Raw genomic sequence first — 55796 nt, forward strand, 5'->3', positions numbered from 1 at the left:
GCGACCGCGAAAGCGCCGATCGTCGTGATCGCGAATCCGGACGAGTGCTCGTTCCAGTTCAACCCGGTCGGCACCGCGAAGTTCACGAGCTCCTGCGACATTGCCAAGAGTGCGCTTTCGAAGGCCGGCTTGAACTACGAGAACGTCGCCGCGCCGGCGGGCACGCTGGCGCAGATCAAGGTCGGCGATACGGTGATCAACACGTATGACGGCAAGGCCGCGGACGCCAAGGATCAAGGCAAAGCGTTCGACAAGACCCTTGCGACGACGCTGAAGACCGCCGGTTACGCGCCGAAGGCCGATCCCACGCAGATCAACTGGCCAATGACCGTGGTGATACTGACGATCATGATGATCTACGTGACGATGGTCTACGGCCCGATCGCGGCGATGCTGGTGGAGATGTTCCCGACGCGCATCCGCTATACCTCGATGTCGCTGCCGTATCACATCGGCAATGGCTGGTTCGGCGGCTTCCTGCCGGCCACCGCCTTCGCGATCGTGGCGGCGAAGGGCAATATCTTTTCGGGGCTGTGGTATCCGATCGTGATCGCGCTCGTCACCTTTGTGATCGGCATGCTGTTTGTCCGGGAGACCAAGGACTCGGACATCTATGCGAAGGATTGACGCGTCTGATGCACGAAACGGCTTCTTGAAAAAGTTGTGCGCCGGGGGTTGACAGTCTCCGGCGCCGTCCGCATAATCTCGCTTCTTTCGGCGAATTAGCTCAGTTGGTTAGAGCGACGGAATCATAATCCGCAGGTCCGGGGTTCGAGTCCCTGATTCGCCACCAGTTGCAAGAAAAAGCCGCTGATCCGCAAGGTTCAGCGGCTTTTTTGTTTTGGCTTTCCGAACTGCAACTACAGCAACTTCAAGGAGGTTTCTTGATGACGTTCCGCACCGCCGCGCTCGCCGTGGCTACCGCTTCGATCGCGTTTCTCAGCGGCACTGCCGCAGGCGCCGCACAGGCTCAGACATCGCCCGACAGTCAGTGGCGCACCAGCGCGACCACACTATCCACGCTGCTCCAGGACGGCTACAAGATCGTCGCCGTCGTGAACGGCGCTCATGGCAGTGCGGGACCGGCCGACACGATTTTCGTCCAGCGCGATCAAAGCGCTTTCAAATGTATCGACCCGCAGCAGACCGATGCAAAAACGAGAACATCCGTCGCGCCGCCGGCATGTTTCGAGCTGGTGCCGCCGTCGGGAGCGTCGGGGACGCCGGAGTCGAAGTAGTCGACACGCGACGCGCCGAAGCGCGCCGTCATCCGCACGCGCTGCGCCGACCTTCAGACTGTGAAGCTACGGCTTGAGGCCGACGCCGGCGCAGTCAACACCCCCGCTCAGCCAGCCGCGCGCCTCTCGTCACCGATCCACCAACCGGCTCAGATTGCCGCGCACCCGCTGCAGCAAGGCGATCAACTGCTTCGCTTCCTCATCGGTGAAGCCATTAAGCGCTTCGAGCGCGACTTCGTCGCCGACCTTGCGCGCCTTGCCGAGCGTGCGCTCAGCCTTCGGCGTCATGTGCACCTGGCGCTCGCGGCGGTCCTGCGGATTGGCCGTCCGCTCGATCCAGCCACCCTCTTCCATCCGATCCAGCAGGCGACCCGCCGAGATCGGCGCGACCTCGAGCAAGTCCGCGAGCCGCGCCTGATTGGTGTCGCCGTAGTGCGCGAGATAGGCCAGCACGCGGCACTGCGCGCGCGTCAAGTCGACCGACGACTTCGCGAGGTCGTCGAACCGCTTGCCTGTCAGGCGGCCGACGTCGGAAATCAGAAAGCCGAAGCGCTCATCGAGTTGGGTTTTCATGCGCGAATTATACGAAAGGCCTTCGTTTTTCAGCGTTGAACGGGCGTAATTCAGGCTCCGCATAATTCCCGATGGCCGGCGCGCGCGCAACCGATATACTAAGCATGCTTACTATATCGACGACCCCGCTCATTCATGTCTTCCGACACTCCGGCGGCCAACGCCGCCGCGCCGCTCAACCGCCCGATGATCACCGTCTCGATCATGCTGGCGACGTTGATCCAGACGCTCGACAGCACGATCGCCAACGTGGCGCTGCCGCATATGCAGGGCACGCTGTCCGCGTCGCAGGATGAAATCACGTGGGTGCTGACCTCGTACATCGTCGCCGCCGCGATCGCCACGCCGCTCACCGGCTGGCTGTCCGACCGGCTGAGCGTCAAGCGTCTGCTGATTTTCGCGATCGGCGGTTTCACGGTGTCGTCGGCGCTGTGCGGTTTGTCTGAGACGCTCACGCAGATCGTCGCGTCGCGTTTGCTGCAGGGGATTTTCGGCGCGTCGCTCGTGCCGCTGTCGCAGTCAATCCTGCTCGACATCAACCCGCGCGAGAAGCAGGGGCAGGCCATGGCCGTGTGGGGCATGGGCGTGATGGTCGGACCGATTCTCGGGCCGACGCTCGGCGGCTGGCTCACAGACAGCTACAACTGGCGCTGGGTGTTTTTCATCAACGTGCCGATCGGCGCGTTCGCGCTGTTCGGCGTGGCGACCTTCCTGCCCGCGCGCGAACCGAAACACGACGCGAAGTTCGACGCCTTCGGCTTCGCCACGCTGGGTCTCGCCATCGGCGCATTGCAGGCCATGCTCGATCGCGGCGAGCAACTCGACTGGTTCGGCTCGAACGAAATCGTTGTCGAGGCGCTGCTCGCGGCGATCAGCTTTGCGTTTTTCCTCGTGCACACGGCCACGGTCGGCAAGAAATCGTTTTTCAAATACGAGTTGCTGAAGGATCCGAACTTCGCCACGGGGACGTTTTTCATCTTCGTGATCGGCGCGGTAATGTACGCGACGCGCGCGTTGCTGCCGCCCATGCTGCAGAACCTGATGAACTATCCGGTCGCGACCACCGGCCTCGTCACTGCGCCGAGCGGCGCGGGCACGATGGTCGCCATGCTGTTCGCCGGGCGCCTGCTGAAGCGGATCGACGCGCGGCTTCTGCTGCTGGCGGGCTTTCTGATCTCGGCGTTCGCGCTCTGGCAGATGATGCATTACACGATCGTGCTGTCGGCGCCGGACATTGTCTGGCCCGGCGTGATTCAGGGCTTCGGGCTTGGGCTCGTGTTCGTGCCGCTGAGCGCGCTGACCTTCTCGACGCTCACGCCGGAACTGCGCGCGGATGGCACCGCGACGTACAGCCTGATGCGCAATATCGGCAGCAGTATCGGCATTTCGATCGTGCAAACGCTGATGACGCGCAACACGCAGGTCTCGCATGCGGACCTCGTGGCCAACATCACGCCCTTCAATCCCGCCGTCCAGCCGATGCTCAACAACGGCTCGAATTACGACATGGCCGCGCTGAACGCGTCGATCACGCAGCAGGCATCGATGATCGCGTATCTGAACGACTTCAAGCTGATGTTCATGGCGACGCTGCTGGTTATTCCGCTTCTGCTGTTGATCCGCCCCGCGCATAAGGCGGCGGACGCCTCGGTGGCGCATGCCGCGATGGATTGAGGCGCAGCGCTGACCCGGATAGTCGCCGTCGCAGCGAGCTGCGCGCGACGCCCGCGTCTAAGCTTCGATCCGCCCGCGCGTCACACCCAACAGTGCCGCCATCGCCGCCCGCGCCGCCGCTGCGTCGCGATCGCGAATCGCTTCGAACACCGCCGTATGCTCGGCCAGCGACGCGTTGAACACCTCCGCGCGTTTTGCATTCAGGCGCAGTTGCGCTTCGAGCGTGCGCTCGATCAGCGTGCCGAGGGGAATCAGCAATTCGTTGCTGCACGCGGTCAGCACGCTCAAATGGAACCGCAGATCGGCACGTACCCATTCGTCGACATTGCGCGCCGTCACCATCGCTTCGTGCGACGCGGCGAGCGCGCAGAAAGTGTCGTCTGTATAGGAAGCCGCCGCCAGACTCGCGGCATACGGCTCGATCATCTCGCGCATTTCCTGCAGCTTGAGCGCGAAAGCCATCGGCTCGGCGACCCGCGAGTACCAGTCGAGCACGTCGACATCGAGCAGATTCCACGCGCGTCTCGGACGCACGCGCGTTCCCACGCGCGGACGCGATTCGATCAGGCCTTTCGAAGTCAACGTGCGCAACGCCTCGCGCAACACTGTGCGGCTTACGCCGAACGTTTCCATCAACTCCGCTTCGCGCGGCAGGATCGAATCGGGCGCATAGTCGCCGCGCAGAATCGCGGTCGCCAGCTGATGGGCGACACGCCCATGCAGATCGTGCTGAATAGCTTTCTCCTGGCGGCCTTTCGGCGCTATTGATAGGGGAACCGAGCCCGGAACGAGGGCGATTATCCGGCATCTCCACCGTGAGATGACTGCTTCGACAACGCCATGCTCAGATACGGGTTTTGCCAATATTTGGCCAATAATACTATTAATAGTACTTAAATGCGCTTTTGTTGTAGCATGTGAATCCTCGAATAGTTCGCAGACGCCTAAGGCCGATGCCTTGCACGGGGCCGGAGTGAGCGCTAAAGCGCCAACGCCGGCCGACAAAGGAGACGCACACCATGAAAATCACCAAGCTCGAAACCTTCATCGTTCCGCCGCGCTGGTGCTTCCTGAAAATCGAAACCGACGAAGGCATCGTCGGCTGGGGCGAGCCCGTGGTCGAAGGCCGCGCACACACGGTGGCGGCCGCCGTGGAAGAACTGTCGGACTACCTGATCGGCAAAGACCCGCTTCTGATCGAAGACCACTGGCAGGTCATGTACCGCTCGGGCTTCTATCGCGGCGGCCCGATCACCATGAGCGCGATCGCCGGCGTCGACCAGGCGCTGTGGGACATCAAGGGCAAGCATCATGGCGTGCCGATTCATGCGCTGCTCGGCGGCCAGGTGCGCGACAAGATCAAGGTGTATTCGTGGATCGGCGGCGACCGTCCGAGCGACGTCGCGAATAACGCGCGCGCCGTGGTCGAACGCGGCTTCAAGGCCGTGAAGATGAACGGCTCGGAAGAGTTGCAGATCATCGACACCTTCGACAAGGTGCAAGGCGTCATCAACAACGTCGCAGCCGTGCGCGAGGCGGTCGGACCGAACATCGGCATCGGCGTGGATTTCCACGGCCGCGTGCACAAGCCGATGGCCAAGGTGCTAGCGAAAGAACTCGACCCGTACAAGCTGCTCTTCATCGAAGAGCCGGTGCTGTCGGAGAACGCCGAAGCGTTGCGCGACATCGTCAATCAGACCAACACGCCGATCGCATTGGGCGAGCGTCTTTACTCGCGCTGGGACTTCAAGCACATCCTGTCGGGCGGCTACGTCGACATCATTCAGCCGGACGCGTCGCACGCGGGCGGCATTACCGAGTGCCGCAAGATCGCGTCGATGGCGGAAGCCTACGACGTCGCGCTCGCGCTGCATTGCCCGCTCGGCCCGATCGCTCTGGCGACCTGTCTGCAGATCGACGCGGTGAGTTACAACGCGTTCATCCAGGAACAGAGCCTCGGCATTCACTACAACCAGGGCAACGACCTGCTCGATTACATCAAGAACCCGGAGGTCTTCAAATACGAAGACGGCTTCGTGTCGATTCCGCAAGGCCCGGGCCTCGGCATCGAGGTCAACGAGGAGAAAGTGCGGGAGATGGCCAAGGTCGGCCATCGCTGGCGCAATCCGGTGTGGCGCCATGAGGATGGCAGCGTCGCCGAGTGGTAATCGCGTGAAGGAACGCCGCCTGCGGGCGGCGTTTTTGTTTGCGTCGGCGACCGCATCGCCGGTGCGGTCCGCGCGTTACGGTCACGTGACGCGCGGGCCGTCGCAGTAACGTAACATCCCGGACCGAACGGGCTCGAAAAGGCGTTTGTCGCGCTCCGTCCAGACCCGCACGCATCCCGCAAAGCCTTGTCCAGAAAGGTTTTTAAGCCGTCCGTTCGGCACCAGACAGAAACATGGCCCGCTCCTTGCTCAAATGCATTCAAACGACAAATGCATCGGGGAAAATCATGGGCGAGTTCCTTCCAGACTATCTGCTCCGCGAACAGGCCGCCGTCGGCGCGTTGGTGGTGTTCGGCGTGCTGCGCATTATCGGCGCGGCGCTCGCATTCGAGCGCGGCTGGCGCATCTCGGTGGTCGAGAAATGCTTTATCGGCGCCGCAGTGCTGTACTGCCTGCCGCAACTCTTCGATCTGCTGACGCATATGTACGGCTCGCGCGCCGCGGGCGCCGAGCTGGAAGGCAAAGCCGCGGGCTGCGCCATCGCGCTCTTTTGCGCGCCGATCCTCGGCCATCGGCTTGGTTTCGAATAAGCGGCGCTTTGCCATGCAACTGGCCAGGCGGCTCATGAGGCGGCCGAAACCCACGTTTCGCGCGGGCGACGTTCTGAAGCTGAAGTCAGGCGGCCGCCCGATGACTGTCACCTGGAGCGGCCCGGTGCTGTTCGCGCCGGGCAACTGGCTGATCTGCCAATGGTTTAGCGATGCCGGCGAGCTGCAGCAGGAGATGTTTCCGGAGGAGACCCTGGAGCGGACGAGCCGCGTGCTCGCCGCCTGAAAAGTGTAGTAACGGATTGCTGGCCACCGCCAGGCGACCGTGTGTATTGCGCCGCACGCTTTGCCGTGCGGCGCTTTTTTATGTGGCGACGTCGCGCTTGCGAGACGTTGTGGACCTGAACCCTTGCGGACGCGATTGCGGTTCAGGTACCGCCAGTCATATCTCTTGATTCGCCACGACCTCGCGCCACGCTGTCAACCGAGTCCGAGCGCGGCGAACGCCGGCACGCTATGCGACAGCGCGGCCGCCGCGACGAACACGCCGATCATCGCCAGCGCTTCCAGATACAGCACGTTGACGAAGGTGTGGGCGTCCATTGTCGAGGCCGTGCGGCGAAGGCGCGGCAGCGCCAGAAAGCGGTTGAGTCCGCCGAGCACGAGCGCGAGCGCGACCAGCGCGAGCTTGAGCATCAGCACGTGTCCCCACGTACTGAGTTCAATCGCCTCGAACGAGCCACCCGAACCCCGCACTGCGTTGAAAATGCCGGAGAGCAGCACGAGCGCAACCGCCACCACCGACACGTTCGACACCTGCGTCGCCGTGCGGATCAACATACCGCGCGCGGTCGAGGTGCCGAGTGCCGGCAGAACCGCGAGCCCCGCCGCCATCGCCAGACCGCCCCACACGCTGGTGACGAGCACGTGCAGCGTTTGCATGGCGATCGCGGCCGAGGCCGGGCCGGCATCCGCAGCATGACCCAGCGACGCCTTGCCGGCGGCGATCGCGACGACCGCGAGCCACAGGAGCGCATTGCGCAGCATGCCCGTATGACTTGCCATGGCCGTGCCGAGCAGCACTAGCGCGCCGGCAAACGCAAGGCTCCAGCCGTAACCGACATGGGTTTGCGTCAGCACGGTCGGCACCACGCCGATGGCGGCCGGCAACCCGACGCCGCTCATCGACGCCGCCTGATACAGCAGCCAGCCGAGATCCGCAAGCACCAGCACGACGGTGGCCGTTAGCATCGAGCGTTGCGCGCGCAACCAGGCAAGGCGCGCGGGCGAGATCTTCTGCTGGGCGTCCTTGGCGAGCCACGCGCCGAGCAACGCCGAACCGACGGCAAACGCAAACGCGACGTTCATGAGCGCGGCCATGGCGACCTGCCCGATCCAGAGTCCGTCGATGCTCATTTGACGATAAACGCAAAGTCGCCTTGGGTACGGTGGCCGTCCGTGGCTACCGCGATCCAGTGCACCGCATAGCGGCCGGCGCCCAACTGCGGCAGCGGCAGATGCATGACCCGGCCGTCCTGCTCGTCGACCTGCGACTCAGCCGGTGCGGCCGCCTTGCCGCTGATGTCGGCAAGCGTGATCTTGCTGAAGGCCGGTTCGAGCGGCTCGGTGAAATGAATCGTCACTTCGGAGGGCGCGGCGACTTCGGCGTTGGCGGCCGGCTCGCTTGAGCCCAGATGCGCATGGGCGAATGCCGTGGACGTCACGAGCAGCGCCGCGGCGCCGAGCATCGACGCTCGCAACGCCGGACGGGAAAAATTAAGTAGCTTCATTTAAGGCCGATAGCGGATGATCAGGAAAACAGTGGGCGTCGGACCCAGGCGCGTCGAGACCGGACGAAGTCCGGCGCGCCCGGAAGTGTACGCTTCGATGGTTCGCGCGGGCGTCGGTTCAACCTGGTTTATGGATAGTTCGTGCGCGGCCAGGCCGTGCACCCTTGATCGCGCAGACAAATTTGGGATAACAGTTAGGCAGCGTGAAACGCTTGCGCGCGTCAAACTGTCGCATGGCTGTGACAGCTGGAACCTTCTCTAATGTGCCAAATAGTCATCATCACCCTTCGATGATAGAATGCTGCGTCGCCGCAGCGCCGGCTGCCCTTCACACCGAGCCGCTCGAAGTTCGGTCAGGTCCCCGATTTTGATGGAGTTACGCGTGTCTTCAAGACGCATTTTCCGCCCGTTGCTCGCCCTTCTGCTGATCGGCTCCGCGGGCGTCTATAGCGCTGCGAAAGCGCAGACTCAACCGAAAGCCCCCGATACGATGGAAGCGCGCGTGCAAGGCTGTACGGCCTGCCACGGCACGCATGGCCAAGGTACGGACAACGACTACTTCCCTCGCCTCGCGGGCAAGCCGGCCGACTATCTGTACAACCAGCTGCAGAATTTCCGCGAAGGGCGCCGCAAGTACCCGCCCATGAACTACCTCGTCACGTATCTCTCGGACGACTACCTTCATCAGATCGCCACGTATTTCTCGCAACAGCGTCCTCCGTATCCGCCGCCGGCCAAGCCGACGGTATCGTCGAGCACGCTCGCGCGCGGCCAGCAGATCGTGCTGAACGGCGACGCCTCGAAGCAGATTCCCGCTTGCGCGGCCTGCCACGGCAAGACATTGACCGGTATGCAGCCGGCTATCCCGGGTCTGGTCGGCCTGCACTCCGATTACATCAGCGCGCAACTCGGCGCATGGCGCTCGGGCTCGCGCCATGCCATCGCGCCTGATTGCATGCACACCATCGCCACGCGTCTGACCGACGAAGACGTGAACGCCGTTGCCGCCTGGCTTTCCACGCAACAGGCCCCACAAAACCCCGTGCCGGCTCCGGCCCGCTCGATGAAGACTCCGCTTGCCTGCGGCAGCGAACCGCAATAAGGCACCGGGAGAGACACTCAAATGAAACGCAAGTCTTTGTTCGCCCTCTCGGCAGTCGTCGTCGTTGCGGCTGCCGCACTCGTTCCCGTCCTGTGGTCGGGCGGCGACCATCTACATAACGGCACGGCCATGGCGGCAACGCCCGCCGACCAGGCCGCGCTGATCAAGCAAGGCGAGTATCTCGCCCGCGCCGGCGACTGTATCGCCTGCCACACGGTGCGCGGCGGCAAGCAGTTCGCCGGCGGTCTGCCCATGGCCACGCCGTTCGGCACCATGTTCACGCCGAACATCACGCCTGACGACCAGTACGGTATCGGCAAGTGGACGCAGGACGACTTCTACCGCGCCATGCACACCGGCCGTTCGAAAGACGGCAGCCTGCTGTATCCGGGCTTCCCGTTCACCAGCTACACGAAGGTCACGCGCGCCGACTCGGACGCGATCTACGCGTATCTGCGTTCGGTCACGCCGGTGAACGTGCCGAGCCGTCCGCACGAACTGAAATTCCCGTTCAACCAACGCAACATGCTGATCGGCTGGCGCACGCTGTTCTTCCGTGAAGGCGAGTACAAGCCGGATCCGACCAAGTCGGTCGAATGGAACCGTGGCGCGTATCTGATCGAAGGCCTCGGCCATTGCGGCATGTGCCACACGTCGATCAACGCCATGGGCGGCCCGGTCAGCTCGGCGGCATTTGCCGGCGGCCTGATTCCGCTGCAGAACTGGTACGCGCCGTCGCTCACGTCGAACAAGGAAGCCGGCCTCGGCGACTGGGAAACCAAAGACATCGCCGATCTGCTGAAGACCGGCGTGTCGAACCGCGGCGCCGTGTTCGGTCCGATGGCCGAAGTGGTTCACAACAGCCTGCAGTACATGTCGGACGCGGACATCAACGCCATGGCCACGTACCTGAAGACGATTCCGCAGAAGAGCGAAGCGCCTGAACCGCTGCAACTCGAAACGTCGGAAAAGTTTGGCGGCGAACTGTTGAAGCAAGGTCAGAAGATCTACGCCGACAACTGCGCAAAGTGCCACGCGGAAAATGGCCTCGGCATGCCGCCGGCCTTCCCGCCGCTCGCGAACAACCAGTCGATTCAGATGCCTTCGGCGGTCAACCCGATCCGTATGGTGCTGAACGGCGGTTACCCGCCGAGCACGGATGCCAACCCGCATCCGTACGGCATGCCGCCGTTTGCTCAAGCGCTGTCGAATCAGGAAGTCGCGGCGGTTGTGACGTACATCCGTATGTCGTGGGGCAACCACGGTACGGCCGTCTCGCCGCAGCAAGTATCCGATCTGCGTTCGGCGCCGCTCGACTAAGCAGCGTTCGTTGCACCCGGGGCGCGGCCTGCGAAATTCGCGGCCGCGCCCTTTGTTTTTGAAGGACCGGTATCATGAGGGCAGTAGTTACCCTGAGAAAACGCCGGTCCGCCCCAGTTTTCTCACTCCGCGGGGGACCTGTCGCGAAGCGACAGGTCTGGGGCGCTTGTGAAACTGGGCAGGAGATAAGAATCGTGCATGTCGGGGAGCGTTTTAACAGCATTACCCACCTCGTCGGCGCCGTTTTGTCGGTGGCGGGTCTTGCAACGCTCGTAACGATGGGCGCGCTCGACGGCGACGCGTACAAGGTGGTCAGCTTCAGCGTATACGGTGCGATGCTGTTCGTGCTGTATGCTATCTCGACGCTTTACCACAGCGTGCGCAATCCGCGTGCGAAGGCGGTTCTGCAGAAATGCGACCATTCGGCGATCTACCTGCTGATCGCCGGCAGCTACACTCCGTTCACGCTCGTCACATTGCGCGGACCGTGGGGCTGGTCGCTATTCGGCGTAAGCTGGGGGCTTGCCGCTCTCGGCATCGTGCAGGAATTGACGCTGGGGCGACGCACCCGCAGCGTTTCGATGGTGCTGTATGTTCTGATGGGATGGCTCGCGCTCGTGGCCGTCCGCCCGCTGGTTGAAGCCTTACCGGCAGCGGGTACCGCCTGGCTCGTGGCCGGCGGAGTCATCTACAGCGTCGGCATCTACTTCTTCATCAACGACGAGCGCATCCGGCATGGACATGGTATCTGGCACCTGTTCGTACTGGCGGGCAGTCTGTGTCAATTCGTCAGTGTCGCGCGCTATGTCGCATGACACCCCACGGCGGCGAAATGCAACTTAAGGCCAGTCAACGTGTCTGCATAGCGCGTTGAAGCATTCGGCACGCGTTTCCCGCGTGCCGCCGATTTCTCTGCGAACGGAACTGGGCTTCGGCCTCGAACACGCCAAGCGGGTGTGTTCACGCGGCATTTATGCCTGCCGGAGCCCATGTGTGCCGTTCGCGAAACTGCATTGCAAAGATCTTTTATGTCTTTTGATTCCCTCGGCTTGTCCGAACCGTTGGTCCGCGCTGTACACGAACTCGGCTACACCACTCCGACTCCGATCCAGACGCAAGCGATTCCCGCCGTGCTCAATGGCGGCGACCTGCTGGCCGGGGCGCAAACCGGCACCGGCAAGACTGCCGGCTTTACGCTGCCGATCCTGCAACGTCTGAACACCATGCCCGCCGTGACGACCGGCTCGGGCAAGCGCGCGGTGCGCGCGCTGATCCTCACGCCTACGCGTGAACTGGCCGCGCAGGTCGAAGAAAGCGTGCGCGCGTACGGCAAGTATCTGAAGCTGAAGTCGACCGTGATGTTCGGCGGCGTCGGCATCAATCCGCAGATCGGCGCGCTGCGCAGCGGCGTGGATATCGTCGTCGCGACGCCGGGCCGTTTGCTCGACCACATGCAGCAGAAGACCATCGACCTGTCGCATCTCGAGATTCTCGTACTTGACGAAGCCGATCGCATGCTCGACATGGGTTTCATCCACGACATCAAGCGCGTGCTGGCGAAGCTGCCGCCGAAGCGGCAGAACCTGCTGTTCTCGGCCACCTTCTCCGACGAGATCAAGACGCTCGCCGACAATCTGCTCGACTCGCCGGCGCTGATCGAAGTCGCGCGCCGCAATACGACCGCCGAAACGGTGGCGCAGAAGATTCACCCGGTGGATCGCGACAAGAAGCGCGAACTGCTCACGCATCTGATCAAGCAGCACAACTGGTTTCAGGTGCTGGTGTTCACGCGTACCAAGCACGGCGCCAACCGTCTCGCCGAGCAACTGACCAAAGACAGCATCAGCGCCCTGGCGATTCACGGCAACAAGAGCCAGTCGGCTCGCACGCGCGCGCTCGCCGAGTTCAAGGACGGCACGCTGCAGGTGCTGGTCGCGACTGACATCGCGGCGCGCGGTATCGATATCGACCAGCTGCCGCACGTGGTCAACTACGATCTGCCGAACGTGCCGGAAGACTACGTGCACCGCATCGGCCGCACGGGTCGCGCGGGCGCGACGGGCGAAGCGATCTCGCTGGTGTGCGTCGACGAACTGCAGTTGTTGAAGGACATCGAGAAGCTGATCAAGCGTCCGGTGCCGCAGGAAGTGATCGCCGGTTTCGAACCAGATCCGACTGCGAAGCCGGAACCGATTCTGCGTCGCGGCCAAGGTGGCGGCGGCGGTGGTGGTCGTTCGCCGCGTCAGGGTCAAGGCGCACCGAAACGTGATGGCGCGGGTTCGGCAAAACCGGCGCAGCGCTCGGGTCAACGCCCGGCGAACGGTCAACAGCAGCCGAAGCCGCAAGGTGCGAAGCCGGCCGGCAATGGCGGCCAGCCGCGTCGCGACGGTCAGCGTCACGACGACCGGCCGCGCGCCGTCGCGCATGAGGGCAGCGCCGCGCAGCATGCGCCGCGCAAGCCGCAAGGCGCGAAACCGCAAGGCGGCAATCCGGGTGCGTTGCTGGGCGGCGCCAAGCCGCGCAACGACGCGCCGCGCGGTGGCCAGCCCACGCGCAGCGGTCAACGCGGCCGTTAAGCTTCAAGGCTTAGCCGACGTCGCCAGCCGTTGTCCTCGCATCGAGAACTACCGGCCCGCCGCGGCAGCCGCTTGCTTCAGGTGCTCGATCTGCTGTTCCCATCGATCGAGCACCGCCTTTCCCTCCCCTTCCAGTTCGAACGTAATGCCGCTCGTCAGGCGCGCATAACGGACACTTTGCGCCTCCGCCGTGTCGATCGAACCGTGCAGATAGACGAGCCCGCTGGCATCGCCCTCGACGCTCGCTAGCGGCGTCATGAGCAACTGCACCTGATAGAACGCCGCGTCGCAGACAAAGGTGAGCGCTGCGCGTCCGCTTTGCGCGATGGCGCGCGTCGCCCTCGCTTGCGGCCACAACGCGATGCATAACGTGCGCGAATCAGGCGCGTACAACTCGCCGACGCCGAGCAGTGACGTGCGTACATGGCCATCCGTATCGACGCTCAGCAGCGACGCGGTGAAACCCGTCTTGCTCGCCAGCGACGAACCGTCGAACAACGTGCGCACGGCATCGGGCCATTCATCGAACACGGTCTGTTCGACTGGACGTTCGGGTGCGGGGGAATCGCTCATGATGTCGATCTGAAGAAAAGTAAGCCAGCCTGCATCATGCCTCGAAACACAAATGGCCCGCATAAGCGGGCCATTTGCAACGCCGGCGATTCAAGCCGGGCGATCAGCGAAAGAACACATGCTGCGTGATCTTGGCGAGCGGGTAATGCACGCCGGGCTGAATCCGCGCCGGCAGATCGAGCGGCTTGAGCAGCATCTTCACGCACATGTCGGCCGACAGATTGCGTCGCACCAGCGCATTGATACGCGCCGCGCGTTCGCGGTTATAAGTCGAGTCGTGCACGCGCTCCGGATAACGCGTCGCGAACACGTGCCGCAAAGCGATCTCCGAATCTTCGTTCTTGATCTCCATGACGCGGCGCATGAGCGCGCCGAGCACGGCGAGCCTGCCGTTGCCTTCGATCTTGTTGTACTTCTTGAAGTACTTGAAAAAGTGCTTGTAGTGACGGACTTCGTCGGTGCGGATGTTGTCGGTGATCTGCTTGAGCACCGGCTCGTCCGAGCATTCGCCGATCGCGCGATACAAGGTCGCCGTGCCGGTTTCCACCACGCAGCGCGCGACCATCTCGAGCGCGCGGGTCTTTTCGAAGTCCTCCACTGAGCAGGTCAGCGAATACTCTTCCATGAAATTACGAAACGCCGTGTCCCAGTCGAATTCGGGCCACACATAAGCGATATACGTCTTGAGCGCGCGGCCATGCTGCAACTCTTCCGGCTCCCACTCCTGGTTGAGCCAGGCCGAGACCTCAGGATCGCCGTTAAAGAAAGTGCTCAGATTACTCGTGTAAAGATCGGAGCCGCTTTCGATAAACGAAGACGCGCACAGCAACAGCAGCAAATCTTCGTTGGCGACGGCCTTTTGCCGATCAATGCGGGTGAGGTCGATGTCCTCGATCCGCCAGGGCATGACATGGTTCAGCTCAGTGTGCATCGTGTCTTGCTCCGAAAGCTGTATCGACTCGCGGAGCTCGCTCGAAACCGCCCGCTCTCGGCCGGGCCGGTCCGCCGTGTCTGATACAGCGCCTTGAATTAGAGTTAACCCCTTGTATTCTGCATCTTAGTCGGTGTTTCGCAACTCTGCAGATAACCCAGCACAGACCATGCCGAGCCGCCGCAGTTCCAATGGCGTGGTAGTCGAATCATTCGGTCGGACAATGGCGCGGCGCGCGAGGCATAAAAAAAGCCAGCTCGAAGAGCTGGCTTGAGTCTGTGACGATAGCTCGTCAGTCAGGTTTGACGGGCATGGCGGCGCTTTGAATCAACGGCGCAAGGCTCGCGATCAGGCGATCTGAACGCCGTGCATTAGACGCACGCGGCGCATGCGCCACGCCACGACCGCGAGCGAAAGTCCCGACAGCACCGCGGCAATCAACACGTAGTAACTTGGCGCAAGTTTGTCCCCAGTCAAATGAATGAAGGTTTCGACGATCGTGGGCGCGAAGCCGCCGAAGATCGTCACGCCGATGCTGTAACCGATTGAAAGACCCGTCGAGCGCACTTGCGTCGGAAAGATTTCGGACATCAATGCGGGCATCGGCCCGGAATAAGCCGCCTTGAAAATGCCCGCCGTGCCCTGCAACAGGAGCAACCAGCCGATGGTCGGATGAGACTGCAGCAGCGCGAACATCGGATAGATCAGCGTGCCCATCAGGATCGACGTGGTTAGCATGATGCGAATCCGGCCGATGCGATCGGACAACGCGCCCATCACCGGCGAGAGCAGGAATTGCAGGCCGCCGTTGAGCACCACCACGCCGAACGATGCCGCCGCCGGCATGTGCAACTGCTTGACGGCGTACATCGGCATGTAGAGCTGCAATACGTAGACGCCTACCGTGGATTGCGCGACGATGCCGACCGCGAGCAGCAGGTTGACCCACTGGCTGGCGAACGACGCGTCCTTCTCTTCGCTTGCCGTCGAGCGAGCGCCGGCCACTTCACGCGCCTCACGCGCCTCGCGCAGCGCGAGGAACTCCGGCGTCTCGTCAAGGTGCGAACGGATGTAATAGCCCACCGGGCCGACCAGCAAACCGAACACGAACGGCAGGCGCCAGCCCCAGTCATTCAGTTGCGCGGGCGGCATCCATGCGGTCAACAACGAGCCGAACGCGGCGGCCGTAATCGCCGCAAGCCCCTGGCTCGCGAACTGCCAGCTCGCGTAATAGCCGCGGCGCGACGCGCTATGTTCGACCATGAAAGCAGTCGCGCTGCCGAACTCACCGCCCACCGCGAAGCCTTGCACGAGCCGCGCGAGCAGAATCAGGATCGGCGCGGCGATTCCAATCGACGCATACGGCGGCATCACCGCCATCGTGAAGGTGCCGACCATCATCAGCGCGATGGCGAGCGTCAGCGCCGCCTTGCGGCCTTTGCGGTCGCCGTAGATGCCGAGCACGACCGCGCCCAGCGGCCGCATCAGAAACGAGATGCCGAAGGTGGCGATGGCAAGGAGTGTGGAAAGCCACTCGTCCTTCATCGGAAAAAACTCTTTGGCGATGATGGTCGCGAAGTAGCCATAGACCAGAAAATCGAACCACTCGAGCGCATTGCCGACCGACGACGAAAACACGATCCGCCGCACCATCGCTTTGGAAAGCGGCGCTTGCGCGGAATGAGGGGAAGCTGTCGCCGAAGGCGACGCGTGGGTCTGCATGATGTCTCCTGCTCTTTCAGATGCTCGATGCCGGACGCCTGGCGCGCGGGAAGCGAGCGCCGTCGGCAACCGGTGTATTTGATCGGTGCGATGCCTTTAGCGCGCAGCGGGCGATGCCCGCGGAATCGCCCGCGCATGCAGCGAAGCGCAGCCTCCAGCGGCGCCTCGCCTTGCGCATAGGTGCTGGCCTAAAACCCCGCGGCCAACCCGTCACGGCGGCTATCGCTTGCCGCCACATAGCCGCGCTCCGGATCGTTGCGATCGAGCTTCCAGATGTACTGGCCGGAGCCGAAGTCCATATACGGATCGTCGACCGACTTGATCGTGTGGCCGAGCTTCTGCAAGGCCTCGGCGGTCTTCGGATCGAGCGTCGATTCGATGTCGATCGTGAAATCGCGATTGACCTTCCAGCGCGGCGCGTCGCACGCGGCCTGCGGCTGCTGACCGTAGTCGAGCATCCGCACGATGGATTGCAGGTGGCCTTGCGGCTGCATGTCGCCGCCCATCACGCCGAAGCTCATGACCGCTTCCTGCTGGCCGTTCACCTGCTGCGTAAGGAACGACGGGATGATGGTGTGGAACGGCCGCTTGCCGCCTTCCACCACGTTCGGCGACTTCGGGTCCATCGAGAAACCGCAGCCGCGGTTCTGCATGGCGATGCCGCTATCCGGCACCACGATGCCCGAGCCGAAGCCCATGTAGTTCGACTGGATGAAGCTGACCATCATGCCGCGCTCGTCCGCCACCGACATGTAGATGGTCCCGCCGGCCTTCGGCATGCCGAAGTCGAACTGCGTGGCGCGCTTGTGATCGATCAGTTTGGCGCGCGAGGTGAGGTAGGCGTCGTCGAGCATCTGCTCTGGCGTGACTTCCATCGAACGTGGATCGGCGACGTAGCGGTAGACGTCGGCGAAGGCCAGCTTCATGGCTTCGATCTGCAAATGCTGCGACTCGACGCTGTCGACCGCCAGTTCCTTCACATCGAATTTTTCGAGAATGCCCAGCGCGATCAGCGCCGCGATGCCCTGCCCGTTCGGCGGAATCTCATGCACCGTGTAGCCGCGATAATCCTTGCCGATCGGCTCGACCCAATCCGCTTTGTAGCTGCGCAGATCGTCGAGCGTCAGCGCGCCGCCGCCTTCACGGGCGAACGCGGCGATCTGCTCGGCGATCTCGCCTTCGTAGTACGCGCGCGGGCCCTGTTCGGCGAGCTTGCGCAGCGTCTTTGCATGGCCGGGAAAGCGCACCAGTTCGCTCACTTCCGGCGCGCGGCCGCGCGGCATGAAGGTTTGCGCGAAGCCCGGCAGGTCCTTCAGTTCCGGCACGGCGGCGGCCCACTTATAAGCGACGATGCTCGCCACCGCGTGACCGCGCTCGGCGATTTCGATGGCCGGCTCCATCAGGTCGGCGAACGGCAGCGAGCCGAATTTCTGATGCAGCGCTTCCCAGCCGGCGATCACGCCGGGCACCGTCACCGCGTCCCAGCCGCGTTTCGGTTGCTTCGCCAGACCGTTTTCCTCGCCGTATTTGCGCTTGAAGTAATCGACGTTCCACGCCGCCGGCGACACGCCCGACGCGTTGAGGCCATGCAGCTTCTTGCCGTCCCATACCAGCGCGAACGCGTCGCCGCCCAGCCCGCACGAGACCGGCTCGACGACGGTGATGGCGGCGGCGGCCGCGATCGCAGCATCGACGGCATTGCCGCCTTTCCACAGCATGCGCAGCCCGGCTTGCGCCGCGAGCGGATGCGAAGTCGAAACGATGTTGCGCGCGAATACAGGCAGACGCGGCGTCGGATAAGGGTTTTGCCAGTTGAAGCCAGTCATGTCGAACACTCTCGAAAGCGCGGCCCGGCTTGCGGAAAACGCCGGAAACCATTGGAAGACAGATCAAACGCGGGGTGAGACGGGATGACGCATGAATCAGCCGCGGAACCTCGGATTGCATCGTGATCCGGCCCAAAAAACAAATTCATTTATCAAATGAATAAATGCGTAAACAGGCTGAATAGATCGATGTGCAGTCGTCCCCTATCTTATGCACGTCGCACGAGTTGGCAGACAAGGCGCTTGAAGGTCTTACAATACGCTCACCCCATTCACGCATCACTCGCTTACCGGTTCAGCCTGGCACGCCGGCGGCGGGCGGCGCGGATAAAAAACTCACGAAACCGAGACACATGACCCGAGACCCCCGCCTGACTCTCAATGCTCGGCAACAGGAACTGCTGGAGTGGGTGCAACGCGACGGCTTCGTGACCGTGGATGACCTCGCGGCCCACTTCGACGTGACGCCGCAGACGATCCGCCGCGACGTCAACTGGCTCGCCGATATGAACCTGCTGCGCCGCTACCACGGCGGCGCAAGTCTGCCGACCAGTTCCGAAAACGTCTCCTATACGGCGCGTCAGCGCATGTTCCATGACGAAAAGCGTCGCATTGCGGCGTTAGTGGCCACTCACATTCCCGATCAGGCTTCGCTCTTCATCAATCTCGGCACCACCACCGAAGAAGTGGCGCGCGCACTCAATCGGCATCGCGGCCTGCGCGTGATCACCAACAACCTGAACGTCGCCAGCATGATGAGCGGCTATCCGGATTGCGAGGTGCTGGTGACCGGCGGCATCGTGCGACCGTGGGATAAAGGTATCGTCGGCGAGCTGGCGATCGATTTCATCCGGCAGTTCAAAGTGGACTTCGCGATCATCGGCACGTCGAGCATTGAAACGGACGGCACGCTGCGCGACTTCGACACGCGCGAGGTTCGCGTGGCGGAGGCCATCATCCAGCATGCACGCACCGTTTTCCTCGCCGCCGACAACTCGAAATTCGGCCGCCCTGCGCTGGTTCGCCAAGGCCATCTCGATCAGATCGACGCCTTGTTCACGGACATTGCACCACCCGCCGAGATGGCCGAAACGCTCACAGCTGCCAATTGCCAAGTGTATATCGCCGACTGACGCCAGGCGTTTGCCGCCATGTTGCAGCGCACGCGAAACTTCGAGTGAAATCAAGGATCTGGCTGCGGCTCCTAACCGCCTCTCAAGCGCCCAATTGTCAAAGGGAGAATTTACTGGGACCGATTTGGTGTTTAACGTGCGGTTGACTACACTCCAGTTCCCCGGCGTACTTTTCCGCATTCTGCGTAGCGCCGGTTACGTGAACCGTCGTTAAGTCTGTCGTTAAGTCGCACCTCCCGCCTGATTCTTTGCGGACTTCACTGGCAAGAGCCAGTCGCCGGCAAGGCCGTCCGCGTTTGCTTGACATGGAGAGAACAATGCTAAGTCCGCATGAATTCGCCACGTTGTTGCTCGTCAAGGATGCTCCGAACCAGGTCGATATGGAGCGAGAAGAACTCGACGCACTGCTGGAACGCCAGTTGGTGCAACTCGAACGGCTCGCATCGGGCAACGAACAATGGCGCGTGACTGAAAGCGGCGATACCGCATTGCGGGCCATCAAGCGTTTTTCCTAGTTTTGTTGCGTTCATTGCGTCTTGCGGCTGGACGGGGCGGTTGACGTCCGGCATCGTGACGGCGCACGGGCGGTGCATTCAGCGCACGTGCCTTTGCTACTTTGAAATCTCTTTCTTCGTTTGAAAAGCAGGACGCCGCCGGCGTCCGCGCTGTTGTACCCAAATCATTTACACAGTAAATTGACGCGACGGACTTTCTGCCCTCGCGCATGCCCAAAACGCTCTCCCCCGACGACATCCAGCAATTCCGCGAAGCCATGCGGCACGTGGCCGAGAATGCATTCGCCACGCGTGGCGCCGAAGGCGTGACGATGCGTGAACTGGCGAGAGAACTGGGTTGCAGCGCCATGACGCCCTACCGCTACTTCCGCGACAAGGACGAGATTCTCGCGATGGTGCGCGCCGCGGCGTTCAATCGCTTCGCGGCGCGCCTCGAAGCGGCGGCGCAGACCGCCCCGGAAACGGATCACTCGGTGGTGAGCGAAGCCTACGTGGCGTTCGCACTCGACGAACCGCACGCCTATCGGTTGATGTTCGATCTGGCTCAGCACGCAAGCGTTTATCCGGAACTCGCCGCCGCCTCACAGCGCGCGTGGCGCATGCTCGGCGAGCACTTCGAGCGGCTCGTAACCGCGGGCATTCTGGAAGGCGATCCGCAGCTGATCGGTTACGCGTACTGGGCGAGTCTGCACGGCTTCACCATGCTGGCGCTGGCTAATCAGTTGCCGTTGCCACAGGTGCAGCAACCTGCGGGCGCCGTCAATTCGCCCACGCGCGAAGCCGTGTTCGCGCAAATTCGCCGCATGTTATGGCGCGGCGCGCAGGCGCAGCACGGATAGCGCTGATTGCGCCCGAAGCGGACCGGTTCAACGAATAGCGATAAGCGAGCGGAAAGACGGCGCTCGCGTTCAGGCTCAACCGTTGCGCAACGTCGGATCGACAGCTGCCCGCCAACTCAACGCCCTGGCACGCTGATCGGTGAAGAACGCCACCCACTGATTACGCACCTGTGGATCGGTGCTCACGCCCTGGCTCGCGTGACGCTGCGCGATCGCTGTCTGGAATGCACAGAAATCTTCCTTCGACAGCTTGCCGCTCCGGTTCGCCACGTACGCGTCGAACATCGCCGCGTAGACGCCTTGTGCGTCGTTGCCGTAGTCGACCGTTTGGGCGCTGCACATCTGCTGCAACGACGCGAACGACGGCGCGCCCCTCGTTCCGCTCAGGCTCGGCGAGCTCACACACCCCGCGAGAAGCGTAGCGGCGCCGATCATCAAAAGTCCACGCATGAATTCACCTCGAAATGGCTGCTGCCGAGAGTATCGTCCGTGGCCGCGCGTTGCGCCACTACCCGGACAACCGTTAGAGGGGCGTCCAAACAAACCGAACTTTACTTTTTCGAATATGTTCATTAAAGTTCGAAAACGAACACTATCGGTTCGATAGACTTTTCAAACAGTTTTTCCGGATACCACGCAGGGGACACAGCAGGTGACGCAAGGCTCGAGATACGATTTGCTCGTCGTGGGCGGCGGGATCAACGGCGCAGGCATCGCTCGCGATGCGGCGGGCCGCGGCCTGTCGGTGCTGCTCTGCGAACAGGACGATCTGGCGGCGCATACGTCGTCGGCCAGCACGAAGCTCATTCACGGCGGCTTGCGCTACCTCGAATACCGCGAGTTCGGACTGGTGCGAAAAGCGCTGCAGGAGCGCGAGACACTGCTGCGCGCAGCGCCGCACATCATGTGGCCGCTGCGCTTCGTGATGCCGCACATGCCGGATCTGCGCCCGGCCTGGCTGATCCGCGCCGGTCTCTTTCTCTACGACCATCTCGCCAGGCGTGAGCTGCTGCCCGGCTCGCGCGGCATCGTGATGCGCAATCATCCGGCGGGCGCGCCGCTGGTCGATTCGATCAAGCGCGGCTTCGTGTATTCGGACGGCTGGGTCAACGACGCGCGTCTCGTCGTGCTGAACGCACTGGACGCGCAGGAGCACGGCGCGAAAATTCTCACGCGCACCAAGCTGCTGAGCGCGGTGCGCGCAGGCGGCGAATGGCGCGCGCAACTCAAGCGCGCGGACGGCACGCTTCTGGACGTGCGCGCCGCATCGATTGCGAACGCCGCGGGCCCGTGGGTCGGCGAACTGCTGCAAGGCGCGCTCGGCCGCGCCGCGTCGCACAGCGTGCGGCTCGTGAAAGGCAGCCATATCGTCACGCGGCGTCTGTTCGAACACGACCACGCGTACATTTTCCAGAATCCGGACAAGCGCATCATCTTCGCGATTCCGTACGAACACGACTACACGCTGATCGGCACGACGGACCTCGAATATCGCGGCGACCCGTCGCAAGTGGCGATCAACGCCGACGAAACGCAGTACCTGTGCGACTCGATCAACCGCTACTTCAAGCAGAAGATTTCGCCGGCCGACGTGCGCTGGACCTATTCGGGCGTGCGTCCGCTGCTCGAGGAAGAAGGCGCGGACAATCCGTCCGCGGTCACGCGCGACTATTCGCTCGAGCTCGACGCGCCCGCCGGTGAAGCGCCGCTGCTGTCGGTGTTCGGCGGCAAGATCACCACCTTCCGCAAACTGGCGGAAGAAGCCGTCGACAAACTCGCGCAAGCGCTGCAAAACGGCGCGTCTTCGTGGACGGCCGGCGCGCCGTTGCCCGGCGGCGATATTCCGAACGCCAACTTCGAACGCTTTCTGAGCGAATTCAAACAGCAGCATGCATGGCTGCCAGCCGATCTGGCGCATCGCCTCGCCCGCGCTTACGGCACGCGCGTCAAGCAGGTGCTCGGCAATGCGCGTTCCGTGGCCGATCTTGGCCGCGCCTTCGCGCCGGGTCTTTACGAAGCGGAACTGACGTACCTGCGCGACACCGAATGGGCGCGCAGCGCGCAGGACGTGCTGTGGCGCCGATCGAAACTCGGCTTGCACGTCGAACCCGGCACGCTCGATTCGATCACACGCGATATCGACGCATGGTTCGCCCGCGAACCCGCGCGCGAAGGCGCATAGTCGGATATCGCCACGCAGCGTATGCGCGGCATGCGAGAGAACTGAACCGCATCGATTCACCCTCGGCTGAACGAAGCCGGGCGGCACCATCACACGTGTTGCTGCCCGCTTAAAACTACAAGCCGTTCCCGTCGCCGGCTTTGCGCCCGGCGATTCATAAAACGCATGGAGAAGAGACAATGCAGGACCAGTACATCCTCGCGCTTGACCAAGGCACCACCAGCTCGCGCGCGATGCTGTTCGACCGGCTCGGCAATATCGTGTCGACTGCTCAAAAGGAATTCCAGCAGATCTATCCGCGTCCGGGCTGGGTCGAACACGATCCGCAGGAAATCTGGTCGACTCAGGCGGGTGTCGCTGCCGAAGCCGTGACGCGCGCCGGCATGAACGGCACCTCGATCGCCGCGATCGGCATCACCAATCAGCGCGAAACCACGATCGTGTGGGATCGCGAAACCGGCCATCCGATCTACAACGCGATCGTCTGGCAGGACCGCCGCACCGCCGACTTCTGCGACCAACTCAAAGAGCAAGGGCTCGAAGAGAAAGTCCGCGCCAAAACCGGCCTGCCGATCGACTCGTACTTCTCGGCGACCAAGATCCGCTGGATTCTCGATAACGTCGAAGGCGCGCGCGAAAAGGCCAGACAGGGCCGCCTCGCGTTCGGTACTGTGGACAGCTGGCTGGTGTGGAATTTCACCAAGGGCGGCCTGCACGTCACCGACGTCACCAACGCGTCGCGCACGATGCTCTTCAACATCCACTCGCTGAAGTGGGACGATGAACTGCTCGAAGCGCTCGACATTCCGCGCAGCATGCTGCCGGAGGTGCGGGCTTCGTCGGAAGTGTACGGACCGACCAAGACCACCGTGTTCGCTTCGAAGATTCCGCTCGCGGGCATCGCCGGCGATCAGCACGCCGCCCTCTTCGGGCAGATGTGCACGGAGTCGGGCATGGTGAAGAACACCTACGGCACCGGTTGCTTCCTCGTGATGAACACCGGCGACAAGCCGATTGAATCGAAGAACAATCTCGTCACCACGATTGCGTGGCAGATCGGCGATCAGATCAATTACGCGCTCGAAGGCAGCATCTTCATTGGCGGCGCCGTGGTGCAATGGCTGCGCGACGGCCTCGGCATCATCAAGAATGCTGCTGAGATCGAAACGCTGGCACGCAGCGTGTCTCACTCCGACGGCGTGTATCTGGTGCCCGCCTTCGCCGGCCTCGGCGCGCCGCATTGGAACGCCCGTGCTCGCGGCACGCTGTTCGGCGTGACGCGCGGCACGTCGTCCGCGCATATTGCGCGCGCCGCGCTCGACTCGATCGCCTACCAATCGCTCGACGTTTTGAAAGCGATGGAAGCCGACTCCGGCATTCGCATCGGCGAATTGCGGGTGGACGGCGGCGCCTGCGCCAACAATCTGCTGATGCAATTCCAGGCGGACATTCTCGGCGTCGACGCGGTGCGCCCCAAGGTGGCGGAAACCACCGCATTGGGCGCGGCTTACCTGGCCGGTCTCGCGGTGGGTTACTGGAAAGACGTCGACGAACTGCAAAGCCAGTGGAAGCTCGACCGCCGCTTCACGCCCGCGCTGCCGCACGCCGAAGTCAAGCAGTGCCTCGACGGCTGGCAGCGCGCGATTCGCGCCGCGAAGGCCTGGGCCGACACGCCCTGAGCATCTTTTTCAACCTTCTCATCCATCGATAAAGAAGCCGCTCATCCCGCGGCTTCCCTGACAACAATATTTCGGATACCAAACAATGTCACCTTACATTGCTGAATTCATCGGCACTGCGCTCGTGGTGCTGCTCGGCGACGGCGCCGTCGCCAACGTGCTGCTCGCGCGCACCAAAGGCAAAGGCGCGGACCTGATCGTGATCGTCATGGGCTGGGCGATGGCCGTGTTCATCGCCGTCTATGTCACCGCGTCGTTCAGCGGCGCTCATCTGAATCCTGTCGTGACCATCAGCCTCGCGCTGGCCGGCAAGTTCGCCTGGGCCAAGGTGCCCGGCTATATCGCGGCGCAAATGCTCGGCGGCATGGCCGGCGCGCTGCTCGTATGGATCGCGTATCGGCAGCACTTCGCCAAAGAAGGCGATGCCGATGTGAAGCTCGGCGTGTTCTGCACCTCGCCGGCAATACGCAGCGTGCCGCACAACCTGCTCACGGAAATGATCGCCACCTTCGTGCTGATTCTGGGCGTGCTGTATCTGGCTTCGCCGCAAGTCGGTCTCGGTGCGCTCGACGCGCTCCCGGTCGGCCTGCTGGTTCTCGGCATCGGCATCTCGCTCGGCGGCCCGACCGGTTACGCGATGAGTCCCGCTCGTGATCTGTCGCCTCGTTTGATGCACGCGCTGCTGCCGATTCCGGGCAAGCGCGACAGCGACTGGCACTACGCGTGGATTCCAGTTTGCGGGCCGCTGCTGGGCGGCGCGGCGGCGGCGTGTTTGTACCTGTATCTGCACGTGCACTGATCCGCGCGACGTAGGCAAGGCTCACTCAGGCGTGCATCGCGGTGCGCCTGAGCAAAGAAGTCACGGAAAGCAGCGGCGCCGCTCAGGTGCCGCCAAAGCACGTATCATGACGCTTTCACTTACCGCGCATGAACTTGCAATTGCCTTGCTCATGCGCTTCGCTTTCCGTTTTCAGGCATGATCGACCACCTCATCTGTGACTGCGACGGCGTGCTCGTCGACAGTGAAATCATCGCTGACCGCGTGATGCTCGAAACGCTGAGCGCCACGTTCCCCAGCCTCGACTTCGAACCCATCGTCAAGACGGCCTTTGGTCAGCAAACGTCGCGCTTTCTCGAAGGCATCGAGAAGTCGTTCGATATCACGTTGCCCGCGAATTTTTTCGAGACCATCGAACACAACGTCGAACTCGAACTGGCGGCTTCGCTCAGTCCGATCAACGGCGTGCGCGACGCGTTGCAACGCGTCACGTTGCCGGCCGCCGTCGTGTCGAACAGCCGGATGGCGCGCGTGAATGCATCGGTGCGGCGCGCGGGTTTGCAGCAGATTTTCGGCGAACGCATTTTCAGCGCGGAACCGGTGGCGCGGCCGAAGCCGTATCCCGACGTGTATCTGTTCGCCGCGAAAACGCTGGGCGTGGAGCCTTCGCGATGCGTGGTGGTGGAAGACAGCGTGGCGGGTTTGAATGCCGCGCGCGCGGCGGGCATGAAGACGATCGCGTTCGTCGGCGCGAGCCATATTCCCGATGGCTACGCGGACGCGCTGCGCAAGATGGGCATGACGCGGATCATGCAGCATATGGATGAATTGCCCGCGCTGGTTGAAGCCGGTGTACGCGGAGAATTTGGCGACGTGCAGTCGTAGGTTTTCGCGGCATCTGCAAAAACCCGCTGCATTGCCGGCATACGCAGCGAATTCGACGACATGCAACGCAGCCGTTCGCGGCAATGGAATAAGGCGGCTGGGATGCCCATGTGTGCGGCGAATTCGACAGCAGCAATCGCGGCCGTTCGCGTTAATAAGAAAAGCCGGCTGCGCGAGCCGGCTTTTTCACATCATCACTGCAAGCGAGTGCGCGCGTCGTGTCACGCGTTCGCGCTCCCCGCGCATCAAGCCTCGTCAGCCACGCATTCGCGCGCCTGCGCCAGCGTCTGACGAAACTCCACCAATTCGGCGATGGTCAGCATCGGCAGATTGTGTTGCGCGGCGAAACGCTCCACATCGGCGCCGCGCGTCATCGTGCCGTCCGGATTCATCAGTTCGCATAGCACGCCAGCCGGTTTCAGACCCGCAAGAATCGCGAGGTCCACCGTGCCTTCGGTGTGGCCGCGGCGAGCCAGCACGCCGCCGGGTTGCGCACGCAACGGGAACACGTGACCGGGACGCACGATATCGGCGGGCTTCGCCGTGTCGGCGATCGCGGCGCGAATGGTCGTCACGCGATCGAGCGCGGACACGCCGGTGGTCACGCCATCGCGCGCTTCGATTGAAATCGTGAACGCGGTGCCGTGACGGCTTTCGTTGTTGACAGCCATGGGCGGCAGTTCAAGCGCGCGGATTTTCTCGTCGGGCAAACACAGGCACACGATGCCGCTGCATTCGCGGATCAGCAACGCCATGGTTTCGACGGACAGACGCTCGGCGGACACGATCAGATCGGCTTCGTTCTCACGGTCGTGGTCGTCTTGCAGAACGACGGCGCGGCCATCGCGCATGGCTTGCAAGGCGGCGGCGATACGCGGCGGAACGGCTTCGGTGTCGAGCAGCGGGAGGTCGAGGAATGCGCTATCCGCAATCGTCGACGGAGCAGGGAAAGTAGCAAAGGTCATGATTGAAACGCTCATCGCAAAAGTTGGGCGAGAAACGTTTCAGGGCATTGCAAACAGACAAAGACGCGCCGTTGAACGCCGCGCAAAGCGACGCTCGCGCACCGCCTCGACCTGCAAGCGGCGCCACGGAAACGAACATGACTATCTGCACATCTTCTTCCATCCGGACTCTAACCGTCGGCCCTGGCTTCTCACCAGATCTGCTGACCCCACTTCAGTCTTTCCTGTTTCGAAGACCGTACGACGTGGGCGCTCGCGGGCTCGCCGGCTCACGCTTTCGCGTTGCCGGCATACCGCCGGTGGGGAATTTCGCCCCGCCCTGAAGACGCACTGATTGCCGGATCGACCGGCTAGCAAAGCATACAACAGCCGCGCCGCACGTGCAGCGCAACCCTACTGATCAGACGGAGATCTCTCGCTCGGAGCACATGCGTCCGCAAAAGATGCCGATCAAACCGGTGCGACTTCGCGCGCCGGCTCATGGTGCGCGGGCACGTCCCAGCGCGGCGGCGTCTCCGCCTTCAACGTCACGCGAAACGCGCGCGCTTCCGTGTCGCCGGGATTGCGCAGGCTATGCGGCTGGTCGGCGTCGAACACGATCGCGTCGCCGGTGGCCAGCAACTGGCGTTGATCGTGGACGCTGACTTCCAGCGTGCCTTCGCTCACCACCAGATTCACCGTCGTGCCCGGCGCGCGGCGCGTGCCGGCTTCGGTGTGCAACGGCGCAATACGCAGTTCGTGAAACTCGGCGGCGGTCGGTTCGGCGTCGGGATAAAGCGGCCGGGCCGAATAGCGGCCGTTCGAACTGACGACACGCGACGAGCGCTCCGCCGGCAAATGCTCGAAGCCGTTCGTCGCGTGACGCCGCAAGAAAGCCGCCACCGACACCTTCAACGCCGCCGCCACCTTGCACAGCACCTTGATGGACGGCACGCTGCGCGCCGATTCGATCTGCGCGAGCATGGCGCGAGAAACGCCGGACGCGCGGGCCAAAGCATCGAGCGACAGTTGCCGCTCGGCGCGCAAACGGGCGAGATTCACACCGACCAGATGTTCAAGTGCGTCGAAAGGTTCAGCGGCACGCGGCGACGTATCGGTGTCAGCCGTGGGATCGCGAACGAGCGCAAGCGGGGAATGCATGATTGCCTCCAGGAGCGCCGCCGGACGGCGGGCAAACGGTTAGTGGAAGCAAGATAGCATCGCGCCCCGCCGCGCCCAACGAAGTTATCTTCACACTGTTATCAGCATTGCGGAGGACGTTTTCCGCAATGCTTGTGCGAATTTTTCATAAGGGCATCGCGGCGGCCGGTTCACGGACCGGGGCGCGCTTACGCCCCCTGCGCCACCGTCGGCGCAGGCGCATCCATACGCGCCGCGAGCCAGGTCAGCAGCAACGCCGCCACGCTGACCGCCGCCGCCACCCAAGGCAAGGTATCGAGCGAATGGCCGTGATTGATCACCAGACCGCCAAGCCACGCGCCGCCCGCATTGCCGACGTTGAACGCACCGATATTCAGTGTCGAAGCCAGATTCGGCGCCGCGGCCGCTTTCTCGACTACGCGCATTTGCAACGGCGGCACCGTGGCGAACGCAGCAATGCCCCACACGAAGATCGTGATCGCCGCGGCCACTTGCGAATGGCTGGTGCGCGCGAAGATCGCCATCACCACCGCGAGCGCAACCAGAATGCCCATCAGCGACGGCATCAGTGCACGGTCCGCCAACTTGCCGCCGACCGTATTGCCGATCGTGAGGCCCACGCCGAACAGCACCAGAATCAGCGTGACGCCGCGCGGCGAGAAGCCGCTCACCTGCTCGAGAATTGGCGCTATGTAGGTGAACACGACGAACACGCCGCCGAAGCCGAGCACCGTCATGGCGAGCGCGGTCCAGACTTGCGGATCCTTCAACACGCGCACTTCATGACCGAGTCCGACCGGACCTGCGTCATGACGATTCGGCACCAGCGCCGTGACGCCCGCGAGCGACAGCACGCCGAACGCGCTGACGATCCAGAACGCCGCGCGCCAGCCGAACTCCTGGCCGACGAACGTGCCGAACGGCACGCCGAGCACGTTCGCCAGCGTCAGGCCGGTGAACATGAGCGCAATCGCGCTGGCGCGCTTTTCGGCCGGCACGAGCGAAGCCGCCACCACCGCGCCAATGCCGAAAAACGAGCCATGCGCGAACGACGTCACCACGCGCGCGATCATCAGCACGGAATAACTGGACGCGACCGCGCACAGCGTATTGCCCACGATGAACACGCCCATCAGCAGTTGCAGCGCCAACTTGCGCGGCATCTTGCTGGTCACCACCGCGAGCAACGGCGCGCCGACGGCGACGCCGAGCGCGTACCCGCTCACCAGCAAACCCGCCGACGGAATCGACACCGCCAGATCGCGCGCCACCTCGGGCAGCAAGCCCATGATCACGAACTCCGTCGTGCCGATGGCGAATGCGCTGATCGCCAGCGCCAGTAATGGAATGGGCATTTCTCTTCTCCAGGATTTAAATTTCAGCGTGATGCAGCGCCGTCACGAATTCGACGACGACGCCCGGCGCGAGCGCCACGAACAGTTGCGCCTGTGCCTCTTGCGGTCCCATTTGCGGCACTCGTGCGGTTCGATAATCGACACCATGTGCATGCAGGCGACCGAGCAGCGCCCGCCATTCGGCGGCACGCTCCAGCCGGAACGCGATGTGGTCGATGCGCGGCGCCGTCCTGCCGGCCGCGGCGGGCACCGTCGCGTCGATCAGATGGATCAGCGGGCGGCCGTTCGCGTAAAGCCAGTAGCCGTCAACCGAAAACGCCGGCCGTGCGCCTTGGGTCAATCCGGCCACGTCGACGAAAAAACGTCGGACCGTGTCGAGGTCGGCGGTAACGATGGTCGCGTGATCGAGCTGCATGGCGTGGGCGGTCCCAGGGTTTTCCATGAGCGCCATTGTCGAGGCTGCGCGTCAATTTGATAATTGGCGTAGCATTTGAAGCATTTTCAAATCTCATTTGAAAGCTTCGCAATGGACAACCTCGGTGACATCCGTCTGTTCGTCGAAGCGGCGCAGCAGGGCAGCCTGTCGGCGGCCGGCCGCAAGATGGGACTGACGCCGGCCGCCGCCAGCGCGCGCCTTGCCAAGCTCGAAGCCGGCCTCAAAACGCGCCTGTTCGAACGCACCACCCGTCAGCTCAGGCTCACCGACGAGGGCCGCCTGTACCTGAATTGCTGCCGTCAGGCGCTGCAATCGCTCGACGACGCCGAAGCCGCGCTGCAAGCCGGCCAAGGCGTCGTGCGCGGGAAAGTGCGGGTATCGGCGACTTCGGACTTCGGCCGTAATCTGCTGATGCACTGGCTCGACGAATTCAACGCGCTGTATCCGGAAGTGACCTTCGCGCTCACTTTGTCGGACTCGCTGGCAAATCTGGTGCAGGAGGACATCGATCTGGCGATCCGCTTCGGCGTGCCGCAGGACAGTTCGCTGGTCGCCCGCAAGCTGGCGCCGAACCGGCGCGTGCTGTGCGCGTCGCCGGACTACATCGCGCGTAAGGGCGAACCGAAAGATCCGCACGATCTGGCCAATTTCGACTGCATCGTGCTGGCCACCGCCACCGGGCTGGCGAACGAGTGGCGCTTCACGCGCGGCGACGAGGTGCAGCACTACACCGTGCCGTTCGAAACCGCCCGCGAGACCAACGACGGCGCCGTCGCCCGCGAATGGGCGCTGCGCGGCTACGGCATCGTGATCAAGTCGATGTGGGACGTGGAAGCCGACCTGCGCGCCGACGGCCTGAAGATCCTGCTGCCGGAATGGCGTTATCCGGATGCGCCGCTGCACGCGCTCTACCATCGCAACCGCTTCATGGCGCCGCGCGTGCGCGTGTTGCTGGATTTCCTGAGCGAGCGTTTCGCGCAGGTGTCGGACGAACTGGAAGGTCTGCTGGGCTTGCCGCCGGAGCGTCCGCGCCGGCAGGCGGCCGGGGAAACCGCATCGCGCGAAGGGCTATAATATTGAGCTACGCTGCAAACGTGCCCTGAAAGCAGGCCACAGCGGCAGCCCGCTGCGGCCCATGACGGTAAATAAGCGCCGCCCCGCGGCCCGCTCGCACGTTTCGCCCTCTTCACCTTTTAAACGACGCCCCCAGGTTAACCACTGCGACCGGCGAAATTCGATGACCAAGAAAGTTTATGTAAAGACCTTTGGCTGCCAGATGAACGAGTACGACTCCGACAAAATGGTCGACGTACTCGGCGCGGCTGAAGGGCTCGTCAAGACCGACACGCCGGAAGACGCGGACGTCATTCTGTTCAACACGTGCTCGGTGCGCGAAAAAGCGCAGGAAAAAGTGTTCTCCGACCTCGGCCGCGTGCGCGAGTTGAAGGAAGCGAATCCGAATCTGATCATCGGTGTGGGTGGTTGCGTTGCGAGCCAGGAAGGCGCGGCGATCGTGTCGCGCGCGCCGTACGTCGATCTGGTGTTCGGCCCGCAAACGCTGCACCGTCTGCCGCAAATGATCGACAAGCGCCGTGAAAGCGGCCGCGCGCAAGTGGACATCTCGTTCCCGGAAATCGAAAAGTTCGATCACCTGCCGCCGGCGCGCGTCGACGGCCCGAGCGCGTTCGTGTCGATCATGGAAGGCTGCAGCAAGTACTGCAGCTATTGCGTCGTGCCGTACACGCGCGGCGAAGAAGTGTCGCGTCCGCTGGATGACGTGCTGACCGAAATCGCCGGTCTCGCCGATCAAGGCGTGCGCGAAGTCACGCTGCTCGGCCAGAACGTGAACGCCTATCGCGCCGGCCTCACGCTGGGTTCGACGGAAATCGCCGACTTCGCTCAGTTGATCGAATACGTCGCGGATATTCCGGGCATCGAACGGATTCGCTACACCACGTCGCATCCGAAGGAATTCACGCAGCGCCTGATCGACACCTACGCGAAGGTGCCGAAGCTCGTCAGCCACCTGCATTTGCCGGTGCAGCACGGCTCGGATCGCATTTTGATGGCCATGAAGCGTGGCTACACGGTGCTCGAATACAAGTCCGTGATCCGCAAGCTGCGCGCAATCCGCCCTGACCTGTCGCTTTCCACGGACATGATCGTCGGCTTCCCCGGCGAGACGGAAGAAGACTTCGACAAGATGATGGCGCTCGTGCACGAGATGAAGTACGACACCAGCTTCTCGTTCATCTACAGCCCGCGTCCCGGCACGCCGGCCGCGAATCTGCACGACGACACGCCGCGCGAAGTGAAGCTCAAGCGTCTGCAACATTTGCAGGCCACCATCGAGGAAAACGTGCAGCGCATCAGCGATTCGATGGTCGGCAAGATCGAGCGCATACTGGTTGAGCGCCCGGCCCGCAAGGATCCGAACGAACTCGCCGGCCGCACCGAGAACAACCGGGTGGTGAATTTCCCGGCGCCAATCGCGTCGCACGCAAGGCTGATCGGCCAGATGGTCGACGTGAAAATCGTCAAAGCGTACCCACATTCGCTACGTGGCGAGCTCGTGCTGGTTCATGACGACGCCCCGGCCACGACCCATTAAGCGACGCAAACCCGCGTATCGAAACCGACAGGATCGACCCACCGCCTTGAAGACCACTCAGCAGCATCTGGAATTCACCGCACCGCGCGAAGACAACGCGCGGCTCGCCAACCTCTGCGGCCCGCTCGACGAGAATCTGCGCCAGATCGAGCAGGCGCTCGATGTAACGCTGCAACGCCGTGGCCACCGCATCACGATTCGCGGGCGCGGCGCGAAACTCGCGCTCACCGCGCTCGAGAAGTTCTACGACAACTCACAGAAGCCACTGTCGGTCGACGACATCCAGCTCGCGCTCGTTGAAGTGCGTCAGCCGGCACGGCATCGCGCGAACGGCAACGGCCATGGCACTCAAGCGCTGGATCCGCGCTTCCCCGGCAATCCGGACCACCCGTTCGACCAGCCCGCCGACGCCGGCGACGACGACCTCGAAGAACTCGGCCCGAAGCTGTACACGCGCCGCGCGGATCTGCGCGGCCGTACGCCGGCGCAGCGCGAGTATCTGAAGCAGATCATCTCGCACGACGTGACCTTCGGCATCGGTCCGGCCGGCACCGGCAAGACCTATCTCGCGGTCGCTTGCGCGGTAGACGCGCTCGAGCGCGACCAGGTCAAGCGCATCGTGCTGACGCGTCCTGCGGTCGAAGCAGGCGAGCGTCTCGGCTTCTTGCCGGGCGATCTGGCGCAAAAGGTCGATCCGTATTTGCGTCCTTTGTACGACGCGCTGTATGACCTGCTCGGCTTCGACAAGACCGCCAAGATGTTCGAGCGGCAGATGATCGAAATCGCGCCGCTCGCGTACATGCGCGGCCGCACGCTGAACCACGCGTTCATCATCCTCGACGAGGCGCAGAACACCACGCCCGAACAGATGAAAATGTTCCTCACGCGGATCGGTTTCGGCTCGAAGGCGGTGGTAACCGGCGACACGACCCAGGTCGACTTGCCGCGCGGCCACAAGAGCGGGCTGATCGAAGCGCAGCAGGTGCTGGCCGACGTGCGCGGCATCGCGCTTACGCGCTTTACCAGCGCTGACGTGGTGCGGCATCCGCTGGTCGCGCGAATTGTGGAGGCGTACGATGCGCATTCGCAGAAAACCGCCAGTCCGGCGGATTCGCGCTAAGCGCCCGTAGCCGCAACGAACGTAAAAACGCATCACAACGAAACCGCATGAGCCGCGCCCCGAAACTGACGTTGAATCTGCAATTCCCCGCCGCCAGGAGCTGGCCGGAACACAAGGCGCTGCTGCCGCGCGCCACCGTGGCCGGCTGGATCAAGGCGGCGCTCTTCGCGGACGGCGAACTGACCGTGCGTTTCGTCGATGCCGATGAAGGCCGCACGCTGAACCGCACCTATCGCGGCAAGGATTATTCGACCAATGTGCTGACCTTCGCCTACGCCGAATCGGAAGACGATCCGGTGACGGGCGACCTGATCCTGTGCTGTCCGGTGGTCGAGAAGGAAGCCGCCGAACAGGGCAAGCCGCTCATCGCGCACTACGCGCATCTGCTCGTCCACGGCACACTCCACGCCCAAGGCTACGACCACGAAGTCGAGGAAGAAGCCGAGGAAATGGAAGCAATCGAAACGGAAATCCTGGCCAAGCTCGGCTTTCCCGACCCTTATCAGTAGGCGTCGATCACCCCGCGTCGCCAACGTCCAGTCCGTTCAAAACCATCGTGAGCACCTCTTCTCCTGAAGCCGACACCCGAACGCCCTGCCCGGACTATCCGCCGGCGCTCGGCGAATCCCGGCTGCTGACGGACGAGGAATTGCGCGCATCGCTCGAATGCACGTTGCGCGACTGGGACCGCAAGAGCGACCTGTGGCTGTTCGGCTACGGCTCGCTGATCTGGAATCCCGGCCTGCCCACCGTCGAAGCCACCCGATCCAAGGTCCACGGCTATCACCGGGGGCTCTACCTGTGGTCGCGTGTAAATCGCGGCACGCCCGAACAGCCGGGCCTCGTGCTCGCGCTCGATCGCGGCGGTTCGTGCACCGGCATCGCATTCCGGCTCGCTGCCGAAGGCTCGATGCCGCATCTCGAAGCGCTCTGGCGCCGCGAAATGGCGATGGGTTCATACCGCCCGGCGTGGCTGCCGTGCGTGCTCGCCGACGGCCGGCGCGTCGACGCACTGGCCTTCGTCATGCGCCGCGACGTGCCGAGCTACACCGGCAAGTTGCGCGATGACATCGTCAAAACGGTGTTCGGCTGCGCGAGCGGGCGCTATGGCACCACGCTCGACTACGTTAGCCGGACAGTGCATGCGTTGCGTGAGAGCGGCATGCCCGACCGCGCACTCGAAGCGTTGCTCGAACGGTGCCGCGAGGAAAGCCGCGAGGAAAGCCGCGAAGCAAGCCGCGAAGCAAGCCGCGAAGCAAGCGTAAAAGCCGGCCAGAAAGCGGACCAGAAATAACCCCGCCGACCGGCGCTTTTTTTCCCGAAAACGCTTTTCCGCGCGTAATCAGTTAGGATTGACCCACGCCTGCCCTCACGGCGGAGCCGCTTCACCCCAGCTTCACTCATCGCCCAGCCGGGCGGGACACGGTCCTGCCATGTGCCTGGTGTATCCTTAATGCTCTGCAACAGCGCGCCCAGTCTTGCCGGGCGCACTACCATGAACGACACGTATCCCAGTCGACGCCAACTCGACAAACCGCAGGAAAAGCGCTCACTCCTCGAGCGTCTGACCGACTTCATCTCGCCCGAGCCCGACTCGCGCGCCGAACTTCTGGAAATTCTGCAGGACGCGCACGAGCGCAACCTGATCGACGCCGACTCGCTGTCGATGATCGAAGGCGTGTTCCAGGTGTCCGAACTCAGCGCGCGCGACATCATGGTGCCGCGGGCGCAAATGGACGCGATCAATATCGCGGACAATCCCGCCGAATTCATCCCGTACGTGCTGGAAAAAGCGCACTCGCGCTATCCGGTCTACGAGGGCAATCGCGACAACATCATCGGCGTGCTGCTGGCCAAAGACCTGCTGCGCTACTACGCCGAAGAAGAATTCGACGTGCGCGGCATGCTGCGCCCCGCCGTGTTCATCCCCGAATCGAAGCGCCTGAACGTGCTGCTGCACGACTTCCGTGTGAATCGCAATCACCTCGCGGTGGTGGTCGACGAATACGGCGGCGTGGCCGGCCTGATCACGATCGAAGACGTGCTGGAACAGATCGTCGGCGACATTGAAGACGAATACGATTTCGACGAGGAAAGCGGCAATATCATCGCCTCGCCGGACGGACGTTTCCGCGTGCGCGCGCTGACCGAAATCGAACAGTTCAACGAGGCCTTCGGCACGCACTATTCGGACGACGAAGTCGACACGATCGGCGGGCTCGTCACGCATCACTTCGGACGGGTGCCGCATCGTGGCGAAAAAGTCCGCCTCGACGATCTGATCTTCGAGATTCTGCGCGGCGATGCCCGCCAGATTCACATGCTGCTGGTGCGCCGCGATCCGCTCGCGGGCCAGCGCGAGCGCGAAGCGCAGCACGTGCAGACCTGATCCGGCTTTTCGATGGGTTTGTTCCCGCTTCTTCAACTCCTCACGCCGACCGCGCAACAATGGCCGACCCGATAACTTCCCGTTCGCGCCGCGGCGTGAGCGCTTCTGCCGCCCAGCAAACGCGCGGTCGCACGCTGCCGCGCTGGCATTACCTCGTCGCGCTGGCGGCGGGCGCGGCCAATACGCTCTCGTTCGCGCCGACGCCGCACGGCGGCTGGCTCGAACTCGCGATCTTCGCGTTCTTCTTCGCGTGGCTCACACGCAGCACCGGCTGGAAAAGCGCGGCGCTGACGGGCGGCGCGTTCGGCTTCGGTAATTTCGTGACCGGCGTGTGGTGGCTCTACGTCAGCATGCATTTCTACGGCGGCATGGCGGCGCCGCTCGCCGGCGCCGCCGTCGTGCTGTTCTCGCTGTATCTGGCGATTTATCCCGCGCTGGCAGCCGGCGTCTGGTCGTTCTGCGCGGGTCACGCGCGCAACGGCGCGGCCATGGACGACGACACGCCGTTCTCGCCGACCTGGCACGGCGCGCTGGCGTTCGCAAGCGCGTGGGCGATCGGCGAATGGTTGCGCGGCACCGTGTTCACAGGCTTTCCGTGGCTGGCGAGCGGTTACGCGCAAGTGGACGGTCCGTTCGCCGGCTTTGCGCCGGTGGCGGGCGTGTACGGCGTCGGCTGGATGCTGGCGCTGGTGGCCGCGCTGATCGTGCAGGCGGTGCTGGCGCTGCTCTCTTCGCGCAAAGCGGCCCGTAATGGCGGCGTCGACCTCAGCAACAGCGGCAAGAGCGCCAGAAACGGCAGCGACCGCAACACCGCCACGAAACCCGGCTTGGCGCGGGTAGCCGTGCCGGCCATCATCGCGTTGGCGCTGATCGCCGCCGGCCTGCTGCTGCCGCTCGTGCAATGGACCGTGCCGGCCAACGCGCCGCTGACCGTGCGTCTGCTGCAAGGCAATGTCAAACAGGAAATGAAGTTCGAGGAATCCGGCATGCGCGCCGCGATCGATCAGTTTCAGCAGATGATCACCTCGAAGCCGGCCGATCTGATCGTCACGCCAGAAACCGCCATCCCCGTGCTCGCGCAGCAATTGCCGGCGCCGTTCGCCTCGGCGGTGCGCAACTTCTCGGACTCGACCGGCAGCGCGATCCTGTTCGGCGCGATCGGCGGCACGATCACGCCTGAGGGCCAGGTGATCGACTATACGAACAGCCTGTTCGGTGTCACGCCCGGCACACGCGACGTGTATCGCTACGACAAGCATCACCTCGTGCCGTTCGGCGAATTCGTGCCGTGGGGCTTCCGCTGGTTCGTCAATCTGATGAGCATTCCGCTCGGCGATTTCTTCCGTGGCGCGCCGGTGCAGAAGCCATTCATGGTGCACAACCAGCCGGTCGCCGTCGACATCTGCTACGAAGACATCTTCGGCGAAGAGATCGCGCGGACCATCCGCGAAAGCGCAACACCCGCCGGCGTGCTGGTCAACTCGACCAATCTCGCGTGGTTCGGCGACACGATCGCACTCGACCAGCATTTGCAGATCGCGCGCATGCGCTCGCTGGAAACCGGCCGCCCGATGCTGCGCGCGACCAACACCGGCATGACCGCCGCGATCGACGCACATGGCAAGGTGATCGGGCGCCTGACGCCGTACACGATCGGCTCGCTCGATGTCACCGTGCAAGGCACTACGGGCAACACGCCTTACATCACGAGCGGCAATAACACCGTGCTGGCGGTTTCGTTACTGCTGCTGGCATTCGGCTTTGCGTTCGGACCGGGCATTACGCGGCGCCGCAACGGCAAACAATAAGCCGCGCGATTAAATCGCATCGATTCCGCGCGCCGCCTATTTGAATAGCGGCGCGCGAATCAAACCACCCCAAAAACACTGCAATAAAAAAACGCGCGCCGCGAAATACCGCGAGCGCGCGTTTTTAGCCCAATCAAACTTTACTGGTTCGAAGCAATACGCTGCTGAATATGCTGCGCCCGCGCCGGCGACGCCGGATGCGAACTCAACATACTCGATTTACCGCCATCCAATGCGGCGAGCTTGTTGAACGCCGTCACCAATCCCGACGGATCGAGATTTTTCTTTTTCTGCAAGTCGAACGAATAATCGTCCGCTGCGCTTTCCTGGGTTTGCGAGAATTGCGCGTTAATCAGCTTCTCGGAAAAGTCACCGAGTTGCGAACCGGACAGCGCGCCCGCCACACCACCCGCCGACGACGCCACCGAGCGCGCCGCCGAAGTCGCATACGCGACCTGCATCGCCTTCTTCGTGTGGCCGAGCGCCACGTGGCCCATTTCATGGCCGACCACGCCGCGCACTTCGTTGTCGTTCATCATGTCCATGAGACCGCTGTAGACGCGCACGCAGCCGTTCGCCATGGCCCACGCGTTGACGTCCTTGGTCATGTACACCTTGTAGTTCACCGGCGTGCCGTTGATGTTGTCGCCCAGTTGCGCGGCGATCTTGTTCAGGCGCTTCTGATAATTGCTGTTCGCGGCGGCAATCTTGTTTTCGCTGTCCAGTTGCGTGCACGACTTGTCGGTCAGAGCACGCACGTCGGTGTCGCTCAGCGTGGCAGCCTGCGTGGCCATCTGGCCGGATTTGATCAGCGCGGACGGATCGACGTTGCTGATATTCGAGCACGCTGCAAATAAGGCGCAGGCGGAAGCGGCAATGGCAAAGCGGTACGATTTCATGGTGGAAGTCTCTCTGCGATGTTATTCATTTCAGCGGCGCGCTCTTAATGCACCGCCTGTTCGCAACAGGTTGCATATCGGCAGAAAAAGAAACCGATATGTAAATTGCATAAACCTGCATGAACGCATTTACGCCCCACGACAGACAAAAAAATGCGCCTGACGGGCAGGCGCATTTTTACCACAAATGTAAGCTGTAGTTATGATTCTGGAAGCTTGAATGACACTATTTTGCAAATTTCGCGCGATGGCGGATTACCTTATTCAAAACCGCCTATTCAGTCTGACGGCACCGTATCGATGAACGACTGACGCAGCGAGAGCTTCTGGAAATGTTTGTCCAGATTCGGATACGGCTCGCGCCAGTTCAATTCCGGCATGCGGAAATCCAGATAACCCAATGCACAACCCAGCGCGATATCGGCAAGCGTGTAGTGATTGCCCGCGCACCACGTCTTGCTGCCCAGTCCCTGCCCCATCGCGATCAGGGCTTCGTCGATCTTGCGTTGCTGGCGCGCCACCCACGCGTCCACGCGCTGCTCCGGCGCGCGCTGCGTGACTTCGAGGCGAATCAGCACTGCCGCGTCCAGCACGCCGTCGGCGAGCGCTTCCCAGCAGCGAACCTCGACGCGCTCGCGTCCCGACTGCGGAATCAGCTTGCCGACCGGCGAAAGCGTATCCACGTATTCACAGATCACCCGCGAGTCGAACACCGCTTCGCCATCTTCCATCACGAGGCACGGCACCTTGCCGAGCGGATTGAAAGTGTGAATGTGGGTATCCGGCGCCCAGACATTCTCGGGCACCAGTTCGTAGTCGATCTTCTTGTCCGCCAGCACGATCCGCGCTTTACGCACGAAGGGGCTGGTGAGCGAACCGATGAGTTTCATCATTACCATCTGCCTTTATCTGAATCCGGCGAAAGTATAAGTGCTTGGCGGCGTTCACGAGCGTTCAGAAGCGTCGCGCCGACGCTTCGCGAGCCGCACTGGGGCTTGCTGTGGACGGATTGCAACAGCGCGGCGGGCGCGTCAGCCGCCGCTTCCACGAGTATCCCGCGCAAAATAACTCCGCGCATGGGCGCTACAATCGCACGATGAACCAGCCGACCGAACCCACCATCGCCATCGACGTCTACCGCACGCGCCGTGAGCGCGTACTCGCCGCGCTGCGGGCAGCGGGCGGCGGCGTCGCCATCGTTCCCACCGCGCCGGAAGCGCTACGCAACCGGGACGCCGATTATCCCTATCGGCACGACAGCTACTTCTATTACCTGACTGGTTTCACCGAGCCCGAGGCGCTGCTGGTGCTCGACGCCAGCGCCGCGCCCGGCGAACCGGCTTCGGTGCTGTTCTGCCGCGAGAAAAACGTCGAGCGCGAAACGTGGGAAGGTTTCCGCTTCGGCCCTGACGGCGCGCGCGAGGCCTTTGGTTTCGACGCCGCGTTCGCCGTCGCCGAAATCGATGTGCAACTGCCGCGCCTGCTCGCCGACAAGCCGTCGCTGCATTACGCGCTCGGCGCTTCGGCGCAACTGGACGAACGGGTGCGCGGCTGGCTCGACGCGGTGCGCGCCCAAAGCCGCGGCGGCGTCGCCGCGCCGGCGACCGCGCGCGACCTCATCCCGTTGCTCGACGAGATGCGGCTTATCAAGGACGATCACGAACTCGCCATCATGCGCCGGGCCGGGCAGATTTCCGCCCAGGCGCATCGTCGCGCCATGGCCGCTTGCCATCCGGGCGTGCGCGAGTACGAACTCGAAGCCGAACTGCTCTACACGTTCCGCAAGTTCGGCGCGCAGGCGCCGGCTTACACGTCGATCGTCGCGGCCGGCGCAAACGCCTGCGTGCTGCACTACCCGGCCGGCAACGCGATTGCCCAGGACGGCGACCTGATTCTGATCGACGCGGCCTGCGAACTCGACGGCTACGCGTCCGACATCACCCGCACCTTTCCCGCCAGCGGCCGCTTCACGCCGGCGCAGCGCGAGCTGTACGACATCGTGCTGGCCGCGCAGCAGGCCGCGATCGACGCCACCCGCGCCGGCGCCACCTTCGACGACCCGCATCAGGCCGCCGTGCGCGTGCTGTCGCAGGGCTTGCTCGACACCGGCATCATCGAGCGCGCGAATTTCGCCTCCGTCGACGACGTGATCGCGGAGCGCGCCTACACGCCCTTCTATATGCACCGCACCGGCCACTGGCTCGGCATGGACGTGCACGATGTCGGCGACTACCGCGAACGCGGCGCGCCGCGCGACGAAGCGGGCGCGCTGCCGTGGCGCACGCTGCAAACGTCGATGACGCTGACGATCGAGCCCGGCCTGTATATCCGGCCGACCGAAGGCGTCCCCGAGCGCTACTGGAACATCGGCATCCGCATCGAGGACGACGCGATAGTCACGCCGACCGGTTGCGAACTCATGACGCGCGACGTACCGGTCGCCGCCGACGAGATCGAGGCGCTGATGCAGGAAGCCCGCGCGGCACATCGCGGCACATGAAACAAGGAAGTAACGCGCAATGAACGATGTTTCCCAGTCGACGGTGATCCTGAAGCCCGCCAAAGCCGGCCCGCCCTTCGATTTCGACGTGACGATCGTCGGCGCCGGTCCGGTCGGGCTGGCGCTGGCCGGCTGGCTGGCGCGCCGCAGCGCGACGCGCGAGTTGAAGATCGCGCTCGTCGACGCGCGCGAGCCGGAAGATTCGATCGCCGATCCGCGCGCCATCGCCGTGTCGCACGGCAGCCGGATGATCCTGGAGCCACTGCGCTGGCCTGCCGACGCCACCGCGATCCAGCGTATTCATGTCTCGCAGCGCGGCCACTTCGGCCGCACGCTGATCGATCACGGCGAGCACGGCTTGCCGGCGCTCGGTTACGTGCTGCGCTACGGTTCGATCGTGCATGGTCTCGCCGAGGCGGTGCACGCGACCTCGGTGCATTGGTTCCGCTCCACTTCGGCTGCGGCGCCGACGCAGGAACTCGACGGCGTCACGTTGCCGATCGAAACCGCGGGCGTCACGCGTCACTTGCGCACGCGCATTCTGGTGAATGCAGAAGGCGGGCTGTTCGGCGATCAGAAGTCTGCTAAACGCGCGGGAAAACGCGCCGGTAAGGACGCCAACATGAGTGCGGACGAGCAAGTCGGCCGCGAGGACGGCGACAGAATCGACAGCAGAGCCGCGAATATCGCGGCGGAAAGCGCAGATCGGCGCAGCGGCCACGACGCCTCGGCCTCACGGCGCGCCGGCCGAGGCGCCGTCGAACCCGGCTCGCGCGACTATGGACAAACCGCGCTGGTCGGCACAGTGACGGTATCCGCGCCGCAACCGCACGTGGCGTGGGAGCGCTTCACGTCGCAAGGGCCGATCGCACTGCTGCCGATGGGCGGCGTGCGCGGCGCCGACTACGCGCTGGTCTGGTGCTGCGCGCCCGAAGAAGCCGCGCGCCGCGCACAACTCTCCGACGAAGACTTCCTGCGCGAGCTCGGCGCCGCATTCGGCGACCGCATGGGCCGCTTCACGCACATCAAGGGACGCGCGTCGTTCCCGTTGGGGCTGAACGCTGCGGAAACGCTCGTGAATGGCCACATCGTCGCGATCGGCAACGCGGCGCAGACGCTGCATCCGGTCGCGGGCCAAGGTCTGAATCTGGGTCTGCGCGACGCGCACGCGCTCGCCGACGCCCTGTCAGCGGAAGGTCCGACACCGCTCGCGCTGGCCACCTTCGCGCAACGTCGCGCGCTCGACCGGCGCATGACGATCGGCGCCACCGACACGCTCGCGCGTCTGTTCACCATCGACTTCGCGCCGCTCGCCGTCGTGCGTGGCCTCGCTCTTACCGCGCTCGAATTCCTGCCGCCGGTAAAAACCGCGCTGGCACGGCAAATGATGTTCGGACAGCGCCGCTAGGCGCGCCGCCCGCTCGCGCCGCACGGCCTTTTTGCTCAGCGCGCAAGGGTCCGCACGAGTAGCGCCGGTTCTATGAATCGGCGCACTTTCATAGAAGATTTAATGGGTTACGACAGGCACATGTCGGGTGCCGGCTATCCGTTAACGCTAAAATAGCGGTTTTCTCTCGCATTTCGCGAACGCTCCGATTGACAGAAATTGTGCAATCGGCCGCGCGCGACCACCGCGTCTCACGTTATGCCCACTCTCGGCTCCCACAATCTGCGTAATAACCTGTTCGTCGCGCCTATGGCCGGCGTGACCGACCGGCCGTTCCGGCAACTGTGCAAACGGCTGGGCGCGGGCTATGCGGTGTCGGAAATGGTCGCCTCGAACGCGCAGTTGTGGAAAAGCGAGAAGACCATGCGCCGTGCCAACCACGCGGGCGAGGTCGAGCCGATCGCCGTGCAGATCGCCGGCGCCGATCCGGCCATGATGGCCGAAGCGGCTCGCTACAACGTGGCGAACGGCGCGCAGATCATCGACATCAACATGGGCTGCCCGGCCAAGAAGGTATGCAACGTGGCGGCGGGTTCGGCTTTGCTGCAGAACGAGCCGCTGGTGCAACGCATTGTCGAGGCCGTGGTGGGCGCCGTGGGCGTCGGGCCCGACGCGGTGCCCGTCACGCTGAAGATCCGCACCGGCTGGAATCGCGAGAACAAGAATGCGCTGAATGTCGCGCGTCTGGCCGAATCGGCGGGCATTTCCATGCTGACCGTGCATGGCCGCACGCGTGCCGACCTGTATCACGGGGACGCCGAATACGAAACCATCGCCGCGGTGAAAGCCGCCGTGCGCATTCCCGTGGTCGCCAACGGCGACATTACCTCGCCGCACAAGGCGCGCGAGGTACTCGCCGCCACCGGCGCGGACGCCATCATGATCGGCCGCGCGGCGCAGGGGCGCCCATGGCTGTTTCGCGAGATCGAGTATTTCCTGCAAACGGGCGAGTTGCTGCCGCCGCCGCGGATCGACGAGATCCAGCAGGTGATGAACGAGCATCTGGAAGACCACTACGCGTTCTACGGGGAATTTACCGGTGTCCGCACTGCGCGTAAGCACATCGGCTGGTACACTCGCGGCCTTTCTGGCGCCAACGTGTTCCGGCATCGCATGAATACGCTAGACACCACGCGCGAACAACTCCTCGCCGTCAACGAATTCTTCGACGCCCAAAAGGCGATCTCAGACCGTCTCGTCTACGTCGACGAGACGCTCAGCGAAAACGGCGAGCCGGACCAAACCGACCGACTAGCAGCATGAGCAAGAACAATATCGAACAATCTGTCCGCGACAGCCTGGGAATGTATTTCCAGGATCTCGACGGCTCGAATCCGCACGACGTCTACGACATGGTGATTTCCTGCGTAGAAAAACCTCTGCTCGAAGTGGTGCTCGAGCAGGCCGGCGGCAACCAGTCGCTGGCCGCCGAGTATCTCGGCATCAACCGCAATACGCTGCGCAAGAAACTGCAACAGCACGGTTTGCTGTAGCCCGTTGTAATTCGTTGTAGTTTCTCGCGCCCTGCCACGTTTCCCTTCGGCTTTTCGTCTTCATCATGATCAAGCAAGCGCTCATCTCCGTTTCCGACAAGTCCGGCATCGTCGACTTCGCCAAGTCGCTGTCCGACCTCGGCGTCAAGATCCTGTCGACCGGCGGCACCGCGAAACTGCTCGCGGACGCGGGTCTCTCCGTCACCGAAGTCGCCGATTACACGGGCTTCCCGGAAATGCTGGACGGGCGCGTGAAAACGCTGCATCCGAAGGTGCACGGCGGCATTCTCGCGCGCCGCGACCTGCCGGAACACATGGCGGCGCTTGAGAAGCACGACATTCCGACCATCGACCTGCTGGTCGTGAATCTGTACCCGTTCGTGCAGACCGTGTCGAAAGAAGAATGCTCGCTGGAAGACGCGATCGAGAACATCGACATTGGCGGCCCGACCATGCTGCGTTCGGCCGCGAAGAATCATCGCGACGTGACGGTGGTGGTCGATCCGGCGGACTACGCGGTCGTGCTCGACGAGATGCGCGCAAACAGCAATGCCGTTTCGTACAAGACGAATTTCCGTCTCGCCACCAAAGTGTTCGCGCACACGGCACAATACGACGGCGCGATCACGAACTACCTGACGAGCCTGACCGACGAACTGCAACACTCGTCGCGCAACACGTATCCGGCAACGTTCAACCTCGCGTTCGACAAGGTGCAGGATCTGCGCTACGGCGAAAACCCGCATCAGAGCGCGGCGTTCTACCGCGACCTGAGCGTGCCGGCCGGCGCGCTGGCGAACTACAACCAGTTGCAAGGCAAGGAACTGTCGTACAACAACATTGCGGATTCCGACGCGGCGTGGGAATGCGTGAAGACCTTCGACGTGCCGGCCTGCGTGATCGTCAAACACGCGAATCCGTGCGGCGTGGCGCTTGGTGCGGATGCGCACGACGCGTACGCCAAGGCGCTGCAGACCGATCCGACCTCGGCGTTCGGCGGCATCATCGCCTTCAATCGCGAAGTGGACGAAGCGGCGGCGCAGGCCGTGGCCAAGCAGTTCGTCGAAGTGCTGATCGCGCCGTCGTTCAGCGCCGAAGCGCGCCAGGTGTTCGCGGCCAAGCAGAATGTGCGTCTGCTGGAAATCGCGCTGGGCGAAGGCCATAACGCGTTCGATCTGAAGCGCGTGGGCGGCGGGCTGCTGGTGCAATCGCTCGACTCGAAGAACGTGCAGCCGCACGAATTGCGCGTGGTCACGAAGCGTCATCCGACGCCGAAGGAAATGGACGATCTGCTGTTCGCGTGGCGCGTGGCGAAGTTCGTGAAGTCGAATGCGATCGTGTTCTGCGGCAACGGCATGACGCTGGGCGTCGGCGCGGGCCAGATGAGCCGCGTGGACTCGGCGCGCATTGCGAGCATCAAGGCGCAGAACGCCGGTTTGACGCTGGCGGGTTCGGCGGTGGCGTCGGACGCGTTCTTCCCGTTCCGCGACGGTCTCGACGTGGTGGTGGCGGCGGGCGCGAGCTGCGTGATTCAGCCGGGCGGTTCGATGCGCGACGACGAAGTGGTTGGCGCGGCGGATGAGCACAATATCGCGATGGTGCTGACGGGTGTGCGTCACTTCCGGCATTGATTTGGGTTTGGCAGCGGCGCCGGGTTCTTGTTGAAACCGGGTTGCTGGTGAGGGTTGAGGTTTCGAGATGCGGCCTGGTGGAATTATTCGCCGGGCCGTTTTCTTTGGTGCGGGCTTGGTGCGGGCTTCGGTTCGGCTCTTGTGTCGTGTGCGCCGTGTGCGCCGCTTGTTCCATTTGCTTCGGTCCTGCCGTGCTGGCGCCGAGCGCCGTTCAGTCGTCCGGGTCCTTTCTCGCATAGCCGCCGCTCACATCAGCGTGTCGGCTGATATAAGTGCTGAGCCCCTGCCCGCGTTGCGCGAGACGTTTCAATGCAGCGACGTGCCGTGCGCCGACACTCGCCTCGGTGTACCAATACACCACGCCGTGCCTGAAGCGGACAGCGACGAAATCGTCGCCGATTTCATAAGCCTCGACGCCCGAGTCGCCGCTGAGATTCCGATAGCGCTCCATGTGCGAATGCCTCCTTGCAGCACATCCAGCAGTTTTTATTCCGCCGATATCGGCGCGCGCCGGCCGCCGCGTGGCGCGCGTGTTGTAGTATCGCAAGCACCTGGTTTTTACCGCATTTGCGGCACCTCATGAGAATTCTCGGCATCGACCCCGGCCTGCGCGTGACCGGCTTCGGCGTGATCGACCAAAGCGGCCATACGCTCAGCTATGTCGCGAGCGGCGTCATTAAAACCGCCGACGCCGATTTGCCGTCGCGTCTGGGTACCATCTTCGAAGGCATCTCCACATTGATCCGCCAGCATTCGCCGGATCAATCGGCGATTGAAAAAGTCTTCGTCAACGTCAACCCACAATCCACTTTGCTGCTCGGCCAGGCGCGCGGCGCGGCGATCTGTGGACTGGTTGCGAGCGGGGTACCGGTCGCCGAATATACGGCCCTGCAATTGAAGCAGGCCGTGGTGGGTTACGGCCGCGCAACCAAGGAACAGATGCAACAGATGGTGGTGCGTCTGCTCAACCTTTCCGGCGTACCCGGCACCGACGCCGCCGACGCGCTCGGCATGGCAATCTGCCACGCGCACGGCGGCACGACGCTGAGCACGTTGGGCGGCATCGCGCCTTCGCTGGCGAAGAAGGGGCTGCGGGTGAGGCGCGGACGTTTGGTCGGATAGAGCAGCACACGAGGCTCGTTGGCCCCACTGCGCCACACACCTGTGTTCGTGGTTCGTGGTTCGTGGTTCGTGGTTCGTGGTTCGTGGCTCACGGCTCACGGCTCACGGCTCACGGCTCACGGCTCACGGCTCACGGCTCACGGCTCACGGCTCACGCAACATGGTACGCAACGCATCCAGACCGCGCGGTTCCCCGATCAATTCCGGCTAGCCAGCGCAAGGCGGCAAGCCAACCCCGCGAACACCGTCCCCAACAAATACTGCGGCACCTTCGACGGCCGCCGCCCCGCCGACAGCTTGCGGCTCAGCTTGCTCGCCATCAAGATCACCGCGCCATTCACGCAGAAGCCGATCAGGTTCAGCACGGTTGCCAGCACCATGATCTGCAACGCGACCGACCCCGCTTCGGGCCGCACGAATTGCGGAAACAGCGCGAGCACAAACAGCGCAACTTTCGGATTCAGCAGATTGGTGAAGAGGCCCTGACGAAAAATTCGGCCAACCGGATAACGGCTCAACGACGCATTCGGCGCGAGCACCGTGCCCTGCGCACGGAATGTTTTCCAGGCGAGATAGAGCAGATACGCAGCGCCGGCAAATCGCACGAAGCCGTATGCCATCGGCACAGCCAGAAAGAGTTGCGACAAGCCGAACGCCGCGGCCAAAGCATGACAATAGGTGCCGACCAGAATGCCCGCCAGCGACGCGAACCCCGCGGAAGGCCCCTGACTCACACTGCGCGAGGCAATCAGCAACATGTCGGGGCCGGGCGTGGCGGTCAACGCGAGACACGCGCCGGCAAACAGCGCGAGAGTGGTGAGGCTCAGCATGAAAGCTCCTTCTGGGTGAGTGGGTTGAGAACCCGCCAAAAGGGATCTCAGTCTATGGGGCGGCCTCGAACGGGTCAACCGCGATTACGCGTAACCCACTCTCCACTCGACGCTCACGCGCTGCGCTACACTCGCCCTTTCTCTCGAAATTGAATTCGCCATGATCGGTCGCATTGCCGGCGTTCTGCTGGAAAAAAACCCGCCGCATCTGCTCATCGACTGCAACGGCGTCGGTTACGAAGTGGATGTGCCGATGAGCACGTTCTACAACCTCCCCTCCACCGGCGAACGCGTCGTGTTGCTCACACAGATGATCGTCCGCGAAGACGCACACCTGCTGTACGGCTTCGGCACCGCGGAGGAACGCTCGACGTTCCGCGAACTGCTGAAAATATCCGGCATCGGTGCGCGCATGGCGTTGGCGGTGCTCTCCGGCATGAGCGTGCACGAACTCGCGCAGACCGTCACCATGCAGGACGCGGCGCGTCTGACGCGCGTGCCGGGCATCGGCAAGAAGACGGCGGAGCGCCTGCTCCTCGAACTGAAGGGCAAGATCGGCGCCGACCTGGGCGCGATGGCGGGCGCGGCATCGGCATCCGACCACGCCTCCGACATCCTGAACGCACTGCTCGCATTGGGTTACTCCGAAAAGGAAGCGTTGACCGCCGTCAAAAACGTGCCGGCCGGCACTGGTGTTTCTGAGGGGATCAAGCTCGCGTTGAAGGCGCTCTCCAAGGGCTGAAGCTCAGCCCTCGGTTCGACATGCATGCGAGTGTCAACTGAAGCTTCGCACACGCCTGCGCACCGCGCACCCTGGCCATTCGGCCGAGTTTCGCGGCAGGCGGCTCGCGGTACAATGAACGCATGATCGAAACCGACAAACTCGCCGCCGAGCGCATCATCGCGGCCACGCCCGTCTCGCCGAACGAAGAAGCGTTCGAGCGCGCGTTGCGTCCGCGCCAGCTCGAAGAATATGTCGGGCAGGAAAAAGTGCGCGGCCAGCTGGAAATCTTTATCGAGGCCGCCAAGCGCCGCTCTGAATCGCTCGACCACGTCCTGCTGTTCGGGCCACCGGGTCTCGGCAAGACCACGCTCGCGCACATCATCGCGCGGGAAATGGGCGTGAATTTGCGGCAAACGTCCGGACCGGTGCTCGAACGCGCCGGCGACCTCGCCGCGCTGCTCACCAATCTCGAAGCCAACGACGTTTTGTTCATCGACGAAATCCACCGGCTCTCGCCGGTCGTCGAAGAAATTCTGTACCCGGCGTTGGAGGATTATCAGATCGACATCATGATCGGCGAAGGGCCGGCCGCGCGAAGCGTGAAGCTCGACCTGCAACCGTTCACGCTGGTCGGCGCGACCACGCGCGCGGGCATGCTCACCAACCCGCTGCGCGACCGCTTCGGCATCGTGGCGCGGCTCGAGTTTTATAACGCCGAGGAACTGGCGCGCATCGTCACGCGTTCGGCGTCGTTGCTGAATGCGCAGATTCATCCGGACGGCGCGTTTGAAATCGCCAAGCGCGCGCGCGGCACGCCGCGGATCGCGAACCGTCTGCTGCGGCGCGTGCGCGACTTTGCCGAGGTGAAGGCCGACGGCAACATCACCGCGCAAGTGGCCGACGCGGCGCTCAAGATGCTCGACGTGGATGCAGTCGGCTTCGACCTGATGGACCGTAAGCTGCTCGAAGCAATTCTGCACAAGTTCGACGGCGGCCCGGTCGGCGTCGACAATCTGGCGGCGGCAATCGGCGAAGAGCGCGACACGATCGAAGACGTCCTCGAGCCATATCTGATCCAGCAGGGCTTCCTGCAACGCACGCCGCGCGGCCGCGTCGCCACGCTGCTCACGTACCGGCATTTCGGCCTCGCCGCGCCGGATTCGTCGAGCGGCTTGCCGGGTCTGTGGGATTCCGCCGCGACCTGAGCGGCACACGTCACGCCCCACGAGACCGAATCAGGATGTCCGACCAAACCAGGCAGCCCAACTCGTCCAACGGTCTCGCGCAACTTCTCACCGGCAGGCTCCGCTCGAAATTGGCCGCCGGCGTCACCAATCTGACAAGCGGCAGCGGTCCCACGCTCGACTACTCGTCGCCTCCGGGCGACCCCGGCTTGTTCGGCCCTGACTCCGTATGCTGGACAGTCCACGCCGATTTCACGTCCATGATGACGGGCGGCATCAGCGCGCTTCTGCTTCAGGCGCTGCACCCGCTGGCCCTCGCCGGCGTGTGGGACCATTCGACGTTTCGCACCGATATTCTCGGCCGCCTGCGCCGCACCGCGACATTTATCGCGGGCACGACCTTCGGCAGCCGGCACGACGCACTGGCGCTGATCGAACGTGTGAAGCGCATTCATCTTGGCGTGAGCGGCGTCACGCCTGACGGCCAGCCCTATCGCGCGAGCGAACCCGAGTTGTTGACGTGGGTGCATGTCGCCGAAGTGTCGAGCTTCATGACCGCGCACCTGCGCTATGTGAACCCGGCACTGCCAATTGCCGCGCAGGATCAGTACTTCGCCGAGACCGCGCGCATTGCCGAGATGCTCGGCGCGTCGCACATTCCGCGTTCGCGAGCCGAGATCGATGATTACTTGCTCGCGATGCAGCCCGAGCTTGTGGCCAGCGAGCGCACGCGTGAAGTCGTGAGGGTTCTTCTGAACGCGCCCGCCCCCAGCCTATCGATGCGGCCGGCCGGCGTGTTGATGTTCAACGCCGGCGTCGATCTTCTGCCTGATTGGGCACAGGCGATGTTGGGATTCCAGCGCTATGCCGTGCTTCGCCGCGCGGTGGCCAGGCCCGGCGTGCGGCTGGTCGCGCCGGTCATTCGCTGGGCGCTGGTGAATGGTGTGTCGAAACGGGCGCGCCGACGCGTGGCAGCGGGCGTAAGCGAACCGGAATAACGCGAGCGTCGGCGCTCGAACGCGCACAAACTGCGCAATCAAACGTCAGCGATAACCACCGCGTGAATATGCGCGTAAATCGCGACATCGATCTTCGTCGGCCCGAATTCGCGGGACGCGCGCGAACGCGTTCGAATCAGCCGCGCAAGATCACGCTACCCGATCGCCCCGCGCCAATCATCGCCCCGGCTCCGGCACCTTCTTGAAACTGTCATCCGCGCTCGGCGCATCGAGATGCGAGACGTCCGCCCACGAGACGATCGTCGCCTTGCCATTATCGAAATCCACGGCGTTCACGCTCGTGTTCAGCAACGGGTAGTTACGCGGCGCATCGAGCGGCAGGCCACAGGCAAAGCGTCGCACGCAATCGAGCACGCCGCCATGCGCGACGCAAGCAATCCGTCCACCAGGGTGCGCGGCGACCAGCGGTTCGATCGCGTGCAGCACGCGATGGTAGAGCGTGCGCAGCGACTCGCCTTCCGGCGGTGCGAAGCCCGCATCGCGGGTCTGCCAGTGCGCGTATTCATCGGGGAACCGCAGGGCGATCTCGTCGCTATCGTGGCCCTGGAACGCGCCGTATGAACGCTCGCGCAGACCTTCGCGCAACTGCAGCGGCAGGGCGAGCGCATCGGCGATCGGCTGCGCGGTTTGCTGCGCGCGTTGCAGGTCGCTCGAATAGATCGCGTCGAGCCGTGCGCCCTGCTTCGCCTCATCGGCCATGCGGCGCGCCAGGCGCTGCGCCTGCGCCAGCCCCGTCGTAGCGAGCGGAATGTCAATGTGACCTTGAATGCGCTTGATGCGGTTCCAGTCGGTCTCGCCGTGCCGGATGAACAGAATCTGCGTCGTCATGGGATTGGAAGTGGGCGCCTTGGCCGGTGATGCCGAGCCGCTATTGTCGCAAAAGCGGTTGGAGGATGGATGCGCACGCCAGAGTGCGCATTGAAGGACAAAGCTCAGGCGTTCGTCTGCAGCCAGAACGTGACCGGCCCGTCGTTGACGAGCGAGACCTGCATGTCGGCGCCGAACTCGCCGGTCTCGACGATCGGGTGCTTCGCCCGCGCCGCCGCGACGAAGTAATCGAACAGGCGCTTGCCTTCATCCGGCGGCGCAGCCGGCGTAAAGCTCGGACGCAGGCCGCTGTTGGTGTCCGCGGCCAGCGTGAATTGCGACACGAGAAGCAAGCCGCCCGCGCGCCCGGCGCCATCGAGATTTTGCACGGAGAGATTCATCTTGCCGGCGGCGTCGCTGAAGACGCGGTAGCCGAGCACCTTGGCCAGCAACCGGTCGGCAGCCGCCTCGCTGTCGCCGCGTTCGGCGCACACGAGCGCGAGCAGGCCCGCCTCGATCGCGCCCGTCACGCGGTCGGCCACGCGCACTTCGGCGCGCCGCACGCGCTGGATCAGCGCGATCACCGGCGCGGCTCCGTTAGCGCCACTCTGAACATCAGGCTGTCAGCGTGACGCGCGCAAAGCGGCGCTTGCCGACCTGCACGACGTACTCGCCGGCTTCGACCTTCAGGCCCTTGTCTGACACGGTCGCGCCATCGATCTTCACGCCGCCCTGCTCGATATTGCGCAGCGCTTCGCTAGTAGACGGCACGAGGTTGGCCTGCTTGAGCAACTGGCCGATCGCGAGCGGGGCGCCCGCCAGCGTCACGGCCGGGATATCGTCCGGCACGCCGCCCTTCGCGCGATGGTTGAAGTCTTCGAGCGCGCGCTCGGCATCGGCTTGCGAGTGGAAGCGCGCGACGATTTCCTGACCGAGCAGCACCTTGAAATCTCGCGGATTGCGGCCCGCTTCGATTTCCTTCCTGAAGCCGGCGATTTCGTCCATCGGACGGAACGACAGCAGTTCGAAGTAACGCCACATCAGCACGTCGGAAATGCTCATCAGCTTGCCGAACATGTCAGTCGGCTTTTCGCTGATGCCGATGTAGTTGTTCTTCGACTTCGACATCTTCTCGACGCCGTCCAGCCCCTCGAGCAGCGGCATCGTCAAGATGCATTGCTGCTCCTGGCCGTATTGCTTCTGCAGCTCGCGGCCCACCAGCAGGTTGAACTTCTGGTCCGTGCCGCCGAGTTCGAGGTCCGCGTTCAGCGCGACCGAGTCATAGCCTTGCATCAGCGGATACAGGAACTCGTGGATCGAGATCGGCACGCCGCCTTGAAAACGCTTCGTGAAGTCTTCGCGCTCGAGGATCCGCGCCACCGTGTAGCGCGACGCGAGCTTGATCATGCCATCGGCGCCAAGCGGCATCGACCATTCGCTGTTGTAGCGGATCTCGGTCTTTTCGCGGTCGAGCACGAGCGCGGCCTGATCGAAATACGTCTTCGCGTTCGATTCGATCTGCTCGCGCGTGAGCGGCGGACGTGTGGCATTACGGCCCGACGGATCGCCGATCAGCGACGTGAAATCGCCGATCAGGAAGATCACGGTATGACCGAGATCCTGCAATTGGCGCATCTTGTTCAACACGACCGTGTGGCCGATGTGGATGTCCGGCGCGGTCGGATCGAGCCCGAGCTTGATACGCAGCGGCTTGCCCGTAGCCGCGCTCTTCGCGAGTTTTTGCGCGAATTCGTCTTCGATCAGCAGTTCGTCGACACCGCGCTTGGTGATGGCGAGCGCGTGACGGACTTCGTCGGTGATCGGGAAGGCGGCAGCGGGGTTAGGCTTGGTGGACTCGGTGCTCATGCTGGAAACGTGAAGTCGCGAAAAAAAGAGATTGTCCCATAGATGCGCGCCGCCGCGCCCACTGACGCAGCCACAATCGCCTCGCCGGCGCGCGATTTCTGCGTTTGATGTCACACCACCGGCGTCGCGGCGCTTCATATTCGACCGCGCTTCGCCCGATAATCTGCTACAACGGATCGCAACGAACCATCGAGAGGAGCAGCAACGTGGCGCAAGACCCCGCAGACGGCGTCTACTTTGGATTGATGTCCGGCACCAGCATGGACGGCGTGGACGGCGTGGCCGTCAAATTCGCGCAAGGCAAGCCGCCGGTGGTGCTGGCCGAGGCGTTTGTCGGCTTTGCCGCGGGCCTGCGCGACGCATTGTTCGCGCTCCAGCAACCCGGCGACAACGAGATCGAACGCGAGGCGCTGGCCGCCAACGCGCTCGCCACGCGTTATGCCGTGTGCTGCCACGAACTGTTGCACGGCAGCCGCGTGCCGGCTGCGGAGGTGCGCGCGATCGGCGTGCATGGGCAGACGGTTCGGCATCGACCGGAAAAGGGCTATACGCGGCAAATCAACAACCCGGCGCTGCTCGCGGAAATGATGCATATCGACGTGATTGCCGATTTCCGCAGCCGCGATGTCGCGGCCGGCGGCCAGGGCGCGCCGCTCGTGCCGGCTTTTCACGCCACGGTGTTCGGCGCGAAAAACGAAACGCGGGTGGTCTGCAATCTTGGCGGCATCAGCAATATCACGATTCTGAATGCGACCGGCAGTGTGCGCGGCTTCGACTGCGGACCCGCCAACGCGCTGCTCGACGAGTGGGCGCAGCGCCATCTCGGCAAACCGTTTGACGAGAACGGCCATTTCGCGGCGGGCGGCAAGGTGGATCGCACGTTGCTGAATGCGTTGCTCGACGAGCCGTTTTTCAGCCAACAGCCGCCGAAGAGCACCGGCCGTGACCTGTTCAACGCGGAATGGCTCGATGCGAAGCTGCAGCCGTTCGCCGGGCTCGATCCCGCCGACGCGCAAGCGACACTGGTTGCGCTCACCGCCGTGACGGTCGCGCGCGAGATCGAGCGGCATGCGTCGGACGCGCGGGCCGTCTATGTCTGCGGCGGTGGCGCGCGCAACCCGGAGATTCTGAAGGCGTTGCAGCAGGCGCTGGAGGACAGCGGCGTCAGCGGCGTTCCCGTCATGACCACCGATGCGCTCGGCGTACCGCCAAGCCAGGTCGAACCGCTTGCTTTTGCCTGGCTCGCGATGCGCTGCGTGGCGCGTCTGCCGGGCAATCTGCCGGCGGTGACAGGCGCCTCAGCCGAGCGCGTGCTCGGAGCAATCTATCCGCGCTGAGCGCCGCGCGAGATTCGGATGCAGAAAACAAGAAACGGGGCCGAAGCCCCGTTTCTTGTTTCAACCTGTCATTCAGCGCGCCATTACACCGAGAACGACGAACCACAACCGCAAGTGGTCGTTGCATTCGGGTTCTTGATAACGAACTGCGCGCCGTTGATGTCGTCCTTGTAGTCGATCTCAGCGCCCACCAGATACTGGTAGCTCATTGAATCGATCAACAGCTGGACGCCGCTCTTGTTCATGACGGTGTCGTCTTCGTTGACGGCTTCGTCGAAGGTAAAACCGTACTGAAAGCCCGAGCAGCCGCCGCCCTGCACGAAAACGCGCAGTTTGAGGTCCGCATTGCCTTCTTCTTCGATCAGTTGCTTGACCTTGTCAGCCGCTGCGTCGGTAAAAACGAAGGGGGCGGGCATCTCGGTCACGGGTGTATCGGTGACTGCGTTCATTCGAACTCTCCAAAAAGCTTCTAACCGCTATTGTAGGGCTGATCTCGATATCGTGCCGAAGCCCACAAAATCAATAGGTTCTTACTGAGAATCAGTGAACGGCACGTTCTGCCGCCGCCAGCCCGACTAAGCATGATGCATCGCCGCGCTGGTGACGAATTCGCTGCGCCAGCACCGCACCGCGCAAAACCGCGAACCCATGAAAAAAGCCGCCTTCGCGAAAGCGTTGGCGGCTTTTGCAGCGCACCGGCCCGAAAGCCGGTTTGCACCCGAAACGATTAACGCTTCGAGAATTGCTTCCGGCGACGTGCCTTGTGGAAACCGACCTTCTTACGTTCCACTTCACGTGCGTCACGCGTAACGAAGCCAGCCTTCGACAGTTCCGGCTTCAGCGTTGCGTCGTAGTCCATCAGCGCGCGCGTGATGCCGTGGCGAACCGCACCGGCTTGACCCGTTTCACCGCCACCCGTCACGTTGACCTTGATGTCGAACGTAACGCCGTGGTTCGTGAGTTCCAGCGGCTGACGCACGATCATCAGCGACGTTTCGCGCGAGAAGTAATCGGCGATAGGCTTGCCGTTCACAACGATATCGCCCTTGCCTGCCTTGATG

Annotated in this window: 56 protein-coding genes, 1 tRNA gene and 1 riboswitch (2 of these 58 only partly in view); of the genes, 35 read left to right on the forward strand and 22 right to left on the reverse strand. The window is 63.3% G+C overall.

Translation table 11 applies throughout. The features are described 5' to 3' along the window. The 3 genes from BPHYT_RS16375 to BPHYT_RS16385 form a co-directional block, all read left to right on the forward strand. On the forward strand, positions 1 to 627 hold the 3' end of the coding sequence (locus BPHYT_RS16375; RefSeq protein ID WP_012434258.1) for an MFS transporter. It extends 1032 nt beyond the left edge of the window; 627 of the gene's 1659 nt are visible here — the last part of the coding sequence; its start codon lies beyond the left edge, outside the window; it ends in the stop codon at positions 625 to 627. Positions 628 to 716: 89 nt separating this feature from the next. Continuing rightward, a tRNA-Met gene (locus BPHYT_RS16380) sits at positions 717 to 793 on the forward strand. A gap of 94 nt (positions 794 to 887) precedes the next feature. Next, positions 888 to 1238, forward strand: coding sequence for a hypothetical protein (locus BPHYT_RS16385; protein ID WP_012434259.1), 351 nt, complete (start codon positions 888 to 890; stop codon positions 1236 to 1238). Between the two features lie 129 nt (positions 1239 to 1367). On the opposite strand, the gene BPHYT_RS16390 is transcribed toward BPHYT_RS16385, so the two are convergent. Beyond that, entirely contained in the window at positions 1368 to 1811 is a 444-nt protein-coding gene (locus BPHYT_RS16390) for a MarR family winged helix-turn-helix transcriptional regulator (protein WP_007180479.1), read from the reverse strand. A gap of 135 nt (positions 1812 to 1946) precedes the next feature. On the opposite strand from BPHYT_RS16390, the gene BPHYT_RS16395 reads away from it, so the two are divergent. Continuing rightward, positions 1947 to 3485 (forward strand): DHA2 family efflux MFS transporter permease subunit, encoded by a 1539-nt coding sequence (locus BPHYT_RS16395; RefSeq protein WP_012434260.1) that lies wholly within the window; start codon positions 1947 to 1949, stop codon positions 3483 to 3485. 57 nt (positions 3486 to 3542) lie between these two features. On the opposite strand, the gene BPHYT_RS16400 is transcribed toward BPHYT_RS16395, so the two are convergent. Beyond that, positions 3543 to 4220, reverse strand: coding sequence for a FadR/GntR family transcriptional regulator (locus BPHYT_RS16400; protein ID WP_407669194.1), 678 nt, complete (start codon positions 4218 to 4220; stop codon positions 3543 to 3545). A gap of 284 nt (positions 4221 to 4504) precedes the next feature. On the opposite strand from BPHYT_RS16400, the gene dgoD reads away from it, so the two are divergent. From dgoD to BPHYT_RS16415, 3 genes are all read left to right on the forward strand, one after another. Continuing rightward, the gene (gene dgoD / locus BPHYT_RS16405; RefSeq protein WP_012434262.1) at positions 4505 to 5653 is read left to right on the forward strand and encodes a galactonate dehydratase; all 1149 of its coding nucleotides are present in this window, start codon (positions 4505 to 4507) and stop codon (positions 5651 to 5653) included. Between the two features lie 287 nt (positions 5654 to 5940). Further along, positions 5941 to 6243 carry a hypothetical protein gene (locus tag BPHYT_RS16410; protein WP_012434263.1) on the forward strand — a complete coding sequence of 101 codons (303 nt, stop codon included), beginning with the start codon at positions 5941 to 5943 and terminating at the stop codon, positions 6241 to 6243. A 13-nt stretch (positions 6244 to 6256) separates the two neighbouring features. After that, the gene (locus BPHYT_RS16415) at positions 6257 to 6487 is read left to right on the forward strand and encodes a YodC family protein (protein WP_049869076.1); all 231 of its coding nucleotides are present in this window, start codon (positions 6257 to 6259) and stop codon (positions 6485 to 6487) included. Between the two features lie 194 nt (positions 6488 to 6681). On the opposite strand, the gene BPHYT_RS16420 is transcribed toward BPHYT_RS16415, so the two are convergent. Together BPHYT_RS16420 and copC are read right to left on the reverse strand one after the other, a co-directional pair. Next, the gene (locus tag BPHYT_RS16420) at positions 6682 to 7617 is read right to left on the reverse strand and encodes a CopD family protein (RefSeq protein ID WP_012434265.1); all 936 of its coding nucleotides are present in this window, start codon (positions 7615 to 7617) and stop codon (positions 6682 to 6684) included. Then, on the reverse strand, positions 7614 to 7991 hold the full coding sequence (copC, locus tag BPHYT_RS16425; RefSeq protein ID WP_041758560.1) for a copper homeostasis periplasmic binding protein CopC: 378 nt from the start codon (positions 7989 to 7991) through the stop codon (positions 7614 to 7616). The genes BPHYT_RS16420 and copC overlap by 4 nt, the downstream gene beginning before the upstream one ends. Before the next feature lie 370 nt (positions 7992 to 8361). On the opposite strand from copC, the gene BPHYT_RS16430 reads away from it, so the two are divergent. The 4 genes from BPHYT_RS16430 (at position 8362) to BPHYT_RS16445 (ending at position 12989) form a co-directional block, all read left to right on the forward strand. Next, positions 8362 to 9093, forward strand: a complete 732-nt coding sequence (locus BPHYT_RS16430) for a c-type cytochrome (RefSeq protein ID WP_012434267.1) — start codon at positions 8362 to 8364, stop codon at positions 9091 to 9093. 21 nt (positions 9094 to 9114) lie between these two features. Beyond that, positions 9115 to 10413 carry a c-type cytochrome gene (locus BPHYT_RS16435; protein ID WP_012434268.1) on the forward strand — a complete coding sequence of 433 codons (1299 nt, stop codon included), beginning with the start codon at positions 9115 to 9117 and terminating at the stop codon, positions 10411 to 10413. 194 nt (positions 10414 to 10607) lie between these two features. Then, on the forward strand, positions 10608 to 11228 hold the full coding sequence (trhA, locus tag BPHYT_RS16440; protein ID WP_012434269.1) for a PAQR family membrane homeostasis protein TrhA: 621 nt from the start codon (positions 10608 to 10610) through the stop codon (positions 11226 to 11228). Between the two features lie 213 nt (positions 11229 to 11441). Then, a complete protein-coding gene (locus BPHYT_RS16445) occupies positions 11442 to 12989 on the forward strand; it encodes a DEAD/DEAH box helicase (RefSeq protein WP_012434270.1) in 1548 nt (515 codons plus the stop codon). A gap of 48 nt (positions 12990 to 13037) precedes the next feature. Here the strand turns inward: BPHYT_RS16445 and BPHYT_RS16450 are convergent, their stop codons facing one another. From BPHYT_RS16450 to ggt, 4 genes are all read right to left on the reverse strand, one after another. Next, positions 13038 to 13562: a hypothetical protein gene (locus tag BPHYT_RS16450; protein ID WP_012434271.1), complete on the reverse strand. Its 525-nt coding sequence runs from the start codon at positions 13560 to 13562 to the stop codon at positions 13038 to 13040. Positions 13563 to 13665: 103 nt separating this feature from the next. Further along, positions 13666 to 14493: a ferritin-like domain-containing protein gene (locus BPHYT_RS16455; RefSeq protein ID WP_012434272.1), complete on the reverse strand. Its 828-nt coding sequence runs from the start codon at positions 14491 to 14493 to the stop codon at positions 13666 to 13668. A 348-nt stretch (positions 14494 to 14841) separates the two neighbouring features. Continuing rightward, positions 14842 to 16215 (reverse strand): MFS transporter, encoded by a 1374-nt coding sequence (locus tag BPHYT_RS16460; RefSeq protein ID WP_012434273.1) that lies wholly within the window; start codon positions 16213 to 16215, stop codon positions 14842 to 14844. A gap of 188 nt (positions 16216 to 16403) precedes the next feature. Then, on the reverse strand, positions 16404 to 18041 hold the full coding sequence (ggt, locus tag BPHYT_RS16465; protein ID WP_012434274.1) for a gamma-glutamyltransferase: 1638 nt from the start codon (positions 18039 to 18041) through the stop codon (positions 16404 to 16406). Between the two features lie 353 nt (positions 18042 to 18394). Here ggt and BPHYT_RS16470 point away from each other — a divergent pair, with 353 nt between their 5' ends. From BPHYT_RS16470 to BPHYT_RS16480, 3 genes are all read left to right on the forward strand, one after another. Continuing rightward, positions 18395 to 19174 carry a DeoR/GlpR family DNA-binding transcription regulator gene (locus tag BPHYT_RS16470; protein ID WP_012434275.1) on the forward strand — a complete coding sequence of 260 codons (780 nt, stop codon included), beginning with the start codon at positions 18395 to 18397 and terminating at the stop codon, positions 19172 to 19174. Positions 19175 to 19491: 317 nt separating this feature from the next. Beyond that, positions 19492 to 19689 carry a hypothetical protein gene (locus BPHYT_RS16475; RefSeq protein WP_012434276.1) on the forward strand — a complete coding sequence of 66 codons (198 nt, stop codon included), beginning with the start codon at positions 19492 to 19494 and terminating at the stop codon, positions 19687 to 19689. 209 nt (positions 19690 to 19898) lie between these two features. Then, on the forward strand, positions 19899 to 20528 hold the full coding sequence (locus tag BPHYT_RS16480) for a TetR/AcrR family transcriptional regulator (RefSeq protein ID WP_012434277.1): 630 nt from the start codon (positions 19899 to 19901) through the stop codon (positions 20526 to 20528). Positions 20529 to 20603: 75 nt separating this feature from the next. On the opposite strand, the gene BPHYT_RS16485 is transcribed toward BPHYT_RS16480, so the two are convergent. Then, positions 20604 to 20978, reverse strand: coding sequence for a hypothetical protein (locus BPHYT_RS16485; RefSeq protein WP_012434278.1), 375 nt, complete (start codon positions 20976 to 20978; stop codon positions 20604 to 20606). Between the two features lie 202 nt (positions 20979 to 21180). On the opposite strand from BPHYT_RS16485, the gene glpD reads away from it, so the two are divergent. The 4 genes from glpD to BPHYT_RS16505 all read left to right on the forward strand — a co-directional run bounded on the left by glpD (position 21181) and on the right by BPHYT_RS16505 (position 26052). Continuing rightward, complete coding sequence (glpD, locus tag BPHYT_RS16490; RefSeq protein WP_012434279.1) at positions 21181 to 22710, forward strand: glycerol-3-phosphate dehydrogenase; 1530 nt, start codon at positions 21181 to 21183, stop codon at positions 22708 to 22710. 179 nt (positions 22711 to 22889) lie between these two features. Then, the gene (gene glpK / locus BPHYT_RS16495) at positions 22890 to 24389 is read left to right on the forward strand and encodes a glycerol kinase GlpK (RefSeq protein ID WP_012434280.1); all 1500 of its coding nucleotides are present in this window, start codon (positions 22890 to 22892) and stop codon (positions 24387 to 24389) included. 85 nt (positions 24390 to 24474) lie between these two features. Further along, entirely contained in the window at positions 24475 to 25188 is a 714-nt protein-coding gene (locus BPHYT_RS16500; RefSeq protein WP_012434281.1) for an MIP/aquaporin family protein, read from the forward strand. Between the two features lie 177 nt (positions 25189 to 25365). Continuing rightward, a complete protein-coding gene (locus BPHYT_RS16505; RefSeq protein ID WP_012434282.1) occupies positions 25366 to 26052 on the forward strand; it encodes an HAD family hydrolase in 687 nt (228 codons plus the stop codon). 245 nt (positions 26053 to 26297) lie between these two features. Here the strand turns inward: BPHYT_RS16505 and ribB are convergent, their stop codons facing one another. The 4 genes from ribB to BPHYT_RS16525 form a co-directional block, all read right to left on the reverse strand. Next, the gene (gene ribB / locus BPHYT_RS16510; RefSeq protein ID WP_012434283.1) at positions 26298 to 27017 is read right to left on the reverse strand and encodes a 3,4-dihydroxy-2-butanone-4-phosphate synthase; all 720 of its coding nucleotides are present in this window, start codon (positions 27015 to 27017) and stop codon (positions 26298 to 26300) included. A gap of 147 nt (positions 27018 to 27164) precedes the next feature. Continuing rightward, positions 27165 to 27348, reverse strand: a riboswitch (FMN riboswitch). A 119-nt stretch (positions 27349 to 27467) separates the two neighbouring features. After that, positions 27468 to 28157 (reverse strand): helix-turn-helix domain-containing protein, encoded by a 690-nt coding sequence (locus BPHYT_RS16515; protein ID WP_012434284.1) that lies wholly within the window; start codon positions 28155 to 28157, stop codon positions 27468 to 27470. Positions 28158 to 28345: 188 nt separating this feature from the next. Next, a complete protein-coding gene (locus tag BPHYT_RS16520) occupies positions 28346 to 29512 on the reverse strand; it encodes an MFS transporter (RefSeq protein ID WP_012434285.1) in 1167 nt (388 codons plus the stop codon). A gap of 16 nt (positions 29513 to 29528) precedes the next feature. Next, positions 29529 to 29927: a VOC family protein gene (locus tag BPHYT_RS16525; RefSeq protein ID WP_041759036.1), complete on the reverse strand. Its 399-nt coding sequence runs from the start codon at positions 29925 to 29927 to the stop codon at positions 29529 to 29531. Between the two features lie 111 nt (positions 29928 to 30038). On the opposite strand from BPHYT_RS16525, the gene BPHYT_RS16530 reads away from it, so the two are divergent. The 7 genes from BPHYT_RS16530 (at position 30039) to lnt (ending at position 37876) form a co-directional block, all read left to right on the forward strand. Continuing rightward, on the forward strand, positions 30039 to 31022 hold the full coding sequence (locus BPHYT_RS16530) for a LysR family transcriptional regulator (protein WP_012434287.1): 984 nt from the start codon (positions 30039 to 30041) through the stop codon (positions 31020 to 31022). A 163-nt stretch (positions 31023 to 31185) separates the two neighbouring features. Then, entirely contained in the window at positions 31186 to 32559 is a 1374-nt protein-coding gene (gene miaB, locus BPHYT_RS16535) for a tRNA (N6-isopentenyl adenosine(37)-C2)-methylthiotransferase MiaB (RefSeq protein ID WP_012434288.1), read from the forward strand. A 46-nt stretch (positions 32560 to 32605) separates the two neighbouring features. Next, a complete protein-coding gene (locus tag BPHYT_RS16540) occupies positions 32606 to 33679 on the forward strand; it encodes a PhoH family protein (protein ID WP_012434289.1) in 1074 nt (357 codons plus the stop codon). Between the two features lie 47 nt (positions 33680 to 33726). Next, positions 33727 to 34188 (forward strand): rRNA maturation RNase YbeY, encoded by a 462-nt coding sequence (ybeY, locus tag BPHYT_RS16545; protein ID WP_012434290.1) that lies wholly within the window; start codon positions 33727 to 33729, stop codon positions 34186 to 34188. Positions 34189 to 34235: 47 nt separating this feature from the next. Beyond that, positions 34236 to 34973, forward strand: coding sequence for a gamma-glutamylcyclotransferase (locus BPHYT_RS16550; protein ID WP_012434291.1), 738 nt, complete (start codon positions 34236 to 34238; stop codon positions 34971 to 34973). 201 nt (positions 34974 to 35174) lie between these two features. After that, positions 35175 to 36068 carry an HlyC/CorC family transporter gene (locus tag BPHYT_RS16555; RefSeq protein ID WP_041758566.1) on the forward strand — a complete coding sequence of 298 codons (894 nt, stop codon included), beginning with the start codon at positions 35175 to 35177 and terminating at the stop codon, positions 36066 to 36068. A gap of 59 nt (positions 36069 to 36127) precedes the next feature. Beyond that, positions 36128 to 37876: an apolipoprotein N-acyltransferase gene (gene lnt, locus BPHYT_RS16560; protein ID WP_012434293.1), complete on the forward strand. Its 1749-nt coding sequence runs from the start codon at positions 36128 to 36130 to the stop codon at positions 37874 to 37876. Positions 37877 to 38016: 140 nt separating this feature from the next. Here the strand turns inward: lnt and loiP are convergent, their stop codons facing one another. Both loiP and BPHYT_RS16570 read right to left on the reverse strand, forming a co-directional pair. Continuing rightward, positions 38017 to 38775: a metalloprotease LoiP gene (gene loiP, locus BPHYT_RS16565; RefSeq protein WP_012434294.1), complete on the reverse strand. Its 759-nt coding sequence runs from the start codon at positions 38773 to 38775 to the stop codon at positions 38017 to 38019. Positions 38776 to 39053: 278 nt separating this feature from the next. Beyond that, the gene (locus BPHYT_RS16570; RefSeq protein ID WP_012434295.1) at positions 39054 to 39668 is read right to left on the reverse strand and encodes a glutathione S-transferase C-terminal domain-containing protein; all 615 of its coding nucleotides are present in this window, start codon (positions 39666 to 39668) and stop codon (positions 39054 to 39056) included. 203 nt (positions 39669 to 39871) lie between these two features. Between BPHYT_RS16570 and BPHYT_RS16575 the strand changes: the two genes are divergently transcribed. The 5 genes from BPHYT_RS16575 to purH all read left to right on the forward strand — a co-directional run bounded on the left by BPHYT_RS16575 (position 39872) and on the right by purH (position 45846). Beyond that, on the forward strand, positions 39872 to 41275 hold the full coding sequence (locus BPHYT_RS16575; RefSeq protein WP_041759037.1) for an aminopeptidase P N-terminal domain-containing protein: 1404 nt from the start codon (positions 39872 to 39874) through the stop codon (positions 41273 to 41275). A gap of 19 nt (positions 41276 to 41294) precedes the next feature. After that, on the forward strand, positions 41295 to 42683 hold the full coding sequence (locus BPHYT_RS16580) for a UbiH/UbiF/VisC/COQ6 family ubiquinone biosynthesis hydroxylase (protein ID WP_012434297.1): 1389 nt from the start codon (positions 41295 to 41297) through the stop codon (positions 42681 to 42683). Between the two features lie 237 nt (positions 42684 to 42920). Beyond that, positions 42921 to 43985: a tRNA dihydrouridine synthase DusB gene (dusB, locus tag BPHYT_RS16585; protein WP_012434298.1), complete on the forward strand. Its 1065-nt coding sequence runs from the start codon at positions 42921 to 42923 to the stop codon at positions 43983 to 43985. Then, positions 43982 to 44215, forward strand: coding sequence for a Fis family transcriptional regulator (locus tag BPHYT_RS16590; protein WP_007180440.1), 234 nt, complete (start codon positions 43982 to 43984; stop codon positions 44213 to 44215). Before dusB ends, BPHYT_RS16590 begins: the two co-directional genes overlap by 4 nt. Positions 44216 to 44280: 65 nt before the next feature. After that, a complete protein-coding gene (gene purH / locus BPHYT_RS16595; RefSeq protein ID WP_012434299.1) occupies positions 44281 to 45846 on the forward strand; it encodes a bifunctional phosphoribosylaminoimidazolecarboxamide formyltransferase/IMP cyclohydrolase in 1566 nt (521 codons plus the stop codon). Positions 45847 to 46057: 211 nt separating this feature from the next. Here purH and BPHYT_RS16600 read toward each other — a convergent pair whose 3' ends face one another. Then, on the reverse strand, positions 46058 to 46297 hold the full coding sequence (locus tag BPHYT_RS16600) for a hypothetical protein (protein WP_012434300.1): 240 nt from the start codon (positions 46295 to 46297) through the stop codon (positions 46058 to 46060). Between the two features lie 128 nt (positions 46298 to 46425). Between BPHYT_RS16600 and ruvC the strand changes: the two genes are divergently transcribed. Next, positions 46426 to 46968, forward strand: a complete 543-nt coding sequence (gene ruvC, locus BPHYT_RS16605; protein ID WP_012434301.1) for a crossover junction endodeoxyribonuclease RuvC — start codon at positions 46426 to 46428, stop codon at positions 46966 to 46968. A gap of 197 nt (positions 46969 to 47165) precedes the next feature. Here the strand turns inward: ruvC and BPHYT_RS16610 are convergent, their stop codons facing one another. Beyond that, complete coding sequence (locus BPHYT_RS16610) at positions 47166 to 47798, reverse strand: LysE family translocator (protein WP_012434302.1); 633 nt, start codon at positions 47796 to 47798, stop codon at positions 47166 to 47168. A 160-nt stretch (positions 47799 to 47958) separates the two neighbouring features. Here BPHYT_RS16610 and ruvA point away from each other — a divergent pair, with 160 nt between their 5' ends. The 3 genes from ruvA to BPHYT_RS16625 all read left to right on the forward strand — a co-directional run bounded on the left by ruvA (position 47959) and on the right by BPHYT_RS16625 (position 50704). After that, positions 47959 to 48540, forward strand: a complete 582-nt coding sequence (ruvA, locus tag BPHYT_RS16615) for a Holliday junction branch migration protein RuvA (protein ID WP_012434303.1) — start codon at positions 47959 to 47961, stop codon at positions 48538 to 48540. 122 nt (positions 48541 to 48662) lie between these two features. Next, entirely contained in the window at positions 48663 to 49727 is a 1065-nt protein-coding gene (gene ruvB / locus BPHYT_RS16620) for a Holliday junction branch migration DNA helicase RuvB (protein WP_012434304.1), read from the forward strand. 35 nt (positions 49728 to 49762) lie between these two features. Then, complete coding sequence (locus BPHYT_RS16625) at positions 49763 to 50704, forward strand: oxygenase MpaB family protein (RefSeq protein WP_012434305.1); 942 nt, start codon at positions 49763 to 49765, stop codon at positions 50702 to 50704. A 177-nt stretch (positions 50705 to 50881) separates the two neighbouring features. Here BPHYT_RS16625 and BPHYT_RS16630 read toward each other — a convergent pair whose 3' ends face one another. The 3 genes from BPHYT_RS16630 to tyrS form a co-directional block, all read right to left on the reverse strand. Beyond that, complete coding sequence (locus BPHYT_RS16630; protein WP_012434306.1) at positions 50882 to 51553, reverse strand: histidine phosphatase family protein; 672 nt, start codon at positions 51551 to 51553, stop codon at positions 50882 to 50884. Positions 51554 to 51657: 104 nt separating this feature from the next. Then, positions 51658 to 52116, reverse strand: a complete 459-nt coding sequence (dtd, locus tag BPHYT_RS16635) for a D-aminoacyl-tRNA deacylase (RefSeq protein ID WP_012434307.1) — start codon at positions 52114 to 52116, stop codon at positions 51658 to 51660. A 31-nt stretch (positions 52117 to 52147) separates the two neighbouring features. After that, positions 52148 to 53398 (reverse strand): tyrosine--tRNA ligase, encoded by a 1251-nt coding sequence (tyrS, locus tag BPHYT_RS16640; RefSeq protein ID WP_012434308.1) that lies wholly within the window; start codon positions 53396 to 53398, stop codon positions 52148 to 52150. A 206-nt stretch (positions 53399 to 53604) separates the two neighbouring features. On the opposite strand from tyrS, the gene BPHYT_RS16645 reads away from it, so the two are divergent. Further along, complete coding sequence (locus tag BPHYT_RS16645; RefSeq protein WP_012434309.1) at positions 53605 to 54735, forward strand: anhydro-N-acetylmuramic acid kinase; 1131 nt, start codon at positions 53605 to 53607, stop codon at positions 54733 to 54735. 83 nt (positions 54736 to 54818) lie between these two features. Here BPHYT_RS16645 and erpA read toward each other — a convergent pair whose 3' ends face one another. Both erpA and rpsI read right to left on the reverse strand, forming a co-directional pair. Beyond that, on the reverse strand, positions 54819 to 55184 hold the full coding sequence (gene erpA / locus BPHYT_RS16650) for an iron-sulfur cluster insertion protein ErpA (protein WP_007180424.1): 366 nt from the start codon (positions 55182 to 55184) through the stop codon (positions 54819 to 54821). A gap of 278 nt (positions 55185 to 55462) precedes the next feature. Further along, positions 55463 to 55796, reverse strand: the 3' portion of a protein-coding gene (rpsI, locus tag BPHYT_RS16655) for a 30S ribosomal protein S9 (RefSeq protein WP_011489810.1). It continues 59 nt past the right edge of the window; the window shows 334 of its 393 coding nt (coding positions 60-393); the start codon falls outside the window, past its right edge — the gene reads right to left on this strand; the stop codon is at positions 55463 to 55465.

The organism is Paraburkholderia phytofirmans PsJN, from assembly GCF_000020125.1.
GTDB lineage: Bacteria > Pseudomonadota > Gammaproteobacteria > Burkholderiales > Burkholderiaceae > Paraburkholderia > Paraburkholderia phytofirmans.

Coding starts and splice junctions, on each gene's coding strand:
- BPHYT_RS16385 (WP_012434259.1), top strand. CDS start 888: ATGACGTTCCGCACCGCCGCGCTCGCCGTGGCTACCGCTTCGATCGCG.
- BPHYT_RS16390 (WP_007180479.1), bottom strand. CDS start 1,811: ATGAAAACCCAACTCGATGAGCGCTTCGGCTTTCTGATTTCCGACGTC.
- BPHYT_RS16395 (WP_012434260.1), top strand. CDS start 1,947: ATGTCTTCCGACACTCCGGCGGCCAACGCCGCCGCGCCGCTCAACCGC.
- dgoD (WP_012434262.1), top strand. CDS start 4,505: ATGAAAATCACCAAGCTCGAAACCTTCATCGTTCCGCCGCGCTGGTGC.
- BPHYT_RS16410 (WP_012434263.1), top strand. CDS start 5,941: ATGGGCGAGTTCCTTCCAGACTATCTGCTCCGCGAACAGGCCGCCGTC.
- BPHYT_RS16415 (WP_049869076.1), top strand. CDS start 6,257: ATGCAACTGGCCAGGCGGCTCATGAGGCGGCCGAAACCCACGTTTCGC.
- BPHYT_RS16420 (WP_012434265.1), bottom strand. CDS start 7,617: ATGAGCATCGACGGACTCTGGATCGGGCAGGTCGCCATGGCCGCGCTC.
- copC (WP_041758560.1), bottom strand. CDS start 7,991: ATGAAGCTACTTAATTTTTCCCGTCCGGCGTTGCGAGCGTCGATGCTC.
- BPHYT_RS16430 (WP_012434267.1), top strand. CDS start 8,362: ATGGAGTTACGCGTGTCTTCAAGACGCATTTTCCGCCCGTTGCTCGCC.
- BPHYT_RS16435 (WP_012434268.1), top strand. CDS start 9,115: ATGAAACGCAAGTCTTTGTTCGCCCTCTCGGCAGTCGTCGTCGTTGCG.
- BPHYT_RS16445 (WP_012434270.1), top strand. CDS start 11,442: ATGTCTTTTGATTCCCTCGGCTTGTCCGAACCGTTGGTCCGCGCTGTA.
- BPHYT_RS16450 (WP_012434271.1), bottom strand. CDS start 13,562: ATGAGCGATTCCCCCGCACCCGAACGTCCAGTCGAACAGACCGTGTTC.
- BPHYT_RS16455 (WP_012434272.1), bottom strand. CDS start 14,493: ATGCACACTGAGCTGAACCATGTCATGCCCTGGCGGATCGAGGACATC.
- BPHYT_RS16460 (WP_012434273.1), bottom strand. CDS start 16,215: ATGCAGACCCACGCGTCGCCTTCGGCGACAGCTTCCCCTCATTCCGCG.
- ggt (WP_012434274.1), bottom strand. CDS start 18,041: ATGACTGGCTTCAACTGGCAAAACCCTTATCCGACGCCGCGTCTGCCT.
- BPHYT_RS16470 (WP_012434275.1), top strand. CDS start 18,395: ATGACCCGAGACCCCCGCCTGACTCTCAATGCTCGGCAACAGGAACTG.
- BPHYT_RS16475 (WP_012434276.1), top strand. CDS start 19,492: ATGCTAAGTCCGCATGAATTCGCCACGTTGTTGCTCGTCAAGGATGCT.
- BPHYT_RS16480 (WP_012434277.1), top strand. CDS start 19,899: ATGCCCAAAACGCTCTCCCCCGACGACATCCAGCAATTCCGCGAAGCC.
- BPHYT_RS16485 (WP_012434278.1), bottom strand. CDS start 20,978: ATGCGTGGACTTTTGATGATCGGCGCCGCTACGCTTCTCGCGGGGTGT.
- glpK (WP_012434280.1), top strand. CDS start 22,890: ATGCAGGACCAGTACATCCTCGCGCTTGACCAAGGCACCACCAGCTCG.
- BPHYT_RS16500 (WP_012434281.1), top strand. CDS start 24,475: ATGTCACCTTACATTGCTGAATTCATCGGCACTGCGCTCGTGGTGCTG.
- BPHYT_RS16505 (WP_012434282.1), top strand. CDS start 25,366: ATGATCGACCACCTCATCTGTGACTGCGACGGCGTGCTCGTCGACAGT.
- ribB (WP_012434283.1), bottom strand. CDS start 27,017: ATGACCTTTGCTACTTTCCCTGCTCCGTCGACGATTGCGGATAGCGCA.
- BPHYT_RS16515 (WP_012434284.1), bottom strand. CDS start 28,157: ATGCATTCCCCGCTTGCGCTCGTTCGCGATCCCACGGCTGACACCGAT.
- BPHYT_RS16520 (WP_012434285.1), bottom strand. CDS start 29,512: ATGCCCATTCCATTACTGGCGCTGGCGATCAGCGCATTCGCCATCGGC.
- BPHYT_RS16525 (WP_041759036.1), bottom strand. CDS start 29,927: ATGCAGCTCGATCACGCGACCATCGTTACCGCCGACCTCGACACGGTC.
- BPHYT_RS16530 (WP_012434287.1), top strand. CDS start 30,039: ATGGACAACCTCGGTGACATCCGTCTGTTCGTCGAAGCGGCGCAGCAG.
- miaB (WP_012434288.1), top strand. CDS start 31,186: ATGACCAAGAAAGTTTATGTAAAGACCTTTGGCTGCCAGATGAACGAG.
- ybeY (WP_012434290.1), top strand. CDS start 33,727: ATGAGCCGCGCCCCGAAACTGACGTTGAATCTGCAATTCCCCGCCGCC.
- BPHYT_RS16555 (WP_041758566.1), top strand. CDS start 35,175: ATGAACGACACGTATCCCAGTCGACGCCAACTCGACAAACCGCAGGAA.
- lnt (WP_012434293.1), top strand. CDS start 36,128: ATGGCCGACCCGATAACTTCCCGTTCGCGCCGCGGCGTGAGCGCTTCT.
- loiP (WP_012434294.1), bottom strand. CDS start 38,775: ATGAAATCGTACCGCTTTGCCATTGCCGCTTCCGCCTGCGCCTTATTT.
- BPHYT_RS16570 (WP_012434295.1), bottom strand. CDS start 39,668: ATGATGAAACTCATCGGTTCGCTCACCAGCCCCTTCGTGCGTAAAGCG.
- BPHYT_RS16575 (WP_041759037.1), top strand. CDS start 39,872: ATGAACCAGCCGACCGAACCCACCATCGCCATCGACGTCTACCGCACG.
- BPHYT_RS16580 (WP_012434297.1), top strand. CDS start 41,295: ATGAACGATGTTTCCCAGTCGACGGTGATCCTGAAGCCCGCCAAAGCC.
- dusB (WP_012434298.1), top strand. CDS start 42,921: ATGCCCACTCTCGGCTCCCACAATCTGCGTAATAACCTGTTCGTCGCG.
- BPHYT_RS16590 (WP_007180440.1), top strand. CDS start 43,982: ATGAGCAAGAACAATATCGAACAATCTGTCCGCGACAGCCTGGGAATG.
- purH (WP_012434299.1), top strand. CDS start 44,281: ATGATCAAGCAAGCGCTCATCTCCGTTTCCGACAAGTCCGGCATCGTC.
- BPHYT_RS16600 (WP_012434300.1), bottom strand. CDS start 46,297: ATGGAGCGCTATCGGAATCTCAGCGGCGACTCGGGCGTCGAGGCTTAT.
- ruvC (WP_012434301.1), top strand. CDS start 46,426: ATGAGAATTCTCGGCATCGACCCCGGCCTGCGCGTGACCGGCTTCGGC.
- BPHYT_RS16610 (WP_012434302.1), bottom strand. CDS start 47,798: ATGCTGAGCCTCACCACTCTCGCGCTGTTTGCCGGCGCGTGTCTCGCG.
- ruvA (WP_012434303.1), top strand. CDS start 47,959: ATGATCGGTCGCATTGCCGGCGTTCTGCTGGAAAAAAACCCGCCGCAT.
- ruvB (WP_012434304.1), top strand. CDS start 48,663: ATGATCGAAACCGACAAACTCGCCGCCGAGCGCATCATCGCGGCCACG.
- BPHYT_RS16625 (WP_012434305.1), top strand. CDS start 49,763: ATGTCCGACCAAACCAGGCAGCCCAACTCGTCCAACGGTCTCGCGCAA.
- BPHYT_RS16630 (WP_012434306.1), bottom strand. CDS start 51,553: ATGACGACGCAGATTCTGTTCATCCGGCACGGCGAGACCGACTGGAAC.
- tyrS (WP_012434308.1), bottom strand. CDS start 53,398: ATGAGCACCGAGTCCACCAAGCCTAACCCCGCTGCCGCCTTCCCGATC.
- erpA (WP_007180424.1), bottom strand. CDS start 55,184: ATGAACGCAGTCACCGATACACCCGTGACCGAGATGCCCGCCCCCTTC.